We start from the raw sequence: 57,671 nt of genomic DNA, 5'->3' as shown, positions 1-57,671 counted from the left end.
TGCGCATACTCCTCGAATATTGCATTGGCGTCCTCCAGCACGAGCTGTCGCAGTCGCAGCCGGGCAGTTTCGATGACTTCCGGTGGTTTCATCTTCATCCCAAAAAAGGAACTGCTCCCCATCTTTCCAACCCCCTGGCGCAAAGGGCGAACAGGGGGCGCGAAGATCCGACCCAAGCGCGCGTCACTTTGCCTCCCTCGGCAATTGTCCGTAGTACACCCTCGTGTCGTACTCGAAAATGACCTTACCGAGGATCTGCTGCTCCCTGAAGATTGTGACAAGCTCATTCATCATCGGCTCAAAATTCGGATGTCCGCTCTCGGGTGCATAGGAAGACGAGAGGACACGGCCCTTCAAACTTTCGAAATCAAATACCTGCTGGTTTTTGAGGACTTGATATTTGAAGTTCGTGGAGCCGAAGAAAGAGCAAAGCACTTCGCTGTCGACCTGCTTATGGTCAACCTCCTTGTAATCGATGGAATAGGTGAGCAACAGCTTCTCATAAGCTTGAAGAAATGGCGTGGTGTCGGTCCGCCTGTCATTCCACACGAGGACGACCCATCCCTGAGGCTTCAAGATGCGGCCAAACTCCTCCCCTGATTTTGTGCGATCAAACCAGTGAAAAGCCTGACCGGAAGTGACAAAATCGACGCTGTGAGGTGCCAGGGTGGTGGCTTCGGCAGACCCGTCGACACTCACAAAGTTTGCATAGTCCTTCAAAAATCTCTCGCCCGCTTCCCGCATTTCCCGGTTTGGCTCAACCCCGTAAACCCGGTTTCCACTCTTCAGGAATAATTCCGCCAGAATTCCTGTTCCTGAACCGATATCCGCAATCGCCAGCCCAGGAGCCAGGTTGCACTCCTTGCGGAGGATTTCGACAATCCGTTCCGGATAGCCGGGGCGGTACCGGGCGTAATTCTCAACCCGGGTCGAAAAACGCAGTCTTGGGTCCATCATTCCCGATTGTTGAAAGTACTCTTTTGGATTTGATCTATCTTCGCCAAAACATTATGACAGCAACGGCCTTCAAGAGTCCACCCTCGCTTCCTGAACCTGGAAAATCCCTTTTCAGCACCTTCCGAAACCACTCCTGGATCAAGGCGATCGAAGGTTGGAGTTGTTGCTTCCTCACTTTTCCGGAGGCGAGCCCAATGGACACCAAACCCTCTGAAACAATCTCAGCACTCCAAAGACCTGCTGTTGTTCCTCGATCCCAATCCCAGAATAGACTATCAGTCAGCCTGCTCTACGTCCTGGAGTGTTTTTCTTGTTCACATCAGCGGAAGAATGCTCTACCATACGGGGGTCGTTGTTATCATACCCCGCTTACCACACTCAAAGGTTTCCAGCCGTGGATTCAGCAAGAGCCCTTTCATTCGAAAATAGCAAGAGTCGCCCTAAAGGAGGAGCTCAGAAAATGACTGCGCAAAAGAAATCGTTCCTTGGACTGGCGCTTTTCTTCGTCGCTTTGATGGCCTATCCGGTCTCCACCGTCTCAAAGGATCCCAAACTGGACCCCCAGGATCTGGTCGCTCGTAGTCTCAAGTCCGTGGGAGCCCCGGAAAAGCTGGCGGCCCGGAAAACATGCATCGCCGAAGGGAACGGGACTGTGAGGGTTCGGACCGGGGGTAGCGGCTCCATGTTGGGTCAGACCGTGTTTATTTCAGACGGCAACAAACTCCGATACGACATGAAGTTCGAGTCCAAAGATTATCCGGAGGAGGTCTTTTCCTTTGACGGACAGAATGTCCAAATCGGCTACATCCGACCCGGCAAACGATCAAGGCTCGGGGATTTCCTCTACCTCTACAATGGAATTATTAAAGAAGGTTTGATGGGTGGGGTCCTCTCAACTGCATGGCCCCTGACACAGTTGGACCAGCGGGGTCCGAAACTGCAATACCGGGGTCTTGCGAAAGTCGAGGGAAAACAAGCGCATGAGCTCCGGTATCAGATGAAAAAGGGGGATAGCAATCTCAACGTCTTCCTCTACTTCGAGCCCGACACCTTTCGTCACATCGCCACGATCTACCGGATCATCCAGCCTGCCCCGCTGGCGAGCCGGCCTGAACTCTCTTCAAGCCAGACCGAAAACCGCCTCGAATTGCTGGAAGTGTTTGAGGATTTCCGCGAGGAAGATGGACTGACCCTCCCCCATCGTTGGACCATCCACTACACGGCTGAAGTGGGACAGTCAACATTCTTCGGGGAATGGGAGACGGTTCTTGAAAAGATCACATTCAATCAGCCCATCGACCCCAAGAGCTTCGTAGTGCAGTGAGGGGGCACCGGAAGTCCGCTTCTTCCTGCTTTCTTCAGCGGCCGAGCGAAACCGAGTGAGGGAATCCAGGACTGAAAATCGACAGTTCGCGACTCTTGGAATCTATCGAGGCTACTTGCCGGGTACGAAGTATTGGAATTCAAGGCGGCTGTTGTCTGTTCGCAGCCCGACGGGTCCAGTCAGCTTGCCACATGACATAGAGGAGGTTGCACGGATCCTGGGCGCGAAGCTTCAGTCCAAACTGTCGGCACATCTCGCCCGAACCCAGGGGCGAGCTCCCTGCAGTGGGACCCAGATACTTGAAATGCACCTCCGCAATCGGTGATATTGCAGAGGGCACCACCGCCCGCATCTTCGGACTCGAAACAGACAGGTCGCCATTGGGCAGCACATCGATCGCTCCCTCTGTCACCTGGAATCCTGCAAGGGGCACACTCTTTAGCTGCAGAGGATCCGGGCTTTTCGCGCTCGTCCATCCGGGTTCAAATGTGGTGAATAAGATCATCGCCATGGCAACCAGCAGTCGCTTCGGATGGCCTGTCCTTGACGCGCAAGAAAGCCAAATCATTTTTTGTCCTCCAAGCGGGTGCCGCAGGCATGCGTTTTTTGCATGCCTGCGTCTGCCACTACCCTGAAGACCACCTGTGGGCACCGTCCGACGGGGGATCCTCGGCTTGCCTCGCCGAGCGGACAGGAGGGTGGGTGCCGCAGGCATGCGCTTCTTTGCATGCCTGCGTGTGCCAGAATCCTAAAGACCACCTGTGGGCGCGGTCCGACCATGGATGATTGGGGCCAGAAGATGATTGGGTCCAGGTCTTTCCAGTCTCCATTTCAGCGACATGAGATACGTTGCGCAGAGTTTCCCCTCTGGCAATCATCATCGACCGCCCCCCCCTCGTTCGAGAGGGTCCATGGCCAGGCCGTTGAGGTTCGTCCGGAAAGGGGCATGCTATCAGATCATCACACCATGGGATTCAGGGAGGCGGGACAGGGTTGGTGACATTCCGTGTCACCCACCGTCGGTTCGAAGAGTGGATGTAATCCGCCCCGGGCAGACGGGACGTCTGCCCCACAGGATCAAGGCCATCTCTTGAAGGTGCTTTCGTCGTGCCCGTAAGGAGGACCTTGCCGGCAAAAGCATCGGGTCCTGGACCTGCCTGATCTGCATTTCCCTTCAAGACTGTGCAGACTCTCGAGAATCCAGACCGGCTTTCGGATCGACCAAAAGAGATTTACGTTGATTCAATCTTCCTGCTCGCCTTACAATGCCGTTACAGCGCCGCGGAAGAAGGAGGTGGCTCGCAACCTTCTTTGGTGCGCTCAGGCCCGGCACAAAAAACACATGGTACCAATGAGCAGGGAAATCCCCAGAGGATAAAGGCATCCATCCCGAGGGTGGTCTTGGAACCCGGAGGGATTGAATAAGCTCCGGCAATCGACTCAGGCCCCATTCGCGGCGTCAACATGGACAAGAGTCCAGCCCCAAAGAAACCAACCGTCGACCTCTCGCAGGCCCTGGGCGAAGTCAGCCGCGTCGTGTTGTCCACGCTCGATTACGACAGCATCTTCCGGATCACCGCCGACAGTCTGCGGTTCGCCCTCGGCTACGTGCACGTCGCGCTGTTTACCGTGGATTCCCAGCAGAAGATGATTTTTCTGCGGGCTCAATCCGGTGATGTGGCCACCCCGATTCCCCGCAACTATCAGACCGGATTCAGCCAGGGTGTCCTGGGCCTGGTGGTCCGGACCAAGCAACTCAAAATTGTCATTGCCGAGGAACGCAACCGTAAAACCTCCCTGCTGCACACCAACGCGACGGAGATCACGGTTCCGATTATTGTCGGCGGGAATGTCGACGCCCTGCTCCTCCTGGCAGCCCCGCCGGGGGTTGTTCCCTCAGATCCCGAGATTGAGGCGCTCGAACGGCTGGGCGAGCACCTCGGAGTGGCCATCGGGAACGCGGTCATTCATTCCTCGTTACGTTCGCACGACCGCGCCTTGACGACCCTGCTCCATGCCAACCGGGATCTGTTCAACGTGATGGACCGCGAGGAGATACTGCGGAAGCTGGTCGGCTACCTGTTCGATGCCATCCCGGACTGCCGGATCGCCGTGGTGGAATTGCAGCACCGATCCTCGACCCCGCAACTTGAAGACAAGGAAACCGCCCGGATTCGACGGTTCTTCTCCCCGGAGGCGCTGAAACGAAACCAGGCGGAAGAGGAAGTCCTGGCAACCCGCGCGCTGGTCGAGCTGAATGAAGCCGTACGGACTCAGCATGTTTGTGTCCTGTCCTCGTCTTCGAGTCGTGTCCTTCCCCGTCATGTCGCCGAAGAGATCCATGCCGCCGGGTCCTCCCCTTATTTGATCGCTCCTCTCATCCCTCAGGACCAGGCCCTCGCCTTTGTGGTGGTCCACCGGATGGGACTGAATGCCTCCTTTGCGGCCCACGAGGTGGAACTGGCTGAAGCCCTGTCCAATTTGATTTCCTTGTGGCTACGCAATGCCTTGTTGATTGAGGAACTCAAGAATGTGAACCAGGAACTGGCCAAGAGCAACGAGTTGAAAACGAACCTGATGTCGATCCTGTCTCACGACGTCAAGTCCCCGCTGCACGGGATCCACGGATTCGCGGAGCTCATGCAGGAGGCGGCCCCCGCGGATCCCAGCCTGATGCAGGCCACTCAAATCATCATGGGAAATGTCCGCCGCATTGTTGCCATTATTGATGACACGATGGCCGTGTCGCGGATTGAAGGCGGAGAGATTACCCTGAACGTCGGCCCCCTCCCCATTGAGAGCCTCATTGACGAACAGATCGCCGCCCACGCCCACCAGTCTCCCATCGAACGACAGGTCGCTCCCAATCTTCCGCCGGTCATGGGCGACAAGCTGCGCGTAATGGAGATCCTGGAAAACTTCGTCAGCAATGCCATCAAATACACCCGCGAAGGCAACTCCATTGCCTTGGCCGCGCAGCCTACCGAGGCGGGCGATGAGGTCGAGATTACGGTGACGGATCGGGGAATGGGCATTTCGGCGGAGGAGCTGCCGAAACTGTTCTCCCGTTATTACCGCGTTCGCAACGAGCAGACACGAACCATTGAAGGGACCGGGCTTGGACTCTACATCGTCAAATTACTGGTCGAAGCGCACGGAGGGCGGGTTTGGGTGGACAGCACACTGGGCGAGGGCAGCCGGTTCCATTTCACGCTTCCCATCGTAAAGACGGCGTAAAGACCTCTTGGGGGGCTATTCCATGATGCCGCTGCTCGACGTGCGAAACGGTTCGACCTCTGCCGCTGGTTGAGATGAAGTCCAGACGCCGGGCTACGGATTGACTGCCTCAATCACTCGCATCCCATCCCTTTGAATCCATCGGACCAGCGAACGATCTTCCAGTAGATCGACGTGTGCAAACACTTCTGAGAGGGCCAGAAACATTCCGTCTTCGCGTACTTCCGGAAAAAGATCTCTGACGAGCGTCCAGAGAGGTTTTGGCTGATCGTGGAGCAGCGCAAGAACCCGGCTTTGCCGTTCTTCATGATGTCGCATCATCTTCGCAAACAGGGGCGAAAATTCGTCCACATCATCCCCGTGTCCTGAACACACGAGTTGCGGGCCGAGCTGACGAAGCTTTTCCAACGACGCCAGGTAGTTTTTCAGGCTGGGATAGCGCCTGCCGGGATCGAGCGGATCCTCATCGAGAATCGGGTTGGGGGTAATCCGCTTGATCACGGTGTCAGCAGCAATCACCAGGCGACGATCCTTAGAGTAAAGGCAAATACTGCCTGGCGTGTGTCCCGGCGTAAAGATCACTTCAAAAACCACGTCACCACATTGAAGGGGGTCTCCCTCCCGGAGCGGCGTGTATTCCGCGATCGGTTTTGCCACGCTGTGGATGAATTGGAGGCCCTCCGCAAAGAGATCGATGATCCGGCGCGGAACCGCCGCTTCCTCGTACAGACGCAGGTAAAAATCCTGATGGGTCCGGTGCTGAAAATGGGGGCTGTCAAAATCCGACGCCAGCACCCGGGCTCCCGACTCAGCCGCCAGCAAAGACGCTTGCCCGTAATGATCGGGATGTCCGTGGGTGATGAAGATTTGGCGGACGTCCCGCAACCGGAGGGACCTTTCGCGCAGACCCGACGCGACGGCCGCGTAGGCCTCCGGGGTATGGGGCCCGGCGTCGATCAGCGAAACCTCGGGCTCCGTGATGAGATAGACATTGACCGGCCCCACATGGAAGGGCGTGGGAACCACGATCTTGTAGAGCGGAAGGTTCAGCAATTGCATTCTAAAATTTGAAGGGCGGACCCTCTACCGCTCCGCCATCCTCTCCGTCCTGTGCCCAGGCCCGCTCCCTGCGCGTCCATCGGCCGCCTTCTGCAAAAACGTCGAATCTTCCTCAGTGTGTTTTGAGGGGCCAGCCATTCGCTTCCAGGGCGGCTTGAGCAATCAACCGGCCTGTGGCGGCGGTATCGACGGGCAGGTACTTGCTGAATCGTTTGAGCGCCGCCAGCTGCGTTCGCAGCAGGTCCCCTTCGGCGATCGTCGCCAGGGCCGCCCTGGCTTCCGCATCCACCCGCGCCGCCGCGCCACTGATGTATTGCTGAGTCATGGCAACATGCAGACGGGCCTTGTCGCGCCCTTGCGCCTCCAACATTTTCAAGGTTCGGAGCAGCGAGGATTCGCAGGCGTAAACCTCCATGATGATGTTGGAGACGTGGCCCATCACCTCTTGCTGGTCCGCCACCTTGTCCCGATAGCGCTGGACGGCGGCCCCCGCCGTCATCAAGGCAATTTTCTTGGCGTTCTTGACAAACTTCAGTTCCTGCCCGAGCCCTTCCGTGCTGTCCTCCTCCAGGGACGGAAAACCCATGATCTCGTCCATCAACTTCTGAGCTGCTGAGATCAACGGCAAATCCCCCTTCATGGCCCGACGGAGGAGCATCCCGGGGATGAGCAGCCGGTTGATCTCGTTGGTGCCCTCAAAAATTCGATTGATGCGGGCGTCGCGGTAGAACCGCTCGACCGGATAGTCCTTGCTATAGCCGTAGCCTCCATAGATCTGGACGGCTTCATCACACACATAGCCCAGGTATTCGCTTCCCATCACTTTCATGATGGAGCACTCCGTCGCATATTCCTCAATCCCCTTCAACGCCTGCTCGGCACCCGCCGGGGAGTCCTTCGAGACCCCCGACAAGATGGCGTCGATCAGGGCGGCCGTCCGGTAGGTCATCGATTCGGCGGCAAAAATCCGCGCACAGCTCTCCGCGATCTTCTGTTGAATCAAACCAAACTCCGCAATGGCTTTGCCAAAGGCGCTGCGCTCCTTGGCATACCGGATAGCATGCGCCATACAGAACTTGGAGCCGCCCACGGCACCGGCACCCAGCTTGAGCCGGCCCATGTTCAGGCAATTGAATGCGATTTTGTGACCCTTGCCGATTTCTCCGAGAATGTTTTCGGCCGGAACCCTGGCTTCTTCGAGGATGAGCGTTCGGGTGGAAGAACCCATGATTCCCATCTTATGTTCTTCGGCGCCCGTCGTCACCCCGGGGAAGCTCTTTTCCACAATGAAGCACGTGATTTTCTCCCCACCGATCTTTGCAAAGGTGATGAACAAATCAGCAAAGCCGGCATTGGTGATGAACATCTTGGTCCCGTTCAGGGTGTACGTTTTTCCATCCGGGCTCACGTCGGCGCGGGTGGTGAGGGCCATCGCATCGGAGCCGCAATGCGGCTCGGTCAACGCGTAAGAAGAGATCCATTCGCCATTGCAGATGCGGGGGAGGTACTTCCGTTTCTGTGCTTCTGTGCCATAAAAGACAATCGGCCAAGAGCCGATGCCGGTATGGCTGCCATGAGAACAGGCGAATGAACCTTCGTGGGCGAGTTTTTCAGCCAGGATCATTCCGGTGACCTTGTCAATCTCCATGCCGCCAAATTTCTCGGGGACATCGATGCCCAGCAGGCCCAGCGGCGCCATTTTCTTGAGCAGCTCGACATTGGTCTCAATCTTCTTCTCTTCCAGCTCCTGAGCGCGCGGCACCACCTCCTGGTCCATGAACTGCTCGGCGGTTTGTGCCATCAATTTCTGTTCATCGGAAAAATCCTCCGGTGCAAAAATTTCGCGGGGTGAAGTCTCTCCAATCAGCCAGCTCCCGCCCCTCACATAGGTCGATGTGGCATGTGTTGCAGTACTCATAAGGTCCTCTCTTTCCTGTCAAAAAGACAACGCAAGTTGGGCGACCGTGCTGCGTACCCCACAGCCCAACCTATCGCTGCAAGTTTTCAAAAATCCCGGCTGCGCCCATCCCGCCGCCGACGCACATCGTGACCATACCGCAGCGCAAGCGACGGCGCTTCATTTCATACAAGAGCGTGGCCGTCAACTTCGCCCCGGTGCACCCCAGCGGATGGCCGAGGGCAATGGCGCCGCCGTTGACGTTGACGCGAGCCGGATCGAGGCCTGCCTCCCGGATCACGGCAAGCGACTGAACGGCAAAAGCCTCGTTGAGTTCGATCAAATCGATGTCGGCAAGCTTCAATCCGGCCAGTGCGAGTGCCTTCGGAATGGCAGCGACCGGCCCGATGCCCATGCGCTCCGGATCCACTCCCGCCGTGGCAAACGCTACAAAACGGGCCAGGGGTCGAAGCCCCATCTGCCCGGCTTTCTCTCCGGACATGATCACAACGGCCGCCGCACCATCACTCATCTGCGAGGAGTTTCCGGCGGTTACCGTCCCCTGGGTGTGGAATGCCGGCTTGAGCTTGGCCAGGGACTCCAGCGAAGTGTCCTGCCGGGGCCCCTCGTCGGTCTCAAATCTGACTTCCCGGACTGATTTCTTCATCGTCCCGTTGGAGGACACAGCCGTTACCAGGGTGACCGTCAGGGGAACAATCTCTTCCTTGAATTTCCCTTCTTGAATCGCTTTGAGGGCCTTCATGTGGCTGTCGTAAGAATACTGGTCCGCGGCTTCCCGTGAGAGGGAGTACTGTCGCGCCAGGTTTTCCGCCGTCAGACCCATGGAGAGATAGACCCCGGGCCGTGTATCGACAAGCGTCGGATTGGGGACAATCTTATGTCCACCCATCGGAATCATCGACATGGTTTCAGTTCCCCCGGCGATCATCACCTGCGCCGCGCCGGTCCGGATCCGGTCCGCGCTCAAAGCGATTGATTGCAGACCGGAGGAACAGAATCGATTGATGGTCATGGCAGGCACAGAATCGGGAAGACCCGCAAGGAATGAGGCCACACGGGAAACGTTCATTCCCTGCTCCGCCTCGGGCATGGCGCACCCGAGAATGACATCATCGACCTCACCCACAGAAAAGCCCGGCACCCGCGCCATCGCCTCGCGCATCACCGCGCCGGCCATGTCGTCCGGGCGCGTGTCCTTGAGGGTTCCACGCGGGGCTTTGCCGACAGCCGTCCGGACGGCCGACACAATCACTGCTTCGTTCATAAGTTTTTCTCCCAACTTCTAAACCGCTAAATAATCTTCATCTCATTCAATTCCGCAGCGGCTTGCCGGTCTTGAGCGTATGTTGAATGCGTTCGAGGGTCTTACGCTCGCTCGACAGACTCAAGAACGCTTCACGTTCCAGGTCAAGCAGATACTGTTCACTCACCTTTTGCTTCGAACTGAGTCCGCCCCCGCACAGGATCGTGGCCAGCCGGGTTGCGACCTTCACATCGTGCTCACTGATATACCCCGACTGGTGCATCAGATAGAGTCCCAGTTTCAGGGTCGTAAGTGCGGAGTTACCGAGGACGGGAACATCGGTCCGCGGCTTGGCCGGGATATAACCTTCCCTGGCCATTTCAAGGACTGCTTGCTTGGCTTCGGCGATCAGCCGGTCGCGGTTCATGACAATGCGGTCGCTCGACCGCAGAAAACCCATCTGCTGCGCTTCGCCGGCGCTGGTCGCGACTTTTGCCATGCCGATGGTTTCAAACACCTGTTTCACAAAGGGGAACAAATCCACATCCTCGCTGCGTCCGGCGCGATCGACGTGCCGGATCAAGAACTCCTTGGTTCCGCCCCCCGCCGGCACCAACCCGACCCCGACCTCCACCAGGCCGATGTAGGTCTCCGCCGAAGCGCAGACGCGGTCCGCGTGCAGCGTCACCTCACATCCGCCGCCGAGCGTCATCCCGAACGGGGCCACCACGACGGGTTTCGTGGAGTAGCGGAGCGCCATATTGGCATTCTGGAAGGCGCGCACCATCAGATCAATCTCCTCCCACTCAGCCTCCTGGGCAGCCAGCAGGAGCATCATGAGATTGGCGCCGACCGAAAAATTCTCTCCCTGATTTCCAACCACCAGGCCCATGAAGTTTTGCTCGACCTCGCGGAGCGCGTTCTGGATCATGAGCACCGTGTCTCCTCCGATTGCGTTCATCTTGGAGTGGAACTCCACACAGGCCACCCCGTCTCCCAGGTCGAGGAGGGTGGCGCCGGGATTGGTGCGGATGACTTGAGATCGATCTTTCAGGGAACGGAGAAGGAGAAGGCCGGCCTTTTCGAGGACGGGTTTCTGGCTCTGCGAGGCGAGGTCAAAATAAGACCGTTGCCCCTGGCGGTTATCATAGAAGCGCGGCCGGCCCGAAGAGAGCAGCGACTCCACGAGCGGGGGGATTTTCTTCCCTTCGGCCTTCATCCGGGAGACCGACTCTTCCACCCCAATGGCATCCCAGACCTCGAACGGCCCCAGTTCCCAGTTAAATCCCCACCGCAGCGCATTGTCGACAGAGACGATATCATCGGTAATTTCAGGAATCCGGCGGGCGGAATAGAGCAGTGTGTCGCTCAGGGTCTTCCAGATGAATGTTCCGGCCCGGTCTTTGGCATACACGACGGACCGCAGGCGCTCTCCGACATCCTCGATCGCCTTGCTCGCTTCAATGGAGTCGAATTTCACCTTCAGGCGTGGAACGTACTGCATGGTTTTGTAATCCAGCGCCAACACCTCGTCGCCTTCGGCTGACTTCTTCTTCTTATAAAACCCTTGCTTGGCCTTGTCGCCAAACCACCGGTTTATCAGCATCTGTTGAACAAACCGGGGAAGAACGAAGGTCTCCCGGGCCTCGTCCTCGGTGGCATTGATGAACATGTTCTGGGCGACGTGGGCAAAAACATCGAGTCCGACCAGGTCCAGGGTACGAAAGGAAGCGCTCTTGGGCCGTCCCAAGGCGGTCCCGGTTATTGCATCCACCTCTTCAATCCGGTAATCCTCCTCGATCATCACCTGGACAGTGCGCATCATCCCGTAGGTCCCGATCCGGTTGGCGATGAAGGCGGGCGTATCGTGGCACCGGACGACTCCTTTCCCCAGTACCCGATCGCAAAATGCCGCGAGAATCTCGATGACTTCCGGCTTGGTTTCCGGGGTGGGGATCAGCTCCAAGAGCTTCATGTACCGGGGCGGATTAAAGAAATGCGTCCCCGACCAGTGTTGGCGGAACTCCTCCGAAAAAGGGGCCGCGATGGTTGCCACGGACAAGCCCGAAGTGTTCGAACTGACGAGTGTGCCCGGCCGGCGGACCGCCTCCACCCTTCTCAGCAACTGTTGCTTGATGTCGAGATTTTCGGCGACCGCCTCGATGATCCAATCCACCTCCGCGCACCAGCCCAGATCATCTTCAAAATTCCCCGTGCGCACCCGGGTCGCATTTTCGGGAAGGAAAAAGGAGGCGGGTTTCATCTTCAGCGCCATCTCGAGTCCCCGTCGAGCCAGGCGGTTCCGCACCGCAGGGTCTTCCCGCGTCAGCCCGCGGGACTTTTCGTCAGCCTCCAATTCCGCCGGAATCATATCGAGCAACACGCATTCAATCCCGGCGTTCGCCAGATGGGCCGCGATCTGTGATCCCATCGTGCCCGCCCCGAGGACCGCTACCTTCAGAATTCGACGATGCATGGGTGGTTTCTCTCCCGCGTCCTTATTGTCCCGCCTGACAATCCCGCCCGAATGAATGAATGCTCATTCATTTTCTCATAACCCGTCAAGATTTGCCAGACCCTGCTCCCCCGGAGGGCAAACACCCTCTTCCGCCCTACCCGTACAGGCGGTCGATCTGCTCCTTGTAACGCACCTCCACCACATTCCTCTTCACTTTCATCGTGGGGGTCAGCTCTCCGGACTCGATGGTGAAATCGCTGGGCAACAAGGCGATCTTCTTAATGCGCTCGAAACTGGCCAACTCGGGGGTGGCAGCATTGATTTCTTTTAGGACGAAATCCACGATTTCAGGATTCTTCACCAGCTCTTCCCTCGACTGGAAGGCGATCCCCGCCATGCGGGCATGGGCCTCAATCCGCTCAAAATTGGGGACCACGAGGGCGCTGACGTAATTCCTCCGGTTGCCGACGACCACAATGTTCTGGACGACACTGCAAACCTTCAGCTGGTTTTCGATATTCTGCGGGGCGACATTCTTTCCCCCGGAGGTGACAATCAAGTCCTTCTTCCGATCCGTGATCCGCAGGAAACCGTCTTCATCCAGGGCCCCGATATCGCCGGTGTGGAACCAGCCGTCGACAATCACCTCGGCGGTACCCTCCGGGTGGCGATAATACCCCATCATGACGGCATCGCTTCGGGTCAGGATCTCGCCGTCTTCAGCGGTCTTTACCTCGACGCCCGGCACCGCTTGTCCCACGGTCCCAAACCTGAAACGGTCACTCCGATTGAAGGTGATGACCGGCGAGGTTTCCGTCAATCCATACCCTTCAAGGATCAGCAGCCCCGCCGAGTAGAAGAATTCCCCCAGTTCGCGCGCCAGCGGAGCCCCTCCGGAGAGAAAGAACCGGATGCGGCCGCCCGTCCGAGCACGAAACTTGGAGAAAACGAGACGGTCCGCCAGCCGATGCTTTAATTCCAGCCAGCCCCCCACGGGTTTCTGTGCCAGCTTCTGTTTCGCCCACACCCGTCCCGTGGCGACCGCCCAATCAAAGATTTTCCGCTGGGCGCCTGACCCGGCGGCCGCCCGCTCCTGGAGACGCATGTACATTTTCTCGTAGAGCCGCGGCACACTGGCCATGAACGTCGGGCGGACTTCCATCATGTTCGTGGCCACGGCGTCGATGGACTCGGCATACGCAATCGTCACTCCATTGAAAAAGACTAGGTAGTCGATCATCCGCTCGTAAATATGACACAGCGGCAACAGGCAGAGCGCCACATCCTCGGCCGTCATGTCGATGTGGCCCGCACAGGCCTTGACATTCGAGACTATATTCTTGTGGGAAAGCATGACTCCTTTGGGGTTTCCCGTTGTCCCGGAGGTGTATATCAGCGTAGCCATGTCCTCCGGTTTTGCCTCTCCACAGAACTTCACAAAGAGATCCGGTTGCTGCCGGCGCCTGTCTCTCCCGAGGGCACACACGGTCGAATAGCTTCGAACATGCTCGCCCTGCATGGGGAGTTCATCCAAGGGGATGATCCATTGCAGGCCAGGCACGGCCTCGAAGATGGAATTGACCTTCTCCATCTGGGCCGCAGTAGACACAATGATGGCTTTGGATTCACTGTCCTCCAAAATGTACTGGATCTGCTTGGGGGGAAGGGTCGGATAGATCGGCACGCTGACCGCGCCGACCCCGAGGATCGCGTAATCTGAAATCGCCCACCCCGGCCGGTTTTCACTGAGCAGGGCGACCCGGTCGCCTCGCGAGATGCCCAGGGCGGCCAGCCCGCACGCGAACTCTTCCACGGCCTGACGGACTTCCTGCGTCGACAGCGGGGTGTATGCGCCGCCGACCTTGTGCATCAGCAGGTTTGGCTTGAGGATCGTGGACGTGGTGTGAAGAAAGAGATCATTGAGAGTGCTGATGGACATTGATCCCTCCGCCTCAAGAAGAGCGAGGCTTATGGCCGTGTGCCTTTCGTTTCGGTGACCTGGGGCGCCCGCCTGGTGGCGCATGATTCGTGACAGCAGGTGCGGAAAAGCCCGGTTTCTCCATACCGCAGACAAACAGGTCGACCACCCAATCCGAGAGCGCCGCGAGATTGTAAGAACGCGGACTGAGAATCCAATTCGTCACCATTTCGTCCAGCGCCCCAAAAAAGCATTTCGTGACAATCTTCTCATTGAGCGCCCTTCGAAAGCGGCCGCTGCGCTGACCCTCCCGCACGACATTGCGGATGAGATCAAAGTAATCCGCCAGCCGGGTTCGGGAGAACCGGGTCATGAACTTGGAGCTATGGCGAAGCTCGATTTGAAATACAATCGCCAGCTCTCGATTTCGCCCCAGACTGTTCAAATGCAGGGCCGCCAGCCGGCGCAGTTTTTCGACCACATCATCGGTCGTCGCCAGGGTCTCGACGGCCCGGGTCACAAACTCCGACATGATTTGGTCGAACAGGGAGATCAGCAGGTCATCTTTGTTCCGAAAATAGAGATAAATAGTCCCGTCCGCCACTCCGGCCCGCTTGGCCACATCGGAGACCTTGGAATTGAAGAAACCGCTTCGCGCAAAAACCGGAACGGCCGCCCGCAGAATCTCCCTTCGCTTATCGCTTTCTTTGCGCTGCATCCTTGCTCCGAAGTAGCTGGAACGCGCCCTTCCCGGGGGATGCCAGAATGGAAATCACCGCCGGGTTCCCCGCCCGCACTTGGCGTGCTCCCGCACCGGCTCATCCCGGGGTGCCCCGGGCGGGCTAACCGGAGGGGGGCTGCTATTTTTTGAAATATTTATCGAGAAGCTTCTTCGCCTCTTGGATGTTTTCCTTATGTTCGACGTCCCAGCGGGGGTCGGGCTGCATAGTCAGGATTTCATTCAACTGGGTTTTGGCGTCGTCCTTCCTGCCGTTGTCGAGATAGGTTTCCGCCAGGTATAGTTTCGTCAATGAATTTCCCGGGGCGATCTTGAGGGCCTTCTCCAACTCCTCCACAGAGCGCTTCTTGTCGCCCCCCATCAATCCGGGCACCCGATAGTCCCAGCGACCGAGCCCGCGCCAGGGCCCTCCCCCGTAATAGCCCCCATCGAGTTGTGCCGCCTTTTCAAAGTTGGCGCGGATTTCCTTCCTCATCCCCATACTGGAAAAAAGCCCCTTTGTCTCTCCGTACAACCCTTGATTGGTGGCCAGCCAGAAATATCCTGCAGCCTCATTCGGCTTCAGTTCTACGGCCTTTTTTGCAAAGTCGATTCCCCGCTGAAACAAGTCCAACTGCTGGCCCTGGGGAGAACGCTTTCCAATGAAATAATAATACTCGGCCAATCGAGATGCGGCTTCGAAGCTTTGGGGGTCGCTTTTCATCACATCGCTCGCCAGGCCGATGGCAAATTTGACTTTGGTGAGGTCCGCCCGCTCGGTGTAAAGCTTGTCGGCCTGGACCAGGCGGGGGTCCAGCGTCCCGCGAGCGGTGTCGGCCCCTTGTCCGAAAGCAAGGCACGCCACGCACATCATCCCAAAGATCAAAAGCCCGATTTGCTTATGCATCGTTTGCCTCCAAGGAGTTTTGATACGGGGTGGATTAGGAGTGAGTGAACATTCATTCACTCCCAGTTGGGGTTCACTTCACTCATCACTGACCTCGTCCTTCTCTCAGTATGCTTCGGGTAGGGAAAAACCTGCGGCGGTGGTAATGGGACCGCTGGGTTCCAGTAACTCTCCATGGCGGCGAAACTCTCCGGACATGACGACCTCATTCCCGCCGCCTCCCAGAAATTTCCAGCGCAACTGCCCTCTTCTTTGCGGACGATGTCACGGGGTCGAAACTTCAAAAGTAAAAACGGCCCCGATTTCGGAATCGGGGCCGCCAGGGTGACTCAGTGACGAGGGGGTCGACCAGAAGAATCCGAGTGAGGAACGATCGGACTCATTTCGACTTCGTTCCCTCGGGATAGAACATAATCTCGATGCGCCGGTTTTTCTTCTTTTCCTCGTCCGTGGTCCCCTTCACCGGTGGGGCCGACCCGGCTTCAATGCGGTTGGCATCGAGCTTCTTTTCCTTCACCAGGTAGGTCTTGGTGGCCTCAGCCCGCCGTTTCGCCAGCGCCTTGGCTGCGGTCTCGGAAAGATCCGAGAACCCGGTAATGGTCAACGAGGAACCCGGATCATTCTGCATCTTCAGGGTGACATCGTCGAGGCAGGCCTTGTCGACGTTGTTGATTCGCGATGAATTGCCGGGGAAACCTGCGCTCAAGCACGAGACCGGCTGCGGCTTCGGTTTGGGTGCGGCATTGATTTGAACCGCCGTGGAACAGCGGGCGGTGCCTCCGCGGCCATCACTCACCTCCACCGAGACTGTTGCCGTGGAACCTGCCGTTGCACCCGCCGAATCGTAAGCGACGTCGGCCCCGCTCCCTACGACGCGGCCTGCACTCGCCGACCAGGCATAGGTGAGAGGATCCCCGTCCGGATCACTGGCGAGGGCGTGCACTCTCGTCGACTCACCCTCGATCAGCGTCGTCCGGTCGGCATTGCAGGAAACCGTCGGGTTCTGGTTCGGCTTGGGTGGGGCTTCCACCGTCACGTTGACCGAACACATCGCCTGATTGCCTTTCTTGTCGGTCACCTTTGCCGTCACCGCATAGGTTCCCGGCGCAGCATCGGTCGAATCAAATTCCACGTTCGAACCGGTCCCGCTGACCTTGCCTCCGTTGGAGGACCAGGCATAACTGACGGTATCGAGATCAAAATCGGAAATCAGGGCGGTCACCTGGGTCGTTTTTCCCTGCATGATCGAAGAGGACTGAACCGTGCAGGTTGCCGCAGGATGGTAGACGACCGGCGCCACCTTTTCCTTCGACGGGTTAATGTTGAACCCCACGCCAAAAACGTTGGCAAACCCATCCCAGCGACCGGCCAGACCGAGGGCCACATTGGTGGCCGTGGCCACGGTTCGCTTGGTGAAGAACAGCGCCAGATAATTCAGGTCGAGGGTCGTGTGCCCGGGAAGAAGACTGGGCATGGGCAGCGAAACGCCTGCGGTCAGCCCATGACGATTGGAGTCGGGCTGAAGAATACCGACGTCCTTCTCCGGGAGGGGGGAAAGATCGTAGTAGTATCCAAAGCGATAGGTCAGGGAATCACTGTGTTTGTGTTCCACGCCGAAACGGTACTGGAGCGAAGGCCGGTTATTGATGGGAATGATGCGGTCCTGTAACGCCAGGGTGTGCGTCCCGAAATTGATCGGAAAGTTCTTTACGGTGCGATAGTCTTGCATCACAAAATCAAAAGCCAACTCCGTGTTTTTCAATGAATGGTTGGAAATCCCGAAGATGTACGTGGGTGGAAGCTTCAAGACGGCGCTCGCTCCAACCTCGGGTGGAAACAGCTGACCCAGGGTTCCACCGATAAAGGGAGTAATCGGGGTCGCGGGAGCGAACGCGAAATTGGACTTTCCATCAATGTGCAGCGTTATCGGGGAGCGATAGGTGAAGGCGAGATTCGTGTTGTATCGCGGAATCTTGATCAGGATGCCGGCGTTGCCGCCCACGTCAGTCGCTTCGCCGGACAACCGCGCTCGGCCCTCTGGGAGGAGGGCGACCACCGCCCGCGCGGCGGCGGCAGGATTCGTCGCAAAATCCTGCGGAAACAGCTGTTGCGCGAAAGCCCCGCCCAGCGCCAGGGTGCCGGGATCGTCCGGTTGAAGAAAACTCTGCTCGAGAGTGACATCCGCATGGGCGACGTCAAAACCAAACCCCAAATAGACATTCGGGGTGACTTCGATCCCCACGGTGGGATTGTGCATGGTGACGTTGAGAATCGCGCGCGTGCTTGCAAAACGGCCCGGATATCGGTAGCTGAATTTCTGCCCGTTTTGAATCAGGACCACCGGCTGCGCATCGTTCCGGAAGTTGGTGAAGTCGGTTTGAAGGGCGAATGGAAAATAGATGCCGTACCCGACCGTCACACGGTCCTTGATGGACTGCGTCAGATACATGGCGGCGGGAAAGAAGGCATTGTTGGAAATCTCGCCATCAAATCCCCGGTCCGGGGTCAGCAGGGTGGTGTTGAAAAAACGCTCCGTAGGACCGGGCAACGCCGGGTTGGGGTGGAAACGGACCAGAGCCGGATTGATGATACTCAGCCCGGAAGAAAAATGGGTGCCTTTCAATTGTCCGATTCCCGCGGGGTTGTAAAAGATCGCGGTCGCGTCGTCTGCCGTCGCGGCGAACGCACCCCCGCGACCGATCGCACGAACACTCTGTTCGTAGATCGTGAACCCCGACGCAAAAACCATTGAAACACTCGAAAATAAGAAGATCGCAGCGATGTATAACTGGGATATGCTTCGCGTTTTGCCGGTCATGAGCTTCCTCCTAAAAGCGAATCCATGCGGTTTCAAAGGGCGGGAGTGAGAGCGGCGCAGCCCAAATCTGAGGGAAACGCCCCGAAATATTCACAAGGAAAAAAACCATCACGAGCCTCCGAGGATGTTTCCAACCCACCGCGAGCGATCCCTGCTTAGGACACTTTATGCAACGGCATGATAGCGATCGGAACTCGCCCTCTCCAACCGTCCCGCGGAACGGGCTGAGGGGCGATGATGGGATGGTTCCGGATCCGTGTCAGTGCTATATTCTTGGTGGATCGTCAAGCGGTACACCGCCAATATATTGAATCATTTAGGCCAGTGTCAAGAGGATTCGCGATTCCCCCGGGCTCGGGATCTGGCACACGCTTGACGTATCCAAATCCCTTTCGGTAGTATGGGTTCCTCTTTTATTGTTCTTGTCATGGTGAGTTTCTCCATTGGCGAATGCAGTAATTCTGTTCACTCACGGCGCGGAGAGGTCCGGCTATGAGCCCAAACCCATCCAAGGATCCATTTTCTGTGGCTGAAGACCCTTCCCGCCGCAGATTCCTGAAGAAAACCGTTTTGGGTTTAGCGGCCCTCAGCTTTTCGCGCATTGCTCTGTCGAGTTCTCCACAATCCGGCGACATCCTATCAACAAAGACGGGCCTTCGGTTCTTATCCCCCCGACAATTTCAGGTTTTGGAAGCAATATGTGACCGGATGCTTCCTGCGGCTGAAGGCTTGCCCGGCGCCACGGATTTGAAGGTCGCCGCCCACCTCGACGTCTATCTCTCCACGATGGACCGGTCCGTGGGGCAGCAGATCGCGCAGTTGCTTGACCTATTTGAATGGTCGCCGCTGTTGTTCGATTTCAAACCCGCCCGCTTTACCTCTCTAACCCCGGACCAACGCGATGAAGTCCTTCACGGGTGGGCAACGAGCCGCTTCGAATTTCGCCGCACCGGTTTCCAGGCCCTCCGCCGGCTTTCCATGGCGGGTTATTACGGGCAGGAGGGGTCATGGAAGGCGATTGGGTATGAAGGACCGTATGGGGGATGAAAATTCCAAAACCCAATCCGCCTGCGGCGGACAAAATCCAAATAAATTCCAAAATCCAATGTCCAAATTCCAAACAAATCTCCAGGCCGGAAAAACCTCTGGTTAAGCGAGTTTAATTGGTCTACGCGGGTCGGCTGAGGTAATAGGAAAGAGGTTTGCGGTCATCTAATATTTTGGTTATTGTTTGGATTTTGGTTTTTGGATTTTATTTGGAGTTTGGCTATTGGAATTTGGATTTTGCTTTACGCGTGGAGGGTCCTGCGATCGATGAGGAATGGGAAATGCCATCCTTACATCATGGCTCTCGAGGTAGTTTGAAATTTGCTTTTTGAGATTTGGATTTTATTTGGAGTTTGGCTATTGGAATTTGGATTTTGCTTTACGCGTGGAGGGCCCTGCGATCGATGAGGAATGAGAAATGCCATCCTTACATCATGGCTCTCGAGGTAGTTTGAAATTTGCTTTTTGAGATTTGGATTTTATTTGGAGTTTGGCTATTGGAATTTGGATTTTGCTTAGAGATATGTATCTCGATCCCCAAACCGTGAGAGATGGCTTCACCGACAGCGCCGACGTGTGCCTGATCGGCAGCGGCGCCGGGGGGAGTGTCCTCGCAAAGAACCTGGTCGAAGCCGGCCTGAGTGTCATTGTCCTCGAAGAAGGTGGAAATTTTTCTTCAAAGGATTTCAACCAGCGCGAAGCGGACATGATGCCAATGCTCTATCAGGAGGGCGGCGGCCGGGCCACGAAGGACCTATCCATCACGGTCCTCCATGCCAAGTGCGTGGGCGGAACGACCGTGGTGAATAACTGCATCTGTTTTCGCACCCCCGAGAATGTGCTTGCACAGTGGCAGCGGGAGTTCGGCATCGATCAGATCGACGCGCGTTCCCTGGAGCCCCACTTTGAGCGTGTTGAAAGAGCGATGTCGGTGAGCCCGATCGAGGACTATGAAATCAACAACAACAATCGCAAGCTGCAGCAGGGGGCTGAGAAGCTCGGCTGGAAGCACGGCATCATCCACCACAACCGCGTCAACTGTTCCCAGTGTGGCTGCTGCATGCTGGGATGTCCTTTCGATGTCAAGCGGAACTCCATGACCGTGTGGATCCCGCAGGCCTCTGGACTGGGGGCGCGAATTTATCCGCAATTCCGGGTGGAGAAGATTCGGACGGCAGGCGCAGGACGTGGCCGGGTTTCCTCGGTGACGGGAACCATCGTTGAAAGCCCGCGGCTTCCGCAGTCAATGCATCCGTCGGTCTACCTGGAAGGCAGCCGGGTTCGGGGAACGGAACCCCTGCGGCGATTTACCATCCATGCCAAATTGTTCATCGTGGCGGGAGGCGCCGTCAATTCGCCTCAGCTTCTGTTGAACAGCCGCGTCGCCAATTCCAACGGCGAGGTTGGAAGAAACCTTGCTCTTCATCCCTTGTTTGCGGCCTTCGGTCTGTTTGAAGAGGAACTCAAGTCGTACCGCGGCATCCCTCAATCGATTTTTGTTGATCAATTCCGCAACGAAGGATTTGTGCTGGAGGGGATCTTTGCCCATCCGACGGTCGCAGCCGCCTCCATGCCTTCATTTGGCGCCGGTCATCGAACGTTGATGCAGCGGTACGCCCATTACGCCGCAGCCTATGCCCAGGTCAAGGACGGGTCCAATGGCCGGGTGACGGTGGACCGATGGGGCCACGTGGTCCTCGACTACAAGATGAGTGATAACGATTTGCAGGCGGGACTCAAGGGCCTGGGCAGAATTGCGGAAGCCTTTTTTGCCGCGGGGGCCAAGTCCGTAATGACCACTCACAATCCGCCCTTGATACTTCAAAACGCAGACGAGGTGAAGAAGATTTCCGGGACTCCCACGCGGGCGAACGACCTCACTCTTTTCTCCGCACACCCTCAAGGGAGCTGCCGCATGTCGGCCGATCCGACCCGCGGCGTGGTCGACGGGTTCTGCCGCTCCCACGATCTTAAGAATCTCTTCATTTGTGATGCCTCGGTCTTCCCTACCTCCATCGGCGTCAACCCGATGATCACCATCATGGCCCTGGCCGACCGCTGCGCCGGCTACATCATCGAGAATAAGCACACATTATTGAATGGCTCATGATTGCTGGGGCCCATGGTCAGCATTCCATGAACAAAAGGGACAGGCACCGGGTTTGGTGCCATTCCTGCAAAGTTATTTATGAAAAGGTGTCTGTCCCTAACTTCTTATTGAATGACTCCTGATTGCAGTGCCAAGGTCAGCCTTCCTTAAACAAAATAGACAGACGCCGGCTTTGGTGTCCAAAGCCGGCACGCGTCCATTTCGAATCGTTCATCTTCCAACTCCGGAGGAGTGGCATATTTATAGACCGGCGGCCCCTTCTCCTCTTATTCGGTTGAACCCCGTCAGGGGTGGCATCTGAGCTGCTATCCTTGCCCACTAGGAAAGATCCCTTTTCAAGCTCGGAGAGAGATGACGAAAGAAGACTTGCGACCGCTTATGCCACCCCTGACGGGGTTCAACGGAAGTGGAAGCAAACGCGTCCGGTCTATAAATATGCCACTCCTCCGGAGTTGGATTATCACCGCGTCAGGATAACAGCAGGTTCTCCACGCTGTTTCACTCCATTTTCCTATACGGGTGCTTGGGCCATCGCTCGGAAATTTTCATCCCTTCAGAATCCAAACCCTATCCCCTCGCCTCTGCTCCTCCCTGGCGCCTCGAAGGTCCCGTTTTCTGGGATCGAAGACCCCGTGCTCTGGGCGGGGCGGCACCCGAAACCTGCTCTCTCCTATTACCGATCTCCTAATTCCTATCACCTAAATCCTTTGTCCCTCTCATGTCTTCGTGTTAAAAGGGTGATCATCAAATCGCAAGGGAGACCGCAATGAAAATCCTGGTACTCGGCGCAGGAATGATGGGGACCGCAGCGGCGTGGGATCTGGCTCGCTCCCAGGGGGTGGACCAAGTGGGGATTGCCGACGCCGATGGCACGGCGCTGGCCAAAGCGGTGAAACGCATTGGGAAGAGCAAGGTCTCAACGCATCGGTTGGACATCACTCGTTGGGCGGAAGTCACCGCCCTCATGAGCCGATACGACGCCACGATTGGGGCGGTTTCCTACCATCACAATTTTCGCCTGGCACAATGTGCCGTGCGGGCGGGATGTCATTTCTGCGACTTGGGTGGAAATGACCACATTGTGGAGCAGGAGTTCTCGCTTCAGGCGGCGGCGCGGCAGAAAAAGGTCCGGATCGTTCCCGACTGCGGCCTTGCCCCCGGCATGGTGTCGATTGTCGTCGCCGAGGGCCTCCGGCATTTTACGCGCGTCGACTCCATCCAAATCCGCGTCGGGGGTCTCCCCTTGCATCCCAAGCCGCCTCTCAATTACCAACTCGTTTTTTCAGTGGGCGGACTCATCAATGAATATGTGGAGCCGGCGCGGGTCCTTGAGAATGGAAAGATCAAATTGGTAGAACCGATGACGGGACTCGAGGCCATGGTCTTTCCGCCCCCTTTTGGGACCCTGGAAGCTTTTTATACCTCCGGCGGCGCTTCGACCTTACCTCTCACCTTGAAAGGCCGGGTCCGCGAGCTCAACTACAAAACCATCCGCTACCCGGGCCATTGTGAAAAATTCAAGACCCTGATTGACCTGGGACTGACCTCAAGTGAATCCATCCTCATCGAAGGCCGGGATTTAGTCCCCCGCAGGATTGTCGAGAACCTTCTGGTTGAAAAGCTCCCCGCCGGGGAGCCCGATTGCGTTTTGATTCGGGTGTCCTTGCGGGGAAAGCCCGTTCAATCGCTCGTCCCGAAAAGTGGGAGCAAGCTGCGTGCCACGCGATCGCGCCATGCCTTACGGGAGCTCTCCTACCAGCTTATCGATTATTATGATCCCAGGACAAAGCTGACTGCCATGATGCGCACCACGGCCTTCCCCATCTCCATCGTCGCCCAAATGCTGTGCCGCGGCGATGTCAACCATAACCGGTATGGCGTCCTGCGACAGGAGACCTCCTTGCCTCCGGAGGTTTTTCTGAACGAACTCAAGGCGCGGGGGATCTGTTTTGAGCGGAGCGGAAAGTAAAGGGCCGTCTACGCTGGCGTGTTTCCCGACTTTAAGAGAATCTCCTCTTGCCGATGTGCGCCACGATGCTATCGTTTTGTTTGGAATTTGGCTTTTGGAACCTATTTGGAATTTGGATCTTGGATCTTGGATTTTATATTCCAGGTTCCTGTCCTTATCTCCTTCTGACCGATCGGAGCTCCCACTGACTCTCGCTCATCTCTGGCAACCACCCATCATTCTCGCGGCCGCCTTTGCCGCAGGGATGGTGAATTCCGTGGCGGGCGGAGGCACCCTCATTTCGTTTCCGACGTTGGTCTGGCTGGGGCGCAACCCCATTCTCGCGGACGCCACCAATGCTGTGGCGCTCTGGCCCGGTTCCTTCGCCGGGATGGTCGGGTTTCGCCGCGAGCTTAAGGGAAGCCGCCACTGGTTCCTTTTGCTGATTGCCCCCTCTCTATTGGGAGGCGTCTTAGGAGCCGTTCTTCTCCTGCATACCTCCTCACGGAGCTTCTCAAAGCTCGTGCCTTACCTGATCCTGCTGGCGACCCTGATCCTGGCAACCCAGGAAATGATCACCCGGAAGCTAAACCGCGGCCCCAACGAAGGGAGGAAGCCATCCCGTGGCGGGACGATAGGAGCGATTCTCTTTCAATTTCTCGTGGGGCTATACGGGGGCTACTTTGGCGCCGGGATGGGAATTCTCATGCTGGCCGCGCTGGGACTGCTGGGTCTGACGGATATCCACCAGATGAACGGAGTGAAGAACTTTCTGGCCTTCTCCATCAACGGGATCGCTTCGGTTTACTTTATCGCGTCCGGTGCCGTCCTCTGGACTGATGCTGTCCTGATGATGGTCGGCGCCATGCTGGGCGGCTATTCCGGCGCCGGCCTCGCCCGCCGTGTCGGCCGCCCCGCCGTCCGCTATTTCGTCGTCGCCGTGGGATTGGTAATGACCCTTTCCATGCTGGCTTTCCGTCGGTAGAGGACTTTGATGGACTGGGTGGCGCGGGTGCCGCAGGCATGCGCTCTTTGCATGCCTGCGATCAGATTTCGAACGCGTGTCAAGTGTCGCCATTGTTGCTGGTCCGGTACCGACTGACACGACCTGAAATTTTGAACATTGGACTTTGAACTTCCATATCCCCCCATCACCTGAATCCTACGACCTTCGCGTTCTTCGCGCCCCTGCGGTGTGTCAGTAGTTGTCGAATGTCGGTACCTCCCCCGAAAGCGCTCGGTTCCAAAACCTTATCGGGCGAGACGGTTCTCCCGACCCATCAAAGGGCTGAATCTTCATCATATGGAAGGTGTAACGCAGAATCATCCCGAGATGCATCCTTGAACACCGGATGAATCAAAGCAGAAGTTCCTACCGCGCTTCTCACGACTCTCAAAACTCATACCCCCTCTTCATCCAATAATGCCAATCTCGGATGGCTTGGTCCGTTCCGTGGTCAACGTCTATGCTTTCAAGTTGGCCCAGCGGAACCCCCAACCTCCTTCCTTTCCACCGGACGATCACAAACATTTCTTTCTCGCATTCCCCTTCGGGCGCCATTTTCAGTACTTCGATTTCTTCCCCCTTTGTCAAGGGTGAGATAACTCTCAGGGCCACGCACCGGGCCCGGAACGGAAATTTGAGTTGGTCATCCAGGTAACAGTGCCAGCCTATCGCGTGTTCGATTTCGCCGTAGCAATCGACCACGATTTCCATCTGGATACGGCGCTCTCGTTCTCTATCTTCTTTGACCACGGACCTCCCCCACATAGATGAGGAAAAGAGAATGGGTCGTACCCGAACCCTCGTTCCTGCGGGTGCCGCGGGCATGCCGGGGTGCCGCAGGCATGCGCTCTTTGCATGCCTGCGCCCTCCGAGTTCACCGCAGTAAGGCTATCTCCTACGGCCTGAAGATATGCGGGTGCCGCAGGCATGCGCTCTTTGCATGCCTGCGCCGTCCGAGTTCACCGCAGTAAGGCTATCTCCTACGGCCTGAAGATATGCGGGTGCCGCAGGCATGCGCTCTTTGCATGCCTGCGCCGTCCGGGTTCACCGCAGTAAAACTATTTCCTACGGCCTGAAGACATGCAAATCCAGATCCTTCACCCCCCGGAAGTGCTTGCTGTTGCTGCTCGCCAGGGTCAGGCCATTCTCCGTAGCGGTGGCTGCAATAATCGCGTCGGCGGCCCGCATTCCCGAGGAGAGGCCGTATTCCTCGCCATAAACCAAGGCCCGATGGCCGACATTCTCGGTCAGCGGCAACACGGTGAACCCGAAATCCGCGAGGAATTTCTTGGTGATCTTTTGCTGTAGCTTATTGTGGGCCCTCTGAAGCAATTCCATCAACGATAGAACGGAAAGGAACCGTTCCCCCGTGTGGTCTATCAACGCTGCCGCCTTGCGGTTCCCCCGTTGCACCCAGATGAAGAGGTCGGTATCAAAAATCATGGCGGCCGCCCCGGACCTTGTTCATGACGGACGTCATACTGGCCGTCTCTTTGCGGCTCATGCCGAAAAATTCGTGTTGCGAGACGCGGATCCTTTTTTTCAGTGTCAGGGGAACAATGGTCCCTTTAGGTTTTCCGCGGTGGGTCACGAGAACGCGCTCGCGGTTTTCCAGCGCCTTGAGAATGTCCCGGGTTTTATACCGTAGATCGAGAATCGAAGCGTTCATGACGTTCCCTTTTCTTAAAGTGTCTATATTAATATAGACATATTATAGCCGCCCTCGAAAGACATCAAACGCAAAGCGTGATCTGCAATCTCGGGTATTGGAATCCCGGGGTGCCGCACGCATGCGCTCTTTGCATGCCTGCGATCAGATTTTGAACCCGTGCCAAGTGTCACCATTGTTGCAGGTTGGGCACCAACTCGCATGACTTGAAACTTTGAACATTGGACTTTGAACTTCCCTATTCCCCATCACCTAGAACCTTCGAGCTCCGCGTCCTCCGTGTCGATGCGGTGATTCAGTCATTGTCGAACGTCGGTGCCTGATCCGAAAGCGGTCCTCATCCGCAGTCCCGGGTTTTAAAATCCCGGGGTGCCGCACGCATGCGCTCTTTGCATGCCTGCGCTCAGATGCAGAGAGGAGAACCACAACACCAGAACCCCCTCAGAGTTTCAACCGAGTTCATTCCGGATTGCGCATAGCCGACTTGGCGATTCGTTTTCCCCGAATCCGTCTGCACCATCCGTGAAATCTGTGGATGAAACAATTGTCGAATGTCGGTGCCTGACTCGAAAATGCGTTCAATTCCAATTCTATTCGAAACACTTGTGGAACCGCCGCTCGCTGAAGAGCAAGTTGTTTGTGACAACGAAGAAATGTTCCACCGTGACAACGTAAAAGTGGCTCACCCCTCGGTTAAAGCAATGCATTCGGGTGAGGCATCCACATTTAATCTCCCCTTCGCCGGGAATCCCCTTCGAATCTTCGGCGTCTCGGCGGTAAACCCCATGTCTCACCCTGGCTTTGTCGCAATGCCTTCCAACACTGCCCACCGCTCACCTTCTTCGTTTCAATCCTTTCTTCGCTAGGACTCACCTTGCAGTCCAACCTTGGAGTGTGCCGGTCCACCGGCGCTTTCCGGTTTCAATCCCTTCTTCGTCAGGACTCATCTTCCAACAAGTGAGCGGTGGGCAGTGGGCCGTGCGCATTCAAAACCGAACTGAGACCGTTCTTCGTCGCGAATCCCCTTCGATTCTTCGGCGTCTTGGCGGTAAATCCTTTGTTTCGTTTCTTTCTTCCTCAAAACTCACCTTCCAACACTGCCCACCATCCACTGCCCACCGCTCACCTTTTTCCTTTCAATCCCTTCTTCGTCAGGACTCATCTTCGATCAGATTCCTGAAGCAAGGGTGGGAAGTGGTCTCGGTAGAGTTTCAATCCCTTCTTCGTCAGGACTCACCCCCAATAGTGCCACCACACTGGCGCTCCGCCTTGCGGAGTCCGCCGTGGCGGATTTCAATCCCTTCTTCGTCAGGACTCACCTTCCAGCCAACAAACCGGGGGTGTTTATGTCACAGCAAATCAAATCGTTTCAATCCCTTCTTCGTCAGGACTCATCTTCGATTTTTGCAGGGACTTGAAGCAGCGACCCAATACTGCGAGTTTCAATCCCTTCTTCGTCAGGACTCATCTTCGATTACCGACAATCCGATTAATTGGAAGGCCTATTGGCTTGGGTTTCAATCCCCTCTTCGTCAGGACTCATCTTCGATTCTTTTCGCTTTATGCGCCGAAAAATGGGGCTGGCCGTTGCGGTTTCAATCCCTTCTTCGTCAGGACTCATCTTCGATTCGAGCATCCCTTAACGAAAGCGGATTATCAGGCCATGTTTCAATCCCTTCTTCGTCAGGACCCATCTTCGATTGAGTCGTGCCCAGCGGTGACAATCATGCTGAAAAAGGTTTCAATCCCTTCTAAGAGGATAGTATTTAGTTTCAATCCCTTCTTCGTCAGGACTCATCTTCGATTCGGGAAGCGGTGATTGGCCGTGCTGCGGCTCGTGGTGCGTTTCAATCCCTTCTTCGTCAGGACTCATCTTCGATTAATTACTAAGGTACTTGATCTCGGGAATTGCTGGTCTGAGTTTCAATCCCTTCTTCGTCAGGACTCATCTTCGATTCAAGCTACAAGGCCTACGTCTCCATGTCGTTTCACAGTTTCAATCCCTTCTTCGTCAGGACTCATCTTCGATTCATGTTAAGCGGTAGATTCCCATCATGGTTCCATGCGTTTCAATCCCTTCTTCGTCAGGACTCATCTTCGATTCCACAAAACTTCTTGCCCTTGAAATGATGAAGAGCGGTTTTGGTTTCAATCCCTTCTTCGTCAGGACTCATCTTCGATTGCTATGCGGCGAAAGACATCAGCATCAATGCTCTTGTGTTTCAATCCCTTCTTCGTCAGGACTCATCTTCGATTTGGTCTTTCCATCCTCTGTTCCTCCGATCCAAGGTTGGTTTCAATCCCTTCTTCGTCAGGACTCATCTTCGATTCACTCTTGTCCAAATTAGGTTTCTTGGTCTCGGCAATTTGGACAGCAGGTGACCGTAATCTGATTGACAACCCGTTGATCGAACCTATCAAAGGGCCTTCCAGGAATACCCCTCACAATTTGGACAGCAGGATTCAGGAGATTGAGACCTCCTTCTTGATCGAAAGTGTCGTTTCTTTAGAATCAATGGCTTAATCCGTCCAAATGCCGCTTTTCTCAGCTAATTTGGACGGCAGTGTCTTCGATTCTATCCGAAGAGGTTTCGGATACAGGGTCAAGGTGGTAGTTTCAATCCCTTCTTCGTCAGGACTCATCTTCGATTGGTGCTCAACGCGAACCTGGACCGAGAGTACTTCGGGTTTCAATCCCTTCTTCGTCAGGACTCATCTTCGATTTTGTCGCAATTGCCATGTTTGATCCTCAATTGGCCAGGTTTCAATCCCTTCTTCGTCAGGACTCATCTTCGATTTGAAGCGAACCCCCGAAGAACAATTGGCCCATCTCGACGTTTCAATCCCTTCTTCGTCAGGACTCATCTTCGATTGATGCCCTACCTGCAATACATATCGGAACAAATCAGTTTCAATCCCTTCTTCGTCAGGACTCATCTTCGATTGGCTTGACCTCGAATTACACGCGGGTCGGGTTCATCGGTTTCAATCCCTTCTTCGTCAGGACTCATCTTCGATTTATGATACTGAGCAAAGAATCGTTGATGAACTATTTGTTTCAATCCCTTCTTCGTCAGGACTCATCTTCGATCCTACCACTTCACCGGTAATCGGACGGTGTTTGTGAGTTTCAATCCCTTCTTCGTCAGGACTCATCTTCGATCACGGTTGCAGTAGCTCTGGTGGCCCTTGTGTTTTTTGTGTTTCAATCCCTTCTTCGTCAGGACTCATCTTCGATCCACACAGATCGTAACGCAGTGGGTCGAGGCGACTAAGCGTTTCAATCCCTTCTTCGTCAGGACTCATCTTCGATCTAGTACGGTAAGATTCGTTGAGTTGGCTGTGTATCCGGAGTTTCAATCCCTTCTTCGTCAGGACTCATCTTCGATCTTATCCAGGACGCGTTCATGGGCCAGTGGGAGAAGCGTTTCAATCCCTTCTTCGTCAGGACTCATCTTCGATCCCTAACCCGACAACCCTTGGATGGAGGAATCCATGGTTTCAATCCCTTCTTCGTCAGGACTCATCTTCGATCCAACCGAGGCCGTCGACACCATTCCGAACGCCTTTGAGTTTCAATCCCTTCTTCGTCAGGACTCATCTTCGATCCTATTCCGTTGGGACGCCCGGGAGCAGGAGTTTTAGTTTCAATCCCTTCTTCGTCAGGACTCATCTTCGATCCTGGGGCTGGACTCAGGTTGCCGCGGGGCCCCCGCTCGGTTTCAATCCCTTCTTCGTCAGGACTCATCTTCGATCGGGAAATTTTTCAATATCCCCAAGGTCGGTGAAAGAGATTCGTTTCAATCCCTTCTTCGTCAGGACTCATCTTCGATCGCGACACCGGCGGACCTTCGGCTGACAACTGATTTTGTTTCAATTCCTTCTTCGTCAGGACTCATCTTCGATCTTAAGATTGGAAACGGCATTACGTTGGCCGATTTGCGTTTCAATCCCTTCTTCGTCAGGACTCATCTTCGATCGAAGTACCGGATGATCCTCACCCAATGCGCGAACAGCGTTTCAATCCCTTCTTCGTCAGGACTCATCTTCGATCGTTAAATGGCGTATGTGGCGCTGGGATCTCACCGTTGATGGTTTCAATCCCTTCTTCGTCAGGACTCATCTTCGATCCAGAAACAGGGAAGGAGTTCCGTGCCGGTATTTCTTTGTTTCAATCCCTTCTTCGTCAGGACTCATCTTCGATCATGTCATCGTTCTCGCGTTTCCCCTGGCCATCTTTGTTTCAATCCCTTCTTCGTCAGGATTCATCTTCGATCGTACTTGGATTATCCCGGCGATAAACGAAATGAGTTGTTTCAATCCCTTCTTCGTCAGGACTCATCTTCGATCAGGGAAAAACGCCGGTCTTCGCTCCCATGATGGATAAAGTTTCAATCCCTTCTTCGTCAGGACTCATCTTCGATCGAGATTCGAGGCGGGGACCACGGACTGCGCGAGCTGGTTTCAATCCCTTCTTCGTCAGGACTCATCTTCGATCAAACCGCAATGCACTCCTACCTGGACAGGGCGGGTATAGTTTCAATCCCTTCTTCGTCAGGACTCATCTTCGATCCCAGATTCGCTATGCGAACTGGAACGCCGAGTTTCGGGTTTCAATCCCTTCTTCGTCAGGACTCATCTTCGATCGTAACCGGGTTGGCAACACGTCCTTTTGTCATCGATATGGTTTCAATCCCTTCTTCGTCAGGACTCATCTTCGATCGTTTGCAGATCGAACAAAGTCTTGAAATGCACCTCGGTTTCAATCCCTTCTTCGTCAGGACTCATCTTCGATCTTATACGCACCAACAATCCGCGACGCTGCGGTCAAGAGTTTCAATCCCTTCTTCGTCAGGACTCATCTTCGATCGCTGCGGAGGCTCATGCATTTCTCTCGACGACCCATAAGTTTCAATCCCTTCTTCGTCAGGACTCATCTTCGATCACTGCCCTCGCGGGAGCAGCGGTCTTTATCGCCAAGAGTTTCAATCCCTTCTTCGTCAGGACTCATCTTCGATCTTTGACCAAAACTAATTCCAAGACAGACAACCCCAACGTTTCAATCCCTTCTTCGTCAGGACTCATCTTCGATCGGAATCGCAATCGCGTGGGCCAAGATGGGAGCCAAAAGTTTCAATCCCTTCTTCGTCAGGACTCATCTTCGATCGATTTTTGGGGAGCTCCAGGCGGACGTTGGGGAAAGGTTTCAATCCCTTCTTCGTCAGGACTCATCTTCGATCGAAGCTCGAAGCCGCCGGCTTCACCGACGAACTCGCGTTTCAATCCCTTCTTCGTCAGGACTCATCTTCGATCTTAAAGATAGAGAGAGTACCCCTTTGTTCCCCTCCCTAGTTTCAATCCCTTCTTCGTCAGGACTCATCTTCGATCTCACGCGGGAATTGGCGGAAGTGGAAGTATGGTATGGGTTTCAATCCCTTCTTCGTCAGGACTCATCTTCGATCCAAGAACGTGAAGAAGGCGAGTGGGTGGCGATGATCCAGGTTTCAATCCCTTCTTCGTCAGGACTCATCTTCGATCCAAGTCTTCGAGCTTGGCATCGTCGTCTGATTCCTTCTGTTTCAATCCCTTCTTCGTCAGGACTCATCTTCGATCGAGTCTGGCGGGACTCCTCGCTCTCACCAGGATGATCATGGTTTCAATCCCTTCTTCGTCAGGACTCATCTTCGATCTCAGACAATGCCAATTCCAGCCGGCGAAGATCTGAGTTTCAATCCCTTCTTCGTCAGGACTCATCTTCGATCCTGGGAAAAATAAAGGTGGTGGTCACCGGCCCCATGTGTTTCAATCCCTTCTTCGTCAGGACTCATCTTCGATCACAAAGAAGTCGCGGCAAATCAGGCATTGCAGCTCGGTTTCAATCCCTTCTTCGTCAGGACTCATCTTCGATCCAATTACCAGCTGGCTGAGTTTGCTGGTCAACGCGCGTTTCAATCCCTTCTTCGTCAGGACTCATCTTCGATCGTATTGCTGAACGGCACGGTTATCACGGTGCAGAATGGTTTCAATCCCTTCTTCGTCAGGACTCATCTTCGATCGCTCTTGCCGTCCCATAACCGGACGCTTTTATTCTCAGTTTCAATCCCTTCTTCGTCAGGACTCATCTTCGATCGATACGGTTGTAGGCCGGAACATTGTCATTAACGGGTTTCAATCCCTTCTTCGTCAGGACTCATCTTCGATCTCATAAAGCCGTTTCCACTCTCGGGGATGAAACAAAGTTTCAATCCCTTCTTCGTCAGGACTCATCTTCGATCTTGAATTCCTCACTGCAACCATCGGTTCCCTCAAGCGTTTCAATCCCTTCTTCGTCAGGACTCATCTTCGATCTCAGCGAAATGCCGCCGGACAACGGGCGCTGATTTTCGTTTCAATCCCTTCTTCGTCAGGAGTCATCTTCGATCGCAAACATGAGAATTCCCAAAGACATTCACGGCACACGTTTCAATCCCTTCTTCGTCAGGACTCATCTTCGATCTCAAAAGGCCCTTGATCTTCTCTGGTATTTCAACAAGGTTTCAATCCCTTCTTCGTCAGGACTCATCTTCGATCGAGCAATAGCAGTCCAGTCGTGCGTAGCACCGAAAAACGGTTTCAATCCCTTCTTCGTCAGGACTCATCTTCGATCGAGGACTTGGGCGTCCTTAGGTTCGTCCCCGGGTTGGGTTTCAATCCCTTCTTCGTCAGGACTCATCTTCGATCCCAATGGGGGAAGGCCCGCGCAATACAGAGAAAGCGTAAGTTTCAATCCCTTCTTCGTCAGGACTCATCTTCGATCGACGGCTGGGACGTGGACGCGGACTCCGTCACGTCCCCGTTTCAATCCCTTCTTCGTCAGGACTCATCTTCGATCTTGATGTATTCAAATGCATCGGTCGGATTACTCAGGGTTTCAATCCCTTCTTCGTCAGGACTCATCTTCGATCAAGGATTTGTGGCCCAGATCCAAGGACGCGCTCCAGAGTTTCAATCCCTTCTTCGTCAGGACTCATCTTCGATCACGACACTGGAATGAGGATGAAAAGTCTTGGGTATACGTTTCAATCCCTTCTTCGTCAGGACTCATCTTCGATCGCCACCAACCAGCTTTTATCGAGCGCACTTTATTTTGGTTTCAATCCCTTCTTCGTCAGGACTCATCTTCGATCAATGAAAAAAGCAATCTGTGCAGTATTTCTTATTCTTGGTTTCAATCCCTTCTTCGTCAGGACTCATCTTCGATCGCAGAACTACGACCGCGACTGCGCGGCCAAGGCAAAAGTTTCAATCCCTTCTTCGTCAGGACTCATCTTCGATCTCTCACCGCGAATCTCTTCGTGGAATCGGATGAGCGTTTCAATCCCTTCTTCGTCAGGACTCATCTTCGATCGAGAAATTATTCAGTGTCAACGCTCCGGAGGGTGCTGGTTTCAATCCCTTCTTCGTCAGGACTCATCTTCGATCCTTGTGATAGGTTGGGTGTGGGTGTGGGCATGTTAGTGGTTTCAATCCCTTCTTCGTCAGGACTCATCTTCGATCTATCTTTACGTTGTCAGAATCTCCCGATGTATATGTCGTTTCAATCCCTTCTTCGTCAGGACTCATCTTCGATCACGGCTCATAGTTCCTCCTCGGATAAGAGGAAAACAAGTTTCAATCCCTTCTTCGTCAGGACTCATCTTCGATCGTTATACCGATGACCTGCGCGCCAAGAACGGCTATACGGTTTCAATCCCTTCTTCGTCAGGACTCATCTTCGATCGCCGGCACGGTGATATTTATCGCGTTTGCATGGATTTTGTTTCAATCCCTTCTTCGTCAGGACTCATCTTCGATCGGCGGCCTTTGCAAACGCAACATTTGGGGCGTCTTAAGCCCCCGTTTTTCGTAACCTGAGAAAAAATTGTAAATTCTGCGGTTTTCCTTCGTATTGGTCTTAGTGCCATCACCCCCTTTCCCGTTTGTTATCATGGACATGATTGTTTCCCGTAACCTCCCTCCTCAAAGGTTCAGTATTTCCTTTTACTCCAACGCTCGACCGCTCAACATCTTCCCGGCCTGAGGGGCCCACAAGGTGCTGAATCCTCGTCAAGCTGAAAATACCGCGAAGCCCGGCAAGGAAAACAAATTCCACGTCAAGCCTGCAACGCGCCAGTAAGAAATTCAAGCCCGCTCATGCGATGTAGCATTCCGGGTCTTCCGTCAGGCGGCCCTCCCCCAGAAGCCGCACATCCTTGACGCAGCCCGCGCACAAACTGTAAATCCGGATGCGATCCTCCTCGGGGCAGATTGTCTTTTCCAGCCGCTCGACCAACTCCGCGATCTCATCTGGTTCCAGGCAGCACTCGAACACACTGAACTGAACGCGCGTGCCGAAATCGAGCAGCGCTTTTGCCACCCGGACCCGACGCCGATCATCCGGGATGTCGTAGGAAACCACATAAAACATGATCCTGACCTCTCAACGAGTGGAACTCCAGGGCTGATACGGTTGTCCCGCTTCGATGGCGCTCGCGAGCCTTTCCGCCTGCCGCCGAAAGAGCAGCCGGAAGCCGATGTTCTTGCCGTCGTAATTCAGGCGCTCGGCGGTCATCCATTTTTCGAACTCCTGAAAGTAGCGCTTCAGCGCGTCGTGCGTCAGACACACGCGGGGCAAACCGGCTTCACTTCGCGTGTAGGTCGGCGTGTAGAAATCCTTCTCTGAAAAGATGCGTTGATTCAGAAGGTGCAAGGTGAAGCGGTCGACGAGGGAATGCCGGAATTCTTCCATCAAATCCAAGGCCAAAGAGGGGCGGCCGTAATCCAATTCGTGATAAAACCCGATGTAAGGGTCAAACCCCATGGCATCGAGCAGGGACTGCAGTTCGTTCGCAATAAGGGTGTAGCCGAAGCTCAGCAGGGCGTTGACCGGATCTCGGGGTGGCCGACGGTTACGGCCGTCAAACACTAGGCCGCTGCGATTCATCCTGGCAAAGGCCTCGAAATAATCGCGCGAGGCCACTCCCTCCAGACCCAGCAGCGTGGCCGCACTGGGCGCCGCCTCGACTTTCGAATTGTGCGCCTTCAAGTGCTCCAGCGCTTGGCCGAGAAGAGGCTCGGAGTAATTTGATCGCGCCCGCTCCAGCAGGGCACACGCGCTGGCGATTTTCGCTCGAACGATCGCCTTCGAGAATTGAAGTCGAAAGCACTCATCCTGCGCACGTTGATATTGCAGGAACCGGAGGTTCACATTCTTTGCCTTGGGGGGCGTCAGTTGTCCCTTCAACCGCCCGTGACGCGTCAGCAGCGCCAGTTCAATGCCTTGTTCGAGCAACTCGCTCAATGCCTGGGTGGTCACTTGCACATTACCGAAGATCAGAATGGCGTCAAGCTTGCGGCATGGGATATCCTGCAGCACTTTCTCGTCCAGCTCAAGATAAACGCGCTCGCCCGTCTTGCGCAGCCTGGAGCCCTGCTCGGTGATATAAAAGTTGGCCATAAGCGACCTGAAGAAAAAAGGAGGGACAGACACCGGCGGCGTTGCCGCCCGGTGAAATCGTTTACGAGAAGGTGTCTGTCCCTAACTTGCCCTGCCCGTACCGCTTCGCTAATTTCGCCGGAAGGGGCGGCGGCAGCGACAGCACGCGCCGCTCGCGAATACGCTTCTCAAAGGGCAGCATGGTCAAATCCTTCCAGAAAAAAACGCCCAGGAACTTGAACGAATCGTCGAACTTCCTGATTGAAGTCTTCGACCGATTGAGACCGAGATGGAGTTGGGCGAGTTTCTGTTCGGTGAGTCGGAGCGCCTGTTCGGCCTGTCGGGGCGTCTTGCAAAGAATCACAAAGTCGTCGGCATAACGGACCAGTTTGAGATTCTGGGCCAGCAAAGCCTCATCCAACTCATCGAGGAAGAGGTTCGCCAGGACGGGTGAAATCACCGAGCCTTGAGGCAGTCCGCGCTTGAGCCATGTTATTTTTTCGCCGTCCCACACTTCGGCTTGAACCCACATGGTAATCCATCCCGTCAGCTCGGAACCGATTCTCCCGACGGTTTTTTCGAAGTCATCGTCCCCCGCTTCGATCCGCCGCTGTCGCGCCGGGTTTGGGGAAGGCCGGACAGGGCGATTTCCTGGAATCGTCTGTTCACCATTCAACCTCTTGAGCAGGGCCACCCGCAACGGCACTTCGATGGCGCGGCGAAACCTATCGAGGACGCGGCCGTGATCGACATTGTCGAAGAAGCCGTCGATGTCGGCGTCGACCAAATGCTGGAACCCTCGCACATGCCATTTGCGAACTTCCTCCACGGCGTCGCGCACGCCCCTCCCTTGCCGGTAACCGAAGCTGCAGGCCTCAAGTTGCTCCTCGATCCAAGGCCCGACAATCTGGAGTAGGGCGGCCTGGGCCACACGGTCGCGCACGGTGGGGATGCGCAAAAAACGCTGTTTTCGCTTGAGGAGCTCACCCTTGCCGCCGGGACGGCCCGCCGCTCCCGCGTAAATGCTCTCTTCGACGTTCAGCTCAAGCAGCGGCCAGGGATGGTAGGTCATCGCTTCGAGGTCCCTCCAAAGCCGCGTCAGCTTGTCATCCAGTCGCGCCTCGAATTGTTCGACAGACATCCCATCGACGCCCGCACGGCCATGGTTTTCCTTGACACGGCGCCAAGCCTCGGTCCAATACGCCCGGTCTGGAAACAACTCGAAAAAGCGTGGCGTCCGTGAGCGTTCATTTCTGTCCCTGGACGCACGCTCAAGCGTTCTCATTTGCTTTCTCACGGTTACTGACATTCGCTTTCCGGAGGGTGATTCGCGATTAAACCGTGCCTCACTATTCTCGTCTAAACCGCAGACGCCGAGCCGTTGGGGAGGCCAGCCATCAAAATGCGTCATGATCAAAGATGACGATATCCACTTGCTCTCTTTTTTCATTAACCAACGCCGGCGAACGATAAACCAGCCTCTTCGCCTTGCCGTGCAGCGCGTGAGCCACGACCAAATACAGCCACACCGGGGCCTGACCCGTGAGAATCACTGTATTGCCGGACCCAGCAAGAGAGAGCGCCTCCCGCTTATACGCCTCCAAGTCGGCGATCTTGGCCAAGTCTGTGTAAAAACTTCTAAGATCAATGCTGATGCTCATTAAAGCGACTCCCTGAGGAAAAGAGGGACAGACACCTGCTAGACTGGCATCTCTGTGAAATTGCTTAAGAGAAGGTGTCTGTCCCTATTCGGGAAACGAGATAAAACCTGCGCCATAGTTCTGGGTCTGGAGATCGGCGCCGGATTTCTGGAAGTACTGCAGCCAGAATTGTTGAATCTCATTGAATCTCTCCGGATTGGCGGCCGTCGCTCCAAAGACATAGACCTTCACTCCATTCAAATTGGGAACTTTCCCCCGCTGCTCTTCCTTTTTAAGGATCGTGTCGATTCGAGACTTGCTGAGTCGTTCCTTCTCAAAATTGTAGCGTTGAGAATCCTCGATCATATCCGACATGATCACCAGGATCTTTCGCGGTTGAGAAAACGAACCGAACACTCGCTCTGCTACGTGCAATGAGCTCAGGATATCGGTCCTCATGATCCTTTCTTGAGGGCCGGCGAGCAAGCTCTGGGCCGCCGAGTAGATGGCGCCCTTTTTCCGGTCAAGTTCCTTTTGGGCCACCTTGGCCTCGCCTTTCACATAGAGGTCATTATTCGTATTGGGATGGAACGGGGGAAAATTCTCGTTGATGGGCAGCCTCAGTTCCGTAACGGAAGACTGCGTGATGAGTCCCGCAACTATTCCATCCCCGGGAAGCATTTTTTCGAGGAGCGCCTTAAAATCGCTCAAATATGCGTCTCTTATCCTGGCTGTCCGGGTGCTCTCTGAAAGGTCAAAAAGCACGCAAATCACTTTAGGCAGAGGCGTCGGAGGAAGACTTGTTTGAGGGGCGCCGCAGGAGGCCGGAAGGAGACAGCAAAGTAGGAAACCCACATTCCGTAAGGCCCTCATGCCGTTTTCTCCTTCTTTGCAAGATCCCCACAATCCCAATCCAGTTCTTGCGACTCCGCCACAAAATCCCGGATTTTTGGGGGAATCTTAAAGCATTCGGGAACATCCGGACGAACCGAGAGATTGGTTGCCCGATAGGCGGCGACCAGCCAGTCACCCCCCTCCATGATCGTTTTCATCTCCTGGAGGAATCTTTCGTGAGTCTTCGAACGAAGTTGACGGATGTGCTGGTAGCTCAGGTCGGCCTCCTGGAGCGTTCCCGCCGCTGCCTGGGCCTCGTCGGATTCCTTCTGCATATACTTCAGGGATTCTTTATATCTCTTCGCAATACCTTTGCAGTACCTGGAGTCGGGGTACGACCCTTCGTAAGAGACAACGACAGCAACAAAGAAAATGGCCAGGTTAATGACGACAAAGAGAATGGTGGCTTGTTCAGGGGAAAGTCGTATTCCGATGATCTCGTATGAATTGACAGCTTCGAAAAACTTGGCGCGTAAGAATCCCACCACGGCCAGCAGGCCGAGGACCACGATGGGAGCGGCGATCAAGAGCGCAAAATCAGTGCGGGTCTTCTCTTCCTGTCGGAGGGACTGGCCAAAGAAGTGTGCGGCCAAGGGAAACACCAGGCACATGGCTCCAGCCATGATATAGGTCTCGACCCGTTCGGCGCCAAAGATCTGGAAGACGAGGCCGTTCAGGGGGAACTCGCAAATGCCGATTAAAATCAGCCAGAAGACCCGCCACTTGGGGCTGAGCGGAGGGGGGTCGATTCCGAGGAATTTGCTCCGGGCGGTGTCGTACTCCCGGCCCGCGACCTCGGCTTCTGCGGCTTCTTTCTTGTGGGCGTCCTTGGCCATTTCGTAGTGTCGTAAGGCCTCGCAGTACTGGGGCTTGAGCTTCTCATCGGTTCTTTTCCAGTCTTCCGCGGTTCTCGCCGCAATGCTTTCGGCCGATTCGATGATCTCGGTCTCGTACTGAGCCGGAATGGTCTGGTCCGATTTCGGCTCGCGCGATTTGGGTTCCCGCATGGGCCAGAATTTCCATTTCCAATCTCGACCATCCTTCTTGCCACGACGCGTCACGGATCGGTAGGTGTACCGCTTCATCGTTGATATGCCCCCTTATGTTCATTCTCGTGGTGTCAGCCAAACCTCGATGTGTTATGGACAAACCACCCACGAGGCCCTTCCGTAAGCGAACAACTATTTAATCTCTGGATGGGAAGGGTACAAGATGGGATCGACATCAATGACCACCGGATCAATCATCCCCGTCGGCAAGGGGTTGCCTTGCCAATCTCGCCCTGAGTCCATGTATTGCATTTTGCGATTGGGCGCCACACACGCCATCGCCAGAGCAACGCTCATCATCTTCGTCCCGCCCGTCACGTCCGCCAGCAAGACGTCTTCTTTGTAACCCGACGTTCGGAAGATCTCCTCCGCTTTCCTCCACAGAGCAGCGTAATCCCACGCTTTCACTGTGAAGCCCTCTCGATGCACCACAATGCGCTCGCCGTACTTGAAACGCAGAAATTTCTCAAGGATCTCTCCCGCCAACTCAGAACCTCTGATTTTCACCTCTTCTCCTTCCTGCATTCGTTTCTCGCTTTCCGTCGTGATGAGCCACACTTCGCGTAACTTATCTTCCCCTGAGTGAAACGCGACGGCGTCCATGAGAGGACGCAGATTGGAGTTGGAGAGGTTGATCTCAACAAAGTCCGCATCCGCCAAGACTGACAGTTGCTTCTGCCTGATGGAATCCATCAGCGGGAGCAGAACCTTCTCGTCTCTGAGGTTTTGGGAGCGCGGGTCGTAAGGGCTTACCAGGAGAATGAGACCTTTCGCCCTTGCGGGCGGCTCCTTCGTCACCTGAAAAGTCAGCCGTTGCGAACGAGCCCGCGTGCGGTGCCTCTCGGACCACCACATCAAGATGAAGATCAACACAAGCAATGAGCCAAAGATGGCGTCCGCCCAATCTGGGAAACGGTTGCTCACCTTGTTCAAGGCGAACGTCAGGATACAGAACGCCGCGTATTCCCACGGCGAACGTGGCGAAAAGATACGCTCAAACTGTGCCGCCTGTGACCGAGCTTCTGATGACATCTCAAAAACCTCCTTCCCCTTCCATTACCAGCCCTTAAACACCGCTCGGACCGCCTTCCCACTCTCGTAAGTCACATCGGCGCGGCACTCGTCGCCTGGCTGTCTTAGTGGGTAAGTGAGCAATGCTGTGCAAACAACCTCCTCACCTTTTGCTGTGCGAACATGCGCTTTGCCGTTCTTAACGGTGGTGCTCAGCGTCACCGTCTCGCGTTTCGTCTCCGTGTGCACGGGTTTGGTTGGTGCCTGGAATGACACTTTGGCAGGCTTCTTCTGCGGGGAGGTCGTTGCCTGCAGGACTGTTTTCCCTGATGGCTGCTGCGCCTGAACTGGGGTGTTCTGCTTCAACGCCTTTGGAATTTGATCTGTCACTGCTGCGACCAATGGTTCAGCATCTCCTGTCAATGTGCCAAACGCGGATGGATCGGGCAAGACGGGACGATTCTTGTACTCGTTTTTGTCTCTGGACTGAACGCCAGGCAACTCGATTGTCATGTAACGCGTGTTGTGATCTCTAGCTGCCTCGATCTGGAGAAGGTTGCCAGAGGGGGGAACAGGGCTGTATCCCAGCCACTCCATAATCTTCAGCAGCATCCCGATGCGTTTGAGATCGCGCAGATGGCCGCAGGGACGGGTTAGCGGTTGCAGTTCGGCGATGATGTGTTCTTCGAATTTCTTGGTGCGGCTCTTCAACGTGTCAATGTTTGATAACGATTCGCCTGAGGCCGCTTCTCCAGTCTGCCAATTATCGCCGTCAATTAGCGAACTGTAACGTGTGGGGCGGTCAGTCAAGTGCAGCGTCGCTTCCAGATCGACCGCGCCCATACCGAGCGGTTTGCCCATGCCGAGGCTGTGACAATAGCCCTTTTGAGGGTCGTTCATCACCGCTTCATCGCCCAGCGGATGCAGCGTCCAGCAGAGTGCGCCTAGCTCCTCCTCGGAGAGGTTCTCGAAGTAAACGCGGAATGTGAATTGCACGCCGGATTTAACGGGCTTGAACTGTGTGTGCTGGGTGCTTTCGTCTTTCACCTCTCCGTTTGACTTGAGCCACTCGCGGTTTCTTTCCTCGATTTGGTCGGCTGACGGGCTGTTTTGATGCCAGTACCGTTTGTAACCACGAATAACAGTTTCCTCCGGGACCGCGCTTCCGTAGTGACGCAGTCTTGTCTCCATAATTGGGGAGCCATCTTTTCGTTTTTTCGCCGTGTCGTAGAGGTCAGGCTCTTGCTGGACAAGGTACTGCTGAAACGCTGTCGCCTTAGGGGACGCCAAGATGCAAGGAGCAATTGGTCTGTTCTTCAACCACGGGCTCATCTCCTCGGTTGTCGCGTCGGTCACAAAGATCCGGCTGGCGTAGGCGCGGAGTTTGCTGCCCTGCGGGGCGTCCGCCGTGTCGCCTTTGATAAAGCCGAACAGCGCATCGACATAGTCTATGTCTTCCGAGCCGCAAACGTCGGAGGGAATGCAGTCACTCGTTGTGTTCTCGTAGGGCAATCGGAAAAACGGAGTGTGACCTATGGCGATGTGTTGCTTCCCCGTTCGGTCACGCCACTCTAAGTAGAAGCACGGTATCTCGCCTGGGCCTCCTAGGACCACACTGAATTTCATGTCGTGAATCCTATCGGATATTCCGCCCCCATCCCTGTATGCTTCCACGTCCGCGTCATCAACACCAAAAGAGCTCGTGCTCTTGTCGGCTATGATCCAATGCAAGTGCTTGCCCTTTTTCTGCGATGGGATCCATCCACTGGCTATGAACCATCCCTGCTCCCACCCACTCATCGGACTCGGTCTCGTTAATGAAATCTCCTCCACTAATGCATAGTACATCGGCCGCGAGTGCGTCATATGCGCCTTGGGGCGCGACGGCTTGAACCAGACTTGGCACCGTTTCCACTCGTACTTATCATTCGCCTCCCATCGCTTTACTGAGTTGTTCCAGTAGCTCATGGGCTGAAGCGAAGAGATAAAAGATCTCGCCTTGTCTTCTTCGATTCGGAAGTACTGATCTCCACTCAGTGTCTTGGCGGGGGTAATTAAGTACTTGCCACTTTCATGCGTGAGATATCCCGCCTTCACTTTCGGGCAGTATCCGTTGGAGACGGTCTGCTGCATCCTTTGTCTGTACAACTCACCCAGCGAAGTCGTGTCACCGACCGCGCGGAAGAACATCTGATTCGTACTTATCATTTTCATCTTACCGTAACTGACGATTTCAAGTAGGCCACGCACCATTCCGCGGAGACTGGACGCTGGGATCACGGGTTTGTTGGGGTCGCGTGTATAGAAGAAATCGGGTTGGTTTTTCATTGCGTCTCGAAAGTTACGCGGCAGCTTCCCGAGTTTCTCGGCCTCGGCTTTCTCGAATTCGGACGGCGTATCTGGATCGGGTCGAGCCGCTGAAAGTCCGCAGCGCACATACAGCGGCGACTTCGTCGTGAGCGTCATGTCGAAGTAGCCGGTGTGTCGGTGTGGAAAGTACCGGTCATGGTCAGGCAGCTGCTCGTCAATGGTGCTGCCTTTCACCGTGACCACTTTTTCGGGCAGCGGGATGAAGTTGTAAGGCGCGCAAGCAGTGCGGCCGGGGGTGGACGGATTCTGGTGTTTGGGCAGATTCAGTGTGGGCCGTGTGCTCATTGGTTTACCTCCATGTCGAGCTTAAACAGGCGGCTGGCTTCGATGAGGGCAAACCCGCCCTTCGAGAGGTAATGGCGGACGTGCAGGCGCAGCGGGCGGGTTTCTTCGTTAAAGTGTTTCTCGATCTTCAGTGGGACGGCATGACGCAGGCCTTGTTCCCCATCACTCATCATGGTAAAGCCGTCGGCCAACGGTGTTGGGTCGGTGCCCCAGAGAATCTGGGCTTCGTCGATGGCAACGTCCCAGTTGGACTGTTCACCTTGTTGCGTGTCGGTGTCGCGGATCAATCGCGCATGCCACTGGTTGTCGCCGTCGCGCCAAAGCAGCAGCTCTGCAGTCTCCGAAAACAACCGCGCTTGTTGGAGGGTTTGGATGCGCAACTCGGGGCATGCCTTCTCTGCCTCGGGATTGCCTCGCCCTGCTTCATGCGAGGTGCCCAGCTTCCCGTCATCCATCCGCCCCCAGATGAGGCCGTCGTCCGCGTGTGCCAGCAGCCACTTCAACTTGTGTTGAGCGGCTTGCGTTTGCAGCCAGTCGTTCACGTTGCCCATCCCCTTAATGCCGACAGGCTCAACGAGAGCAGGGTGTGACTTGATTTCGCGCGGTTTCATTGGACGGCTCCCTTCAGGTGGTTGTTCAGTTCACGGACGTAACCTTCCAACAATGCGATGTCATCCTTTTCAAAATGCAAACGAGTGTCGTTTCCGGTGATTTTCCAGATCTTCACCGTTCCGTTTGCCTTGTAGATCAGGTCGGCGCTCTTGCCTTTGAAACGACCGCGACCAACGCTGCTTTCACCGCCTAAAGGCAGGTCGCCGGTCCACAGGTCTTTGAGGAGAAGGAGAACGAGACCGATTTCGCGGCACGCCGGGTTGAGCAATTTGAGTTCGACAACGAGGTCGCTATCTGTGCCGCCAAAGATGGGTTGCTCGTTGAAAAGCGCAGTGTCTCGCGCTCCACCCGTGAATCGGTCGATGCTGACTCGGTTCTGCACGAGGTCGGTTTTTACTGTGTTCACAACCGTTTCATTGACCTCGACCCGGCTGGCGAAGGGTTGGGCTTTCGCGTCGCCACTTCGCCGTCGCTCCTGGAGTTTGTCCATGTCCGCGCCAAACATCGCATCAACGACTTCTTCAGCGCGCGTTTTGTGCGCAGACGGGTCCAGCGTGTTGGCGATTCTCAGGGAGCGCGCCCGAAGTGCGCCAGCCAGGCTGGTGCCTGAGACGATAGGTTTGGTCGCCCCATCAGGTTGCCGGGCGTGAAGGTGCACGGCGTCGGGTCCCTTGTCGTCTTGGCCGCTTCCCGAGCGGATGAGCAGCGAACCATCAAGAGAGAATGTTGCACTGAGAGTGAACAAATGCCGGGCATCTTCAATCGGGTTAACCCGCAGCAGCGACGCAAGGTTGCTGCCGCACGCCGGTTTTGAGGCCCGAAGACCAAGCTCTCTTTCCCGTCCAACTGCAATCCAAGCGACGAGGCCGCCTTTGCTTGCCAGGTCGAAGGTGGTTACGCGCCACTGGTCAACCTTCACTCGTCCGTAGCCGCGCCGCTTGCGGGCACCGAGGGTGACGGGGAGTTCCGGATCGTTGAAGCCAGACAATGCGGTCGCCAACGCCTGCTTCAACTTCGCCTCGCTGTCTCCCTCTCGAATGAGCAATTCAAATCGCAGCGGAAAGGTTGTGCCCGCCTGCCAGAGTTGGAGGTCGAAAAGTCTGTTCTGTTGTGCCGTACGGCTCTTGGGATTGATTGCCACTCCATCGCGCGCCTCAACACCGACAGTTTCGGGCTTGCCCAGTGCGTCATCCACGATCAGCGGACTTTGCTCGCCGTCATCGTCGCCTTTGAAAGCCCCGAACAGGGTTGCGGCATATGTTTCGCGTTCTTGCTTGGCTGCGTCCTTGTCATTCGAATGGGGTAGTGGGGCTTGGAATCCTTTCTCCCGCTGGCGGAGGTAGCTCCGCAGCGCACCGGCGATGGACGCGCCCGTCAACAGCGGCGTGATCTTGCCTTGCGCTTCCTCGAGTGGATCGAGCAGCAGCGGCATGTCGCAAAGGTCGTCGCCGTCGCCGTTGCCGAAGTGCGCAGGCGTTTGCAGCACGAGGTCGCCTTCGACGACGATGCGCTTGATGATTTTGCGGGAACGTTCTTCCGACCACATGCCGATGGATGTCATGATTCACCTCTTTGTCGTCTTGACTTGGCGGCGCGCGCCAACACAGCATCTATGAGCCGCAGGTTGTATTCGTAAGCCATTTCATCTGTGAGGTTAGTCGTGACGTTGGCGCCGATATTGGCTTTCGGTGTGCTTTCAATTCCGAGGAGCGCCCAAATATCTCGTTCGTCGGTGACGCAGGTGCGCAGCCATTTCAGCAGGTTCTCGTTTCCTATTCGGTCGCGCGTGAACTGGTCACGCGTGCCCTTGCGCGATTCGAGACTGTCGAAGTATTCGTTGAGCCGAACGCGTCCCGCCGACGGCCCCTGTTGCATCGCGTTTTGCACAATGTTGCGCAAACGGGAAATCTGACTATTTTTCGGCTTGCGTATGAGGCTGCCGAGGTCGGCGGCCGATTTGACCAGCAACTCATCGAGACGCCGACGCAGCATTCGACTCACCATAAGTTTTGCCAGCTTGCCGCTGTCCGAGTCCGCATCCAAGTTCAAGGGATTGACCGTCTCCTTCGACTTGGTGGCATCCACAACCCATACATCTTTAGTGGGCCAGTTGACAGCGACACGTCCGAACCCCTCGGCGCGGCGCTCACCGATGCCGTTTCTTTCCAGTTCGCGGAGTTGTTGTTCGGTAATGGCGTTCTTTGTTTTATTGACAAACGCGCTGCCCATTTTGATGGCAAGCGTCTGAGGCAACGGCAGCCCCCATTTGCGGTTGAATCCGCCGATGACTTCACCGCGCAGAAAGGATTGTGGGTCACCTAATGTTCCCGTCGTGACTTTCAACTGCCCCTCCAGCGCCCTCGTCACTACCTTGGGGTCAACCACAAACTGTCCGTTGTTGTCACGGACCAACGTATCGCTAAGCAGGGTGATGATCAACCTTCCATCGGAATCCGCAATCTGGTTTGTGCCGGTCTCGCGCCACGTGTCGCCCGGCAAAACATTTGCGTTCATCAGCGATACCCGACCGTATCCGCCGGTGCGTGATCCGCCCAGTGTCACTTCACCGTTAAGCAAATCCTGAAGCGTCTTTGCATCACTGTCTTCACACAGAATTATCGCCTCGAAGGTCTGTCCCGCTGCCAGCGCATCGTAGCGATAGACTGCGCCGCGTGTGTCACCTTTCTCTTTCTTGATCAATTCCTCTGGCATCGCGCGTCCGAACCGCCGGGTGCGCGCAGTGTGGACGGAGATATTGCGTTCGGGTTGGACAAATCTCACATTGGCCTCCCCAATGACGCAAAATGGTTTGCCGACCCCTTTCCATTGCTTGTCCTGGTTGTCGAGCGGTTTGATAGCAAAATCAAACACGGGGGCAGGGTTTTCGTCCGGCCGCTTACCGACCTCTTCCTTGTCCTGCTGCCACGACAGCGGTGTTGGCAAAGCGCGCTTCTCATTCTCGACAGGGTATCCGTTGAGAAAACGGGTCGTCCCCTCAAAGAACAATCGACGCGAGTTGGGATCACCCGCCGCATCCGCGACCGATTGTTGACGTAGGTACCGACCAATGAGCGCCCCGCGCAGCACGCTGCCGGGTATGTAGTCAAATGCCACGTCGCTGTTTGGATCGGCGCCCAATGCGGTCACCAAAACAGGCTCCAATAAACTGACATGATAGGTGATGACTTTCATCGGATAGCCTCCGTCTTATAGCCGAACTGATCGAAATGTGGCTTCGTGATGTCAGCGCCACGGTCGTCACACAAACGGGCCTCGATCTTCCCGCGTCCGCGGTTGCGTGCCGTGCCTGCACGGCGCAACGACAACACGCACGCCGCCAGCAGCGGCATTGCATGCGGAGGAGCGTCAGCATTGAGTTCCACGTCGGCAATAAACGTTGTGTCACGGAACACGACGCGGATGGACCGCAGACTGCCTTCGTCGGGCGCTTCGGTCCCCGTGTCGACGGCGGTCTGCCTGCGAATGGCGGTTAATGATTCGAGAATGTCGGTCGGACTGTAGCGCGGAGTGTTCTGTCTGAGATCAGCATCGACCGCCTTGCGCAAATCTTCGGGCAAGAGGGCGGGACCGACGTGCATATGTGCATCATCGTCGAGGGTGCTGCCCGGGATACCAAATAGAAACCGGGCCGCGTCCTTAGACTTCTCGTAGTCTGGGTCTGGCGGATTCTGTTTACTGAGCGCATATAGAAAGTTGGCGCACTCCTCCGCCAGCAAGCCCTTCAGTGTGCGTCCCCGCAAAAACGGCAAGCCCGTCGCGGCATCATGTTCCACTTCCTGATCAAGCAATCCCGCCACCCCATCCCCCCGCCCGAAAGTCCCGTCGCTCTTCAAGGTGAGTTTGATTTGGAGTTTCATAAGACGACCTCCTTTACAAAGGGACAAACCAATCTGAAAGTTCAGTTGCATCAAAGTAACCACACCACCTGTCCCACCAACCAGTCTGGGCAAACTGAGGATAGTGCTTTAATTCAGGCAACTTCCCAGCAAGTCCGAATTTCTTGAGGAACCAATCGGCTTCCGCGGGACCTCCACGCAATGCATCGCGCAGTGTTTTCAATTTGTTGCGTCGTTCAGACCAACCCTGGGACTGAAAAACGTCAATCGCGTTGTGCACGACATTCCATGAGCGTTGAGCCTCAACCTTGTTTTCCTCCAGCGTCAGAGGGCAAAGCGTGAGCGAACCCTCAACTTGGTTGCCGTTTTTACTCCAGGTTGCTTTGTATTCGCGTTTACGGATTTCCTTGACTTCTCCTGACAACCCACTTCGGGCGAAGTGCCAGTCAAGACACGCAACGCTCTGATCAATCTTTTTCCGATAGCCCTTCGCAGATCTCGACAAGTCCTCGGCAAGCGAGTAGGCGCGGGCGAACGGATAATGCGATTTGACGATGGCAATGCCGGCGGAGGCAGTCAACGAGCCCCGCTTATCGGGAAGATCCTTGGTCTTATCTGTAAATTGCCGCATGTATTCAGTCGCAAGAGATAGACCCAGACGTCCGTCGCAAACGAAAGTCAGATCATCGCCCCCGAAAACGATGGGGCGGAACGGCAACCGCCATTTGTGCCCCTTGTCATCCCAGCAGAGTTCGATTCTGGCCAGTACCCTGCCCTCGTTCCTGTGGACCATAACTTTCCTGCCATTGTCTCTTTCGATTCTTGCCGTAAGCTTGTCCAGCGTTACCTGCAAGGCGGCTTGTGCTGCTTTCTCAACTGCTATTGAAAATTCCCGAATGGCATTGATAAAGTCACGGTTCTCCTTTTGCTTTGGGTATTTCTCGCCGATCTTCGTGATACGGCTGCCCATGCCGTCGCCGTCGGCGTGAACCACGGCGATGTAGCTATGCTCGCCCTTTGTGCCGCCCAAATGCTCAAACTGTGCCGGATAATCGTAATCTTCGAGAGGCGTGATCCGATGCAGACGCTCGTCGGCTTCGCTGGGGCGCGGCCCGGTCTTGGTAGCGACCTTGAGCTTTGCCACAATTTCTGCTGACGCGGGGCGGTCTGGCTCCTCGCCGATGCCCTTGACCATTTCGACCGCCGGCAAAGCAGTAGATTGACACATCACGCTGACACCCAGACCCAACAGCGGAGCGGAGAGAGTTCGCGATCGCTTTTCCTGTGCGAGTTTTCGGAAAGTATCTTTCATCTTGTCGGCTAAAGCGCCGTTGTCCCAATCAAAGGATTCCTGTGTAATGGCCAGTTGCAGTCCGGGCGCATCGGTCAGTACCTTTTCTGAAAGGCGCCGAATAAACTTCCCCGCCTCGTCGTTCTCGTCGCGGAACAACGCGACAAAATTGCCCCCACCCGTGTATACGACTTCCGCTTGAACGTTCGGGTCTGAATCGATTTGCACCGAGGGGTCCAGTTCATCGCTTCTCGTTTTGATGTTATTCTTTGGCGCGGCTTCCCGTGCGGCTTCCAATGCCCATTCCCTGGTTGCCATAGCCACGAGGTGCGAGCCGCCGACATTCTCGCGCAGACGGTTGCTGCCGAATACGTATGATTGAATTTGTGCTGTGTCCACGATGACAAGTTGCATGGTCAGTCCTCCCGGCTCTGCGTTTTAATCCAGTGTTTGAGGTGCTCAGATAAATTCGCAAGATGTTCGCGCCCGAAGACGCAGATGCGGCCTTTCACGCCCAAGTCTCTTTGCATCTCGCGCTCGATTTGGTGAGGCTCCGCCGCGCAACACACAAGGGCAACCCGGGCCTCGTCGCCGCCGAGTTGCCGCGCGCGGACATCAGCTTCAAACAACTTCAACTTCAGCAACCTCTTCTTGCTATCGGTCGAACAGGAAATGGCAAATAGTTGGTAACCACGCATGGCGATGACGTCGAGATCAAATTGAACGCCGGTTGCTTCCACGTTCTGTCCGCACTCGTGGAATTCGAGGACGCCAGCGAGCGTTCGAAGAACATCGAGCACGTGATGCTCAAGCCATTTCCCATACAGCCATTCACAGAAGCGTCTTGGGTCCTTGCCGAAAATATCGTATGACAAGTTGAGGCCCGAACCGCTCGCCACCCCGGGTTCGGACCTGAGAGTTGTGATTACGCCGGCAAGAGCTCCGGCGCGGGGCAGTTGCAGCAAAACTGATCGAAGCGCCTCGTTGTCTTTCCAACCCTCATCCTTCCTCGGTCGCACCGGGCAGACCTGCAGCGCAGAATGCTCGATCTCCTGTTTCCTGTCCGTGACCAAGTCATCCAACGCTGGGTTGGTGTGGCGGCATTTCAATCGAATTTCCTTGTGTACCCACCGTGACCACTCCTCGATTCCCCCAGGGGCACTGCATGTCTTTGCAATTGCGCCAGCCGTGGCAGACAAAACTGGAACGCGCGTCGGTTCATGAATCAACGACCACCCATGCAACTTTATCAGGTCATGTAGCTTCACCTGAATGGACCGCCCCACACGCTCGCACCGTGTCAATCCGCCAAAAGCGTCAGACTCGAACATCATCTGCAGCGTCCTCGCGTCCAGATAGCTGAAGATGGGGCTGATGTCCTTATCTTCTTCCGCCCACATCTCCACAGCGCGATAAGCATGAGCCGACATGGCTTTGGTGCCGTCCGTGTAATTCAGCCCAACGCTAGCGGCACTGACGGCTTCCAGACGAGAGCGCACGCTCGCACAGATCGAAGTGGCGCTGGACTCATTGACTTCTGTTAATTCCACTGTGGTTCCAGAATTCTGATCCATCAACCAGGACCGCAGTCGCTGCGCAACGTCCCCAGTGCCTCCAGGACCGCAGGAGTGCACCAGCGTAATAGTTCCCTGTCGCGTGGCAAGCAGACTTCCTGCGACGGCGTTTGGAACTGGATTGCCACCTATGAGCAGAATCAAATGCTCACAAAGGAATTGTTGATTCAAGCGGTTTCGCCTCCAATAATTTGCGGAATCCAAAAACCTTCCTGCCTCTGAAATAAAGTGCGACCTTGCTCACAATCCGCGTTCAGCCGTGAATTCCTGTTCGCTTTGTGCTAACTTCCATCAACCACGCGATTACCCAAAAAGGCAATATTCTTCAAAGGCCGAGCTTCAATTCATATTTCCCCAGTCCGAAACTTGTGTGCTTGCCTGCATGAATTAGGGATCCAAGTTGAAGATAAAAGAGGAAATCTCGCAACAGTTCATTCGTCGGAAATCCATAGGTTATCGCCCCAGTAAAGCCGCTGATCGAGGTGGAGCGTTTTTGTCGTGTGGAGAAGCGTGTCAAGTCTTTGAACCTCATATTGGACTTATGAATCTCGACTGACTCTGAAAGCTTGAGAAGGCGACGAACTTCTGCCAGCGTGAGAGAGCCACCAGGATCCTCCTCAGAACACGCACCGGTCGAGCCAGGACAGGCCTCTGTGATCCGGTCGCCTCTGCTGGATTGACTTCCAAATGAATCGCAGTGGAAGTATTGCAAGAGCTGGATGCGGCGAAGAAGTGCTTTCATAAAATTGATGAAGGCAAGATCATGATCGAGTCTTTCATTCGTCGTGATACGAACAGGGGTAAGAAAATGAAGGGTAAGTCGTGTAAACTGAAGTGAACGGTGAACGATGAGCGATGAATTCTGAATATCAGAGAATGAGATCGTGGCGATGTCTTGGTTGCTCAGTTTCTTGGTTATGTTGCTGTAGACGGGACTCCACTGTGAGGTGCTAGAGCCATTGACACCCGGAGAAATTGCGGAAAAGGATTCGACACGAAGTAGGACGAATTTGCTGTGCTCGCGGCCGATGCCGCGGCGGCCGAGTTCTTCGAATGTGTAGATGAAATAGGGAAGATAATCGACCGCGCGTCCGATTAGCACCAATTCAAAGGAGAGTTCCTCCTTTTCGGAAAACTCCGTACGTTCATCCAATGGCGGAGTCAACACGAAAGGGTGGGGGGCGCGCGGGTATTTGCGCATCATCGTGGCGCCCTTGGGCACCGGGGTTTCGAAAATCTGAAAGTAACGGCAGTGGTCCTGAATCAGGCAGGTTTCACAGTGACGGTCGGGCTTGATACAAACCAGGTCTTTGAAGGCGTATCCGAAACCCCCACGCAACGTCGCGCCCTTGTAAGGGGGCAAGTGCATCACGCCCATCGGCCTGAAGGTGAACCGGTATTTTGCGAGGGTGAAGGCTATAGGATGTGAATCGTTCGCCCCCACAGGCTCCAAATTCCTTAATGGCGATTCTAATGTACTCATAAGAATTATTGAACCCCGTCCTAAATAAACTGGAAATTTTTCGACAGAGCCCCCACACCCTTGCGGGAAACGCTGCTCACAGACTTCTGACGAACCCAAAGCACCTCTTTCTATTCCGGCACACCTTTGTCCGCGCCAAGGGCTTCCATTAAGGCTGACGTTTCCTTATCCATTTTCTTGTAAGCCTCATACGTCAGTTCAATCTCCTTTTCGACCACCTCGCGGGCGCGTCCGTATTTCTCGCGCGAGCGCTGCCTCAGAGCATCAACCTGGTCTGGGTTTCCTCCCGTCAGAGGTGAACCCGTTTCCACGCTGAAAGGGGCATGCCCCAAAGATCCGAAACTCCGCACGCAGGCCCTGAAATTGGGGAGCGAAGAGAGGTCTCTCTGGTTGAAGCTCGGCTTGAACAGGGGCTCGAAAAATTCGCCGTCCACCGCCCCGACGCGAAAGACCACGGTGGTTCCGACATTTCCCAAGACGCCCTGCAAAACCTTCTCTGGTATTTGTGTCGCGTACTGGTGGGCCAGGGTCAGTGAAAGCTTGAATTTGCGGGCCTCGGCCAACAACTCCGTAAATCGGTCATCCGCAAAGAGCTGGAATTCATCCGCGTAAAGGTAGAATGGGCGGGCGTCCTGCCGGGCGCCACGCTTCATCACGACATAGCGGATTCGAGAGATGATCTGGCTCGCCAGAAGGCCTGCCGCATAATCGCCGAAGTGCCCTTTGCCCAAATAGAATAAGAGTACCTTCCCTCCCTTGACGACCTCGTCGAAATCCAGAGTCAAGTTTTGGCAGGTCATATTGCGCAATGTCAGGTCAGAAACAAAACGGCTGAACTTGCTAGTGACATACGGGGACATGTTCTTCAGGGATCCCTCTCCAGTCACCTCAATGGCTTCTTCAATAAAATCATCCAACATCAGGTCCTTGTTTCTTATCCGCTCCACCAGAGTTCTACGGAGACGGCTATTGGTGTAAAGCAGTCGGAAGATCATCAGGTTGGGAATGAGCGGTGGCGCCTGTTTCTCCAACCCGAGCAACAAACCCAGCATCCCTCTGAAATGCGTCTCGAACAAGGGGCCGCCCACATGTTTAAGGTCATAAGTTCGATCGATGTAAGAGTAAAGATCGTCAATCACCAGATCACGAGCCAACCGGTATTCGAGTGGGTCCTCTTCCTCGATACGCAAAACATTGAATCCGATGGGGCACTCGATGTCCGTCACGTCCACGACAATGAGGTCGTCTCTGCGCTCGGGAGGATAGTGAAGCAGGATCTGTTCGATGAGCGTTCCATGGGCATCCAGCACGGCAACCCCCCGGCCGTTTACGATGTCATGGAGGATCATATGGAGCAGAAAGGTGGACTTGCCGGTTCCCGTCTGGCCCACTACGTAGGTGTGGCGAAACCGCATCGGCCCATCGAGACACACGGGAAGGTGCAATCCGCGATGGACGTTGGTTCCCAGGGGAGCGTCGTCGCCGGAGCGGCCGACGATGCGCGCCGTGCGAGCGCGATTGATGGACAGTCCGGGCAACTCGACGTCGCTGGGCATGGGGGTGCGCAGGATGGCGCTTGCTTCCCGGGGACCGAAAAGCAGATCGAATGAGGGTGTGTCGAGCCGGGAAAGAATTTCGCTCGACGCGGTGGGAATGAGCAGGGCGCCCCCTCGAAACATGGAATCGGCGCCGGCTTGCCCGGGTCGGACGGAGGCGTCGTCGAGACAACTCTCCACCGTCGCAACCAGCGCGCTGGAAGGAGGCCGGCTCGCGGTGATGAAGACCCGGGCGGCGAGCACACGTCCCTCCAGGATCGAGAGCCGTCGTAGCGCTTCGTGTTGCAGCGCCTCGGCCTGGAGCTGCGGCACAGTCTCCGTCCGATCCTCCACATCGAAGGCGGCAATCCTCTCGGCCACCACCAAGGCCCGGCTTGCCATCTCCCTGCAATCTTCCGGTACCTGTGACCAACCCCGGAAGTGGATTACGAGTGCCGCGGACGCCGGATCGTCACTCAATGCTTCCAAGAGGCGACGCCAGGGGTCATCGCTGGGGACCCAGGGATAGAGGTGCGTGAATTGGAGCTCGCTCGAGCATTCCTTTTCGTCCGACTCCGGTTGACACCTTTTGCCTTCAAAACCCACGGGGGCCCCTACAAAGACGCCGTGGCTGACGCGGACTTCTTCGAAGCGCCGCCGGACCTCGATGACATGAGATTCATGCAGATGATTGATGGCGCCTTCAAGGGGTTCCTTCTCTGCAATGGGCTCGAGTTCCGCATAATCAAGTATGGTTTCCAACAGGGTCCAGAGGTTGAGTCTTGCATGCGCACAGTTGGCTCCAGCCTCGGCGGTGCTCGAGCCTCTTCCCAGCGACAGGAAGGACACCGAAACCCCTGCACTCTCGTCCGTCGCATCAGGCCGGCTCCCTATAACCACGACAAGCTCAGCCGGCTCGGGCAAGGCGGCCAGGGAATCCGCCAAATCGATCCATCGGTTATGGCATTGCGTGGCCAACCCAGACGCCGAGCCATCGGAGGTTTGGGAGAGTCCAGCATACTCACGGAAGAGTTCTGCCGAGAGAACGCGCGACATTCGGATTCCCGATAAAGCAAGACAACCCGAATCGGTGGAAAGGGTGACTGTACTCCAGGAATCCACGTTTACTTCCTTTGGGTGAGGAAAATCCAGGGGAACTAAATCGGGCTTCTTGAAATCAAAAAGAAAAGAGGCATTGATCGCACTACTTTTTGCAGTAGTTCGCCACTACCGCAAAATGAGCGAGCCAAAGCATAACCTCAGATTCCTTATGCAAATCAACTGGGCCGACGATCGGGAGAACAGACTGGATTGGGTATCGAGCACTGTCAGCGACCTGTTCGTTCGACAGGCGCCGGAACAACAGCGCTCAAGAGCCTCCAACAGTTCGAAAGTGTATGGCTCGACCATCTGTGAGTCAAGTAGAAACTTCGGCTCGTCGCTGAGTGGACAGACCGACTTCCCTCCGACAAAGGTATTCACGGATCACGAATATAACAACCCAATAAATTTGGGTAAAGGGGTTGCCCCAGGCGGGAGAGGTTCGGGAGAGAACTGGCGGGATCAAGCAGCGCAGGCATGCAAAGAACGCATAGCTGCGGCACCCCATGATTGCGCGATTAGGGCTAGATTGTGATATAGGCCAGAGCGGGGATAGCGTGGGCTATGTCCTCTCCCCCGATTTGACCCCAATGTATTATTCAGTTTGTGTGATGAGGGGGGTCGAATTCAAGCAACGCAGGCACGCAAAGAACGCATGCCTGCGGCACCCCATGATTGCGCGATCAGGGCTAGATTGTGATATAGGCCAGAGCGGGGATAGCGTGGGCTATGTCCTTTCTCCCGATTTGACCCCAATGTATTATTCAGTTTGTGTGATGAGGGGGGTCGAATTCAAGCAGCGCAGGCATGCAAAGAACGCATGCCTGCGGCACCCCAATATTTGCGGCACGCGCGGACATGTTCGCTGTGCCCGCCCACTTCGTCAGTTGAGGGGTTACTCACTTGTCAATGGCAGTGGAAGTTGCGGCCGTCGCAATATGCCGCTCGTAGTCCTGGGGGGTATCGATGTCGACCAGAATGCCGGGGTCATCGACTTCGACTTCGAGTGTTTCTTCGAGGTTCTCCAAGCGGATGGCTTTGGCGCTTTGATCCGGAGGGGCTTCGAGGATTTCGGCGAACACTTCGCGCGAGTAGAGCACGGGGTGTCCGCGCTTTCCGGTGTGGGTGGGAATGATGATGCGCTTCTTGCTCTGGTAAAAACTTTCGATGAGTTTGGAGACGACGGTGGTCGAGACCATCGGGTGATCCACGAGGGCGACAATCACCCCGTCGCAGTTCTCATACTGGACCTTGTCAATCGCGGTCCTGAGCGAAGAAATCTGACCTTCCCTAAAGTTTGGATTGTGAATGACGATGATATTGCGGTCGAGGACTTCTTGAATGAGGTCGGCCTTTTCACCGAGCACCGCGTAAATAAGATCGAGCTGAGCAGCCTCCAGCTGGTTCGCAATATGGTTAATGAAGGGGCGATCACCGATCTTCAGAAGGGCCTTCGGCGTCCCCATGCGCTTGGACTCCCCGGCAGCAAGGATGATGCCAATGATCATGAGAAGATTTTAGCACGTCGTTGCAAGATCTGGGACTGGTTCTGGGGCAAATCACCGCCGAGACGCAGAGGACTCCGAAGCTTAGAATATTTAAATGGGCCCTGTGAATCCTGTGCATCTTGTGAGATCAAGCCGATCATGCCGCACAGATCAGCAGTGCGCGCTTGATCAGATTGGCGGCCATGTCCACTTTGTAATCATTCTTGCCCAATGGAACGGCCTGGGCCACCGCGGCCTGTCCGGCCTCAGTCGCGAGCGATTCGTCCACGCGTTTGCCCATGCAGATTTTCTCGGCCGGCAGACTGCGCCACGGGATCGGCGCCACGCCTCCAAGCACGACGCGGACCGTCTTGCAAAGCCCCGCATTCGTCTCCATGCTCACCGCGGCACTTGCCAACGCAAAGTCCCAGGCACCCCGCTCCTTCACCTTCAAGTAGACGCTGTGACGGGCCGAGGAGGAGCCCGCATCATGCGATGGGGGGACATGAACCTCCGTCACCACCTCCCCCGCCTGAAGGCGGTTTTCCCGGAGCGGATTCTCGCTTGGCAGGACGAAAAACTTCTCCAGGGGCATGGATCGCGTTCCCCGGGGTCCCGCCACAGTGACCTCGGCCCCCAGGGCAATCAAGGCCGGCGCACAGTCGGAGGGATGGACGATGTAGACCGGACCACCTCCCAGGATCGCGTTGTATTTATTTTCGCCGGACACGGAGAAGCATTCCTTGCCGCCCTTTTTCAAACAGTGGAATGCCGGGTTGCGGTAGTACCAGCATCTCGGACGCTGGCACAGATTTCCTCCGAGCGTTCCCACGTTGCGAATCTGCGGCGTTGCCACGGAGTGCGCCGCCTGCGACAGCACGGCAAAGCGTTTTCGGATCTCCGGATGTGCCTCGATTTTCGCCAGCGTGGCCATGGCCCCGATGCGCAGGCCGTCGGTCTCGCTGAACTTGATGGAATCGAGATTCGGCAACGTCTTCAGGTTGACCAGCGTCCCGGGCTGAATGATTCCGTTCTTCATTTCTCCCAGCAGGTCGATTCCGCCGGCAATTACCCAGGCATCCGGTTTTGACGCGAGCGTCGTGGTGGCCTGCGTCAACGAAGCCGGGTTGAAGTGATGAAAGTTCTTCATTGAATCCTCCGTGGAACCGAGAATCCCCAGAGATCGGGTCAAATATTTTCACAAATGGAAATGAAGTGGAAGGTTCCATTTCCGTTCTTGTGGATCCTTGAGCAATCCCATCTGTCGCCCCTCCGGGGCTCGGTTGATTTCTCGCCTTGCTGACCCCGGGCTCCGCTGCGCTTCACCCGGGGCTACATTCTGGCGCCGCTCCGCGGCTCGGTTGATTCTTCGCCTTCCTGACCCCGGGCTCCGCTGCGCTCCACCCGGGGCTACATTCTGGCGCCGCTCCGCGGCTCGCTCGATTCTTCAACTTGCTGACCCCGGCCTCCGCTGCGCTTCACCCGGGGCTACATTCTGGCGCCGCTCCGCGGCTTGGTCGATTCTTCGCCTTCCTGACCCCGGGCTCCGCTGCGCTCCACCCGGGGCTACATTCTGGCGCCGCTCCGCGGCTTGGTCGATTCTTCGCCTTCCTGACCCCGGCCTCCGTTGCGCTCCACCCGGGGCTACATTCTGGCGCCCCTCCGGGGCTTCTGTAGATCGGGCTCTCATC

Annotated in this window: 38 protein-coding genes and 2 CRISPR repeat arrays (1 of these 40 running past the window's edge); of the genes, 6 read left to right on the top strand and 32 right to left on the bottom strand. The window is 55.6% G+C overall.

The window, feature by feature from the left end:
- Positions 1-92: the 5' portion of a GNAT family N-acetyltransferase gene (locus LAO21_15240; GenBank protein MBZ5554069.1), read on the bottom strand. 442 nt of this gene lie to the left of the window's left edge; the window shows 92 of its 534 coding nt (coding positions 1-92); the start codon lies at positions 90-92; the stop codon falls past the left edge of the window.
- 91 nt (positions 93-183) lie between these two features.
- Entirely contained in the window at positions 184-954 is a 771-nt protein-coding gene (locus tag LAO21_15235; GenBank protein ID MBZ5554068.1) for a class I SAM-dependent methyltransferase, read from the bottom strand.
- A gap of 463 nt (positions 955-1,417) precedes the next feature.
- Between LAO21_15235 and LAO21_15230 the strand changes: the two genes are divergently transcribed.
- Positions 1,418-2,281, top strand: a complete 864-nt coding sequence (locus LAO21_15230) for a hypothetical protein (GenBank protein MBZ5554067.1) — start codon at positions 1,418-1,420, stop codon at positions 2,279-2,281.
- Between the two features lie 139 nt (positions 2,282-2,420).
- Here LAO21_15230 and LAO21_15225 read toward each other — a convergent pair whose 3' ends face one another.
- A complete protein-coding gene (locus LAO21_15225; protein ID MBZ5554066.1) occupies positions 2,421-2,849 on the bottom strand; it encodes a hypothetical protein in 429 nt (142 codons plus the stop codon).
- 896 nt (positions 2,850-3,745) lie between these two features.
- On the opposite strand from LAO21_15225, the gene LAO21_15220 reads away from it, so the two are divergent.
- A complete protein-coding gene (locus LAO21_15220) occupies positions 3,746-5,518 on the top strand; it encodes a GAF domain-containing protein (protein MBZ5554065.1) in 1,773 nt (590 codons plus the stop codon).
- A 93-nt stretch (positions 5,519-5,611) separates the two neighbouring features.
- Here the strand turns inward: LAO21_15220 and LAO21_15215 are convergent, their stop codons facing one another.
- From LAO21_15215 to LAO21_15180, 8 genes are all read right to left on the bottom strand, one after another.
- Positions 5,612-6,577 carry an MBL fold metallo-hydrolase gene (locus LAO21_15215; GenBank protein ID MBZ5554064.1) on the bottom strand — a complete coding sequence of 322 codons (966 nt, stop codon included), beginning with the start codon at positions 6,575-6,577 and terminating at the stop codon, positions 5,612-5,614.
- Between the two features lie 112 nt (positions 6,578-6,689).
- Positions 6,690-8,495 carry an acyl-CoA dehydrogenase family protein gene (locus LAO21_15210; protein MBZ5554063.1) on the bottom strand — a complete coding sequence of 602 codons (1,806 nt, stop codon included), beginning with the start codon at positions 8,493-8,495 and terminating at the stop codon, positions 6,690-6,692.
- Positions 8,496-8,565: 70 nt separating this feature from the next.
- The gene (locus tag LAO21_15205) at positions 8,566-9,759 is read right to left on the bottom strand and encodes an acetyl-CoA C-acyltransferase (protein ID MBZ5554062.1); all 1,194 of its coding nucleotides are present in this window, start codon (positions 9,757-9,759) and stop codon (positions 8,566-8,568) included.
- A gap of 46 nt (positions 9,760-9,805) precedes the next feature.
- Positions 9,806-12,214, bottom strand: coding sequence for a 3-hydroxyacyl-CoA dehydrogenase/enoyl-CoA hydratase family protein (locus LAO21_15200; protein ID MBZ5554061.1), 2,409 nt, complete (start codon positions 12,212-12,214; stop codon positions 9,806-9,808).
- Between the two features lie 136 nt (positions 12,215-12,350).
- Positions 12,351-14,135 carry a long-chain fatty acid--CoA ligase gene (locus LAO21_15195; protein ID MBZ5554060.1) on the bottom strand — a complete coding sequence of 595 codons (1,785 nt, stop codon included), beginning with the start codon at positions 14,133-14,135 and terminating at the stop codon, positions 12,351-12,353.
- A 13-nt stretch (positions 14,136-14,148) separates the two neighbouring features.
- On the bottom strand, positions 14,149-14,832 hold the full coding sequence (locus tag LAO21_15190) for a TetR family transcriptional regulator (GenBank protein ID MBZ5554059.1): 684 nt from the start codon (positions 14,830-14,832) through the stop codon (positions 14,149-14,151).
- Positions 14,833-14,974: 142 nt separating this feature from the next.
- Positions 14,975-15,739, bottom strand: coding sequence for a tetratricopeptide repeat protein (locus tag LAO21_15185; protein ID MBZ5554058.1), 765 nt, complete (start codon positions 15,737-15,739; stop codon positions 14,975-14,977).
- Between the two features lie 379 nt (positions 15,740-16,118).
- Entirely contained in the window at positions 16,119-18,557 is a 2,439-nt protein-coding gene (locus tag LAO21_15180; protein MBZ5554057.1) for an outer membrane protein transport protein, read from the bottom strand.
- A gap of 708 nt (positions 18,558-19,265) precedes the next feature.
- Here LAO21_15180 and LAO21_15175 point away from each other — a divergent pair.
- From LAO21_15175 to LAO21_15160, 4 genes are all read left to right on the top strand, one after another.
- Entirely contained in the window at positions 19,266-19,604 is a 339-nt protein-coding gene (locus tag LAO21_15175; GenBank protein ID MBZ5554056.1) for a gluconate 2-dehydrogenase subunit 3 family protein, read from the top strand.
- A 511-nt stretch (positions 19,605-20,115) separates the two neighbouring features.
- A complete protein-coding gene (locus LAO21_15170) occupies positions 20,116-21,714 on the top strand; it encodes a GMC family oxidoreductase (protein MBZ5554055.1) in 1,599 nt (532 codons plus the stop codon).
- Positions 21,715-22,480: 766 nt separating this feature from the next.
- Positions 22,481-23,683 carry a saccharopine dehydrogenase NADP-binding domain-containing protein gene (locus LAO21_15165; GenBank protein ID MBZ5554054.1) on the top strand — a complete coding sequence of 401 codons (1,203 nt, stop codon included), beginning with the start codon at positions 22,481-22,483 and terminating at the stop codon, positions 23,681-23,683.
- Positions 23,684-23,927: 244 nt separating this feature from the next.
- The gene (locus LAO21_15160; GenBank protein ID MBZ5554053.1) at positions 23,928-24,647 is read left to right on the top strand and encodes a sulfite exporter TauE/SafE family protein; all 720 of its coding nucleotides are present in this window, start codon (positions 23,928-23,930) and stop codon (positions 24,645-24,647) included.
- 408 nt (positions 24,648-25,055) lie between these two features.
- Here the strand turns inward: LAO21_15160 and LAO21_15155 are convergent, their stop codons facing one another.
- From LAO21_15155 to LAO21_15055, 21 genes are all read right to left on the bottom strand, one after another.
- A complete protein-coding gene (locus LAO21_15155; protein ID MBZ5554052.1) occupies positions 25,056-25,379 on the bottom strand; it encodes a calcium-binding protein in 324 nt (107 codons plus the stop codon).
- 354 nt (positions 25,380-25,733) lie between these two features.
- Complete coding sequence (locus tag LAO21_15150; protein MBZ5554051.1) at positions 25,734-26,111, bottom strand: PIN domain-containing protein; 378 nt, start codon at positions 26,109-26,111, stop codon at positions 25,734-25,736.
- Positions 26,101-26,337: a type II toxin-antitoxin system Phd/YefM family antitoxin gene (locus LAO21_15145; GenBank protein MBZ5554050.1), complete on the bottom strand. Its 237-nt coding sequence runs from the start codon at positions 26,335-26,337 to the stop codon at positions 26,101-26,103. The genes LAO21_15150 and LAO21_15145 overlap by 11 nt, the downstream gene beginning before the upstream one ends.
- 1,059 nt (positions 26,338-27,396) lie before the next feature.
- Positions 27,397-28,667: direct repeats of the CRISPR family, unit length 37 nt; unit sequence GTTTCAATCCCTTCTTCGTCAGGACTCATCTTCGATT.
- 284 nt (positions 28,668-28,951) lie between these two features.
- Positions 28,952-34,171: a CRISPR direct-repeat array (repeat unit 36 nt; unit sequence GTTTCAATCCCTTCTTCGTCAGGACTCATCTTCGAT).
- Positions 34,172-34,507: 336 nt separating this feature from the next.
- Positions 34,508-34,783 (bottom strand): CRISPR-associated endonuclease Cas2, encoded by a 276-nt coding sequence (gene cas2 / locus LAO21_15140; GenBank protein ID MBZ5554049.1) that lies wholly within the window; start codon positions 34,781-34,783, stop codon positions 34,508-34,510.
- 12 nt (positions 34,784-34,795) lie between these two features.
- Positions 34,796-35,812 carry a CRISPR-associated endonuclease Cas1 gene (gene cas1 / locus LAO21_15135; GenBank protein ID MBZ5554048.1) on the bottom strand — a complete coding sequence of 339 codons (1,017 nt, stop codon included), beginning with the start codon at positions 35,810-35,812 and terminating at the stop codon, positions 34,796-34,798.
- A 61-nt stretch (positions 35,813-35,873) separates the two neighbouring features.
- Positions 35,874-37,076, bottom strand: coding sequence for an RNA-directed DNA polymerase (locus LAO21_15130; GenBank protein ID MBZ5554047.1), 1,203 nt, complete (start codon positions 37,074-37,076; stop codon positions 35,874-35,876).
- Between the two features lie 112 nt (positions 37,077-37,188).
- A complete protein-coding gene (locus tag LAO21_15125) occupies positions 37,189-37,452 on the bottom strand; it encodes a hypothetical protein (protein ID MBZ5554046.1) in 264 nt (87 codons plus the stop codon).
- A gap of 84 nt (positions 37,453-37,536) precedes the next feature.
- Complete coding sequence (locus LAO21_15120) at positions 37,537-38,142, bottom strand: hypothetical protein (GenBank protein ID MBZ5554045.1); 606 nt, start codon at positions 38,140-38,142, stop codon at positions 37,537-37,539.
- 158 nt (positions 38,143-38,300) lie between these two features.
- Positions 38,301-39,410: a hypothetical protein gene (locus LAO21_15115; GenBank protein MBZ5554044.1), complete on the bottom strand. Its 1,110-nt coding sequence runs from the start codon at positions 39,408-39,410 to the stop codon at positions 38,301-38,303.
- 96 nt (positions 39,411-39,506) lie between these two features.
- On the bottom strand, positions 39,507-40,406 hold the full coding sequence (locus tag LAO21_15110; GenBank protein ID MBZ5554043.1) for a hypothetical protein: 900 nt from the start codon (positions 40,404-40,406) through the stop codon (positions 39,507-39,509).
- Between the two features lie 24 nt (positions 40,407-40,430).
- Positions 40,431-43,040 (bottom strand): TIGR03986 family CRISPR-associated RAMP protein, encoded by a 2,610-nt coding sequence (locus tag LAO21_15105; GenBank protein ID MBZ5554042.1) that lies wholly within the window; start codon positions 43,038-43,040, stop codon positions 40,431-40,433.
- On the bottom strand, positions 43,037-43,651 hold the full coding sequence (locus LAO21_15100) for a TIGR03984 family CRISPR-associated protein (GenBank protein MBZ5554041.1): 615 nt from the start codon (positions 43,649-43,651) through the stop codon (positions 43,037-43,039). The genes LAO21_15105 and LAO21_15100 overlap by 4 nt, the downstream gene beginning before the upstream one ends.
- Positions 43,648-45,213, bottom strand: coding sequence for a hypothetical protein (locus LAO21_15095; GenBank protein MBZ5554040.1), 1,566 nt, complete (start codon positions 45,211-45,213; stop codon positions 43,648-43,650). Before LAO21_15095 ends, LAO21_15100 begins: the two co-directional genes overlap by 4 nt.
- Positions 45,210-46,844, bottom strand: coding sequence for a hypothetical protein (locus LAO21_15090; protein MBZ5554039.1), 1,635 nt, complete (start codon positions 46,842-46,844; stop codon positions 45,210-45,212). The genes LAO21_15095 and LAO21_15090 overlap by 4 nt, the downstream gene beginning before the upstream one ends.
- The gene (locus LAO21_15085) at positions 46,841-47,530 is read right to left on the bottom strand and encodes an RAMP superfamily protein (protein ID MBZ5554038.1); all 690 of its coding nucleotides are present in this window, start codon (positions 47,528-47,530) and stop codon (positions 46,841-46,843) included. The genes LAO21_15090 and LAO21_15085 overlap by 4 nt, the downstream gene beginning before the upstream one ends.
- 13 nt (positions 47,531-47,543) lie before the next feature.
- Positions 47,544-49,214: a hypothetical protein gene (locus tag LAO21_15080; protein ID MBZ5554037.1), complete on the bottom strand. Its 1,671-nt coding sequence runs from the start codon at positions 49,212-49,214 to the stop codon at positions 47,544-47,546.
- A 2-nt stretch (positions 49,215-49,216) separates the two neighbouring features.
- On the bottom strand, positions 49,217-50,545 hold the full coding sequence (locus tag LAO21_15075; protein MBZ5554036.1) for a DUF1887 family protein: 1,329 nt from the start codon (positions 50,543-50,545) through the stop codon (positions 49,217-49,219).
- 154 nt (positions 50,546-50,699) lie between these two features.
- Complete coding sequence (gene cas6 / locus LAO21_15070; GenBank protein MBZ5554035.1) at positions 50,700-51,956, bottom strand: CRISPR system precrRNA processing endoribonuclease RAMP protein Cas6; 1,257 nt, start codon at positions 51,954-51,956, stop codon at positions 50,700-50,702.
- A gap of 11 nt (positions 51,957-51,967) precedes the next feature.
- Complete coding sequence (locus LAO21_15065; GenBank protein ID MBZ5554034.1) at positions 51,968-54,448, bottom strand: DUF87 domain-containing protein; 2,481 nt, start codon at positions 54,446-54,448, stop codon at positions 51,968-51,970.
- 944 nt (positions 54,449-55,392) lie between these two features.
- Positions 55,393-56,001, bottom strand: a complete 609-nt coding sequence (locus LAO21_15060; protein ID MBZ5554033.1) for a nucleotidyltransferase family protein — start codon at positions 55,999-56,001, stop codon at positions 55,393-55,395.
- 136 nt (positions 56,002-56,137) lie between these two features.
- On the bottom strand, positions 56,138-57,130 hold the full coding sequence (locus LAO21_15055; protein MBZ5554032.1) for a xanthine dehydrogenase family protein subunit M: 993 nt from the start codon (positions 57,128-57,130) through the stop codon (positions 56,138-56,140).
- Positions 57,131-57,671: the final 541 nt, after the last annotated feature.

Source organism: Terriglobia bacterium, from assembly GCA_020073085.1.
In the GTDB taxonomy this organism is placed as follows: domain Bacteria; phylum Acidobacteriota; class Terriglobia; order JAIQFV01; family JAIQFV01; genus JAIQFV01.
The sequence above is the reverse complement of the archived record's forward strand: the minus strand, read 5'-3'. Positions and strand labels throughout refer to the sequence as shown.

Excerpts from the sequence above, each read along its gene's own strand:
- LAO21_15145 (MBZ5554050.1), bottom strand. The coding sequence starts at position 26,337 with ATGAACGCTTCGATTCTCGATCTACGGTATAAAACCCGGGACATTCTC.
- LAO21_15100 (MBZ5554041.1), bottom strand. The coding sequence starts at position 43,651 with ATGAAACCGCGCGAAATCAAGTCACACCCTGCTCTCGTTGAGCCTGTC.
- cas2 (MBZ5554049.1), bottom strand. The coding sequence starts at position 34,783 with ATGTTTTATGTGGTTTCCTACGACATCCCGGATGATCGGCGTCGGGTC.
- LAO21_15055 (MBZ5554032.1), bottom strand. The coding sequence starts at position 57,130 with ATGAAGAACTTTCATCACTTCAACCCGGCTTCGTTGACGCAGGCCACC.
- LAO21_15175 (MBZ5554056.1), top strand. The coding sequence starts at position 19,266 with ATGCTTCCTGCGGCTGAAGGCTTGCCCGGCGCCACGGATTTGAAGGTC.
- LAO21_15095 (MBZ5554040.1), bottom strand. The coding sequence starts at position 45,213 with ATGACATCCATCGGCATGTGGTCGGAAGAACGTTCCCGCAAAATCATC.
- LAO21_15115 (MBZ5554044.1), bottom strand. The coding sequence starts at position 39,410 with ATGAAGCGGTACACCTACCGATCCGTGACGCGTCGTGGCAAGAAGGAT.
- LAO21_15210 (MBZ5554063.1), bottom strand. The coding sequence starts at position 8,495 with ATGAGTACTGCAACACATGCCACATCGACCTATGTGAGGGGCGGGAGC.
- LAO21_15195 (MBZ5554060.1), bottom strand. The coding sequence starts at position 14,135 with ATGTCCATCAGCACTCTCAATGATCTCTTTCTTCACACCACGTCCACG.
- LAO21_15165 (MBZ5554054.1), top strand. The coding sequence starts at position 22,481 with ATGAAAATCCTGGTACTCGGCGCAGGAATGATGGGGACCGCAGCGGCG.
- LAO21_15155 (MBZ5554052.1), bottom strand. The coding sequence starts at position 25,379 with ATGGAAATCGTGGTCGATTGCTACGGCGAAATCGAACACGCGATAGGC.
- LAO21_15130 (MBZ5554047.1), bottom strand. The coding sequence starts at position 37,076 with ATGAGAACGCTTGAGCGTGCGTCCAGGGACAGAAATGAACGCTCACGG.
- LAO21_15090 (MBZ5554039.1), bottom strand. The coding sequence starts at position 46,844 with ATGAAAGTCATCACCTATCATGTCAGTTTATTGGAGCCTGTTTTGGTG.
- LAO21_15105 (MBZ5554042.1), bottom strand. The coding sequence starts at position 43,040 with ATGAGCACACGGCCCACACTGAATCTGCCCAAACACCAGAATCCGTCC.
- LAO21_15150 (MBZ5554051.1), bottom strand. The coding sequence starts at position 26,111 with ATGATTTTTGATACCGACCTCTTCATCTGGGTGCAACGGGGGAACCGC.
- LAO21_15215 (MBZ5554064.1), bottom strand. The coding sequence starts at position 6,577 with ATGCAATTGCTGAACCTTCCGCTCTACAAGATCGTGGTTCCCACGCCC.
- LAO21_15190 (MBZ5554059.1), bottom strand. The coding sequence starts at position 14,832 with ATGCAGCGCAAAGAAAGCGATAAGCGAAGGGAGATTCTGCGGGCGGCC.
- LAO21_15200 (MBZ5554061.1), bottom strand. The coding sequence starts at position 12,214 with ATGCATCGTCGAATTCTGAAGGTAGCGGTCCTCGGGGCGGGCACGATG.
- LAO21_15235 (MBZ5554068.1), bottom strand. The coding sequence starts at position 954 with ATGGACCCAAGACTGCGTTTTTCGACCCGGGTTGAGAATTACGCCCGG.
- LAO21_15160 (MBZ5554053.1), top strand. The coding sequence starts at position 23,928 with ATGGTGAATTCCGTGGCGGGCGGAGGCACCCTCATTTCGTTTCCGACG.
- LAO21_15080 (MBZ5554037.1), bottom strand. The coding sequence starts at position 49,214 with ATGCAACTTGTCATCGTGGACACAGCACAAATTCAATCATACGTATTC.
- LAO21_15185 (MBZ5554058.1), bottom strand. The coding sequence starts at position 15,739 with ATGCATAAGCAAATCGGGCTTTTGATCTTTGGGATGATGTGCGTGGCG.
- LAO21_15085 (MBZ5554038.1), bottom strand. The coding sequence starts at position 47,530 with ATGAAACTCCAAATCAAACTCACCTTGAAGAGCGACGGGACTTTCGGG.
- LAO21_15060 (MBZ5554033.1), bottom strand. The coding sequence starts at position 56,001 with ATGATCATTGGCATCATCCTTGCTGCCGGGGAGTCCAAGCGCATGGGG.
- LAO21_15230 (MBZ5554067.1), top strand. The coding sequence starts at position 1,418 with ATGACTGCGCAAAAGAAATCGTTCCTTGGACTGGCGCTTTTCTTCGTC.
- LAO21_15205 (MBZ5554062.1), bottom strand. The coding sequence starts at position 9,759 with ATGAACGAAGCAGTGATTGTGTCGGCCGTCCGGACGGCTGTCGGCAAA.
- LAO21_15065 (MBZ5554034.1), bottom strand. The coding sequence starts at position 54,448 with ATGTCGCGCGTTCTCTCGGCAGAACTCTTCCGTGAGTATGCTGGACTC.
- cas1 (MBZ5554048.1), bottom strand. The coding sequence starts at position 35,812 with ATGGCCAACTTTTATATCACCGAGCAGGGCTCCAGGCTGCGCAAGACG.
- LAO21_15220 (MBZ5554065.1), top strand. The coding sequence starts at position 3,746 with ATGGACAAGAGTCCAGCCCCAAAGAAACCAACCGTCGACCTCTCGCAG.
- LAO21_15110 (MBZ5554043.1), bottom strand. The coding sequence starts at position 40,406 with ATGTCATCAGAAGCTCGGTCACAGGCGGCACAGTTTGAGCGTATCTTT.
- LAO21_15225 (MBZ5554066.1), bottom strand. The coding sequence starts at position 2,849 with ATGATTTGGCTTTCTTGCGCGTCAAGGACAGGCCATCCGAAGCGACTG.
- LAO21_15180 (MBZ5554057.1), bottom strand. The coding sequence starts at position 18,557 with ATGACCGGCAAAACGCGAAGCATATCCCAGTTATACATCGCTGCGATC.
- LAO21_15125 (MBZ5554046.1), bottom strand. The coding sequence starts at position 37,452 with ATGAGCATCAGCATTGATCTTAGAAGTTTTTACACAGACTTGGCCAAG.